Raw genomic sequence first — 57,671 nt, 5'->3', positions numbered from 1 at the left:
CCCAGGTGGCTGCCAGCCGCTGGCGCATCAGGTGATGACGCAAAATGCTTTCACCCTGGCCCAGTACCGCCTCGTCAGTGCGCAGGTTGTTCACCTGTGGCCACTCCGGGAGCAACTGGCGCAGTTCGGTCTGAGCACGGGTTTGCCAACGTTCGGCGCGCACAATATCGTCGAACTGTTCAATCGCCCGGGCAGCCGCCGGCAGTTGCTCGGCATCGGCCTCAAACACCGGAAGCGGCATTTCGGCGGCCAGCGCATTCCAGCGCAGCAGCAAGGTGCGACTGTGCAGCTGAAAGTGCACGAAGCCTTGCACATGTGCCCAGTCCTGCTCGCTTTGCGGCTTGCTGCCGAGCACCACGATGGTGTCCAGCAACTGCTTTTGGCTGCCCTTGCCGATCAGGCCGGACAACCCGAATGGACGGCGCCCCTGGGCCAGGTTATCGATGGCGGCCAGTACCTCGGGCTGGGTGTGCAGCTCGAACGGCAGGCTCACCGGCCGTGCCACAAATGCTTTGCGCCCCGCGAGGGTGTCCTCGATTTCGACCTTCAGGCTGTCGAAAAGCGCCAGCACATCACTGTTGCCGTTGCGCATCAACCAGGCCTGCATGGCTGGCACCCAACCCTGTTGCGCAGCCGTGATAGCGGTGCGCAAGGCCTGCAAGTGGCCGATGTGTTCGAGCAAGGCCTGGGCCTGCTCCAGGGTCGGCCCACTGCTGTCCAGCAGTCGCGGCACTTCGCCGATGCTTTCCTTGTTTTGCAGCTGGCTTTCCTGCGCCAGATCCTGATGGACCTGAATCAATGTCTGCGCATCCGGAAAATCGGCCAGTTGCGGGACTTTTTGCCCCAGATAAGACAGCGCATCCTTGAGCTCAAGCCGCGCCTCGCGCAAGGCGATGATGTCTTGCAGGGTGAACAGCGCACGATGTTCTGCGCCGATGCCGAGCCGGTCAGCAAAGCGGTTTATTTCGTCCTGGGCAGCGGCCACCTGTAACGCGGCATGGGTGGGGCTCAGACGTTCACCGTCGATTTCCAGCTCTGAAAGATTACGTTCGGCCCACTGGGTGATTTCACGATCAACGGCGGATATCTGACCGTGGAGCGTGTTGATTTCGTCATCAATCTGGCCGATTTCACGCTTGTACAGCGCCCGATCAATTCGTTGCACCTCAGCCGAAATCTTCTGGATCGCGAACTCGAACTGCTTCATGCCGTCCGCTTCGCTGCTCAGCAAGCTGATCGCCAGCGGACGAATATCTTCGGGGAGTTTCTCCTGCAAAACGGCCAGCGCCGGATCCTTCATGGAGGTGACCAGCACCCGCTTGCCATTGGCCAGGTAATGACTGATGACGTTGGCGATGGTGTGGGTCTTGCCGGTGCCGGGCGGGCCTTGCACCACAACCCCGTCGTGCACCTCCAGCAACTGGATGATTTGCACTTGCTCGTCGTTGTAGGGTTTGGGGAAGTACAGCTCGTGCACTTTTGACGCGGCTGCATCCGTACCCTGGGTGCCGCTGACATAGGACAAGCCGCGAAACGGCGGTAGAACCACCTCCTCAAGCACGTTTGAAGGCTCGGTCAAAATTGCCTGCAATGCAGGCGGCAAATGATCGAGGTCCTCGATCCCGGCGTCAAAGCGGCCCAGGTCCTCAATAAACATATTGCTGTCGCGGGCGCGGGCAAACAGGGTCCAGGTATCAGTGACGCACAAGTGCTCGGCAGCCTTGGGCACAGAGCGGTCCCCGTCGGCAATTGTCACCGGCAGAAACTGCCCCTGGGCATCGAGCAATGACGATGCCGAACGGATCACCGGGTCGTAGCTGGAGGGGTTGAACGGGCTGATTCCCGCCTGGTCCTTCTTGAAAAAATCCTTGGCCAGCTTGTCCAGGGCACCGACCCCGGCAATATCAGCGGCCACATAGGCGTCCACTTCAAGACGCGGCTCGGCGACCCGCGGGCGCACTTCGAGCGCCATGCTGTCCGGGTTGATGTCGATCTCGACCAGTTGACTGATCAGCGGGTAGTGGATGACGCCGACCTCGGGATGTTCCCACGTCGAAACGCCCATGCCCCACACCAGCTCCAGCTGTGCGTCCCCCAGGTTGCCCTGCATCTGCTGCACCAGCAAAAACAGTTCGGCGTAGAGCTCGATACTTTTGCGCCGCTGCTTTTCTTCTTGCGCCCACATTCGCCAGGCAGTCTGACTGTAGGACTTGAGCTGAGCCTTGATTTCACCGGCTTCCAGGCAGTCTTCCAGATTGACCCACTCATCCTCCACGGGCTCTTCACTGCCCGGGGTGCCGGTGAGCGTTGCGGGTTCAGTCAGGACGCCACTGGCGCGCAACGCCTCGCGCGCCACCCGATGTTTGAGCGCAGGCTCGACTTGCGGCGTGCCCTTGAGCTCAATCCACAGCCCCAGCAACGGGCTGAGCGGCGCAGGTGGCCGGGTCTCGTGCAAACGCTCGAGCCGAAGCCAGATTTCATCTTCATCGCCCACGTGAACATCCAGACTGACACCCGGTAATGAGCGCAGTTTTTCTTCACTGGCACTGAATGTGTTGTGCTGGCTGACGGTTAACGCGGGGCGCTTTTGCATGAGCGCGGTCTGTTTGACGAACTCAATCAGACTGGCGAGACGTGCACGTACTGTATCCATGTCGGGGCTGAACCACTTCGATGAGAGGGCGCGGTAGTGACTGAAAAAAACCTGAAGGCGCCGAAAAAGGTGAAAAACTCACAAGTGTCGACACGATACAGAGGTTCAGGTTGTATTCAGATACATCATTTTGTAAAAAACTGCTCGCTATACAAGACGGTCCGCTTATTCCAAATAAGGTCATCCGTCATGCCCGCCTCACCCCTGCGCCTGGGCGCGGCTGATAGCACCACTCCTGTAGGAGCGAGCTTGCTCGCGATCTTTGTTAAAAAAGCTCGCGAGCAAGCTCGCTCCTACAGGTGGTTCAGGCATAAAAAAAGGCCCTCCCCGAAACCGGGGAGGGCCTTTTGCATAACGCTGGGGTTTAGCCCAGGTTAACGCCAAAGTTCGATGCCAACGGTGCCAGACCGCCTGCAAAACCCTGGCCGATTGCCTTGAACTTCCACTCCTCGCCATTGCGATACAGTTCGCCGAAGACCATGGCGGTCTCGGTGGATGCGTCTTCGCTCAGGTCAAAACGTGCCAGCTCTTTGTTATCCGCCTTGTTCAGTACGCGGATGTAAGCGTTCGATACCTGACCGAAGTTCTGCTTGCGGCCATCAGCCTCATGGATGGTCACGGCGAAAGCCAGTTTCTTGGCTTCTTGTGCCAGGCCCGCCAGGTTGACGTTGATTTGCTCATCGTCACCCTCGCCAGCGCCAGAGCGGTTGTCGCCCTGGTGCACGACGTTGCCGTCCGGTGAGGTCTTGTTGTTGTAGAACACAAAGCTGCCGTCGTTCAGCACTTTGCCGCTCTCGCCAACAATGAACACCGAGGCGTCGAGGTCGAACTCGGTACCGTCAGTGACGCGAGGATCCCAGCCAAGGCCAACAATAACTTCTGTCAGGCCAGGTGCTTCTTTGGTCAGGGAGACGTTGCCGCCCTTGCTCAGACTTACTGCCATGTTCGTGAACCCTTATATAAAAAGATGAATGGGTCGATTAAAACTTCAGGCCGAAGCTTTCAGCCAATGGCTTGAGGCCACCGTTAAAGCCCTGGCCTACTGCGCGGAATTTCCACTCGGCGCCATTGCGATACAGCTCGGCAAAGATCATTGCGGTTTCGGTGCTGGCATCTTCTGCGAGGTCATAGCGAACAACTTCGTTGTTGTTGTCCTGATTGACCAGACGGATGAAGGCATTACGCACCTGACCAAAGTTCTGCTTGCGAGCGTCGGCTTCGTGGATGGTCACAGTGATCGCGATCTTGTCGATCTCGGCAGGCACTTTGGACAGGTCGATCTTGATCGCCTCGTCGTCGCCGTCGCCTTCACCGGTGCGGTTATCGCCGGTGTGCTCAACCGAGCCGTCGGTGCTTTTGAGCTGGTTGTAAAAAATGAAATCGGAGTCAGCGCGTACTTTGCCGTCAGCCTTGAGCAAGAAAGCGCTCGCATCCAGGTCGAAGTCTTGACCATCGGTGGAGCGAGCATCCCAGCCCAGACCCACGAGGACTTTAGTCATCCCCGGAGCTTCTTTGGACAGGGACAGGTTGCCGCCTTTGGAAAGGGAAAGTGCCATGTGTAATTCTCCTTAGTAATGTGCGATCAAGCGTTCGTATCGTTTTTAACGTCGGATGGCTCTTCTTTACCGGGAAACATGATGCTGGCCACAACACCGATGGCCAGTACCACCAACACCACGATCAGGCTGGTGTTTGGATCAATTTCATAGCCATGGCCAAACAGGTGGTCGGTTGCGTTCAAGGCCAGCTTGCCGGCGATAAAGAACAACAGCGCGATAACCGATTTTTCCAGGTGAACCAGGTAGCGCTTCAGCGCTTCGAGAACGAAGTACATGGTCCGCAGGCCAAGAATGGCGAACATCATGGCCGAATACACGATCAACGGTTCACGGCTCACTGCGATCACTGCAGGTACGGAGTCGAAGGCGAACAGGATGTCCGATACCTCGACCACTACCACACACAGAAACAACGGTGTCGCGAACAAGGTGCCTTTGGCAGCCAGGCTCATTCCCTTGTTCTGCGGCTTCGTGATCTCTTTTTCAAGCTCTTTGCGCGAAACAAAGAAATTATGTCCGTGCAGCTTCGGCCAGACCGGGAACAGTTTTTGCGCAAAGCGGTAGGCCATGTGCTTGGAGTAATCCTCCTCTTCGTCCTCTTCCTTGCTGCGCAACATCATGATTGCGGTCCAGGCCACAACCACCGCAAACAGCACTTCGACCCAGGGACCGAACGCCAGCAGGCCAGTACCGATTGCCACAAAGATCAGGCGGAAGACGATGGCACCGATGATGCCCCAGTACAGAACGCGGTGACGCAGCGCATCAGGCACCTTGAACCAGGCAAAGATCGCCATGAACACGAACAGGTTGTCGACGCTGAGAACTTTTTCCAGCGCATAACCGGTTACGAACAGGCTGGCCACACTTGGGCCGTGGGCGTAGTACAGGTAACCCGCAAATGCGAGCGAGATCAGCACCCAGAACACCGACCAGACGGCGGCGTTGGTCAGCGTGACCGGTTTATCGCTTTTGTGGGTGAACAGGTCGATTGCCAGAGCAATGACCGCTAGCGCCACAAATACAGCGATGGTAGTTGGCGGAAAGCCAATTGCCGTGTTTTCCATGATGTCCTCAGAGATCAAAATCGCCAGGGTTCAACCCCAGCTCATTGCAGATAGTGCGGCAAGCAGCCCGCTCACTTTCATCGAAGTTGCCGTCGGCACTGCCGATTGCGCAGCAAACACGCACCAGCAGACGGGCAGCATCTTCTTTTTTACGCAACTGACCGATCGACTTCAGGGCTTCTGCGCGACCGATCTGCTGATCAAACTCAAACTTGGCGCAGACCTCATTGAAAGACTTGATCACGTCCTTGACGTCAAAGGCCTTCAACTCATTGGAGTTCTGGATGAACCCGACCATCTTCTGCTTCTCGTCGCTGCTGATGTTGCCGTCGGCAGCAGCCACCAGCGCGCATCCGGAAACCACGGCTTCCATGAACTCGCGGTTCTTGAATTTGCTGACTTCCGCCGAAAGCTTGTCACGGGCAGCGGTTGCATTGGTTTTCAGCCATTCGAGCATTGGATTCACCTTGTCAGAAATTGAGTGAGTGCCGCCGGCCTCGGCCGGCGGCCAATTACATAACGCTCATTTGGACCCGGCAGCCCAGCGCATGCCCCAGCCAAATGCTTTGTCCATGTCCGAGTGCCCTTTGAAAAACTCGACCTTGCGGTTGACCTTGACGCTGCCACCGACGTTTTCGAGCAAGGCAATGGCGCACATGCCCTTGGTGCCGCCCTCTTCGCTCAGACGCACTTCAATTGGCGGCTCGCCCGGGATGTACAGGGTAATTACGCCATCGGTGGCCTGCCAGTTCGGGGCGCCCTCATAGATGAATGCGTACACCAGCACGCGCCGCATCTTGCGCCACTCCTTGCCGTTGATGCGCAACCACTCGCCGTCGCTCACGGAGCCGGTCCGGTCGTCGCCCATCAATTGAATGAACGGCTCGTCGCGAAAATCGCCAAATGCATTGCCCAGGGCCTGAACGGCACCCTTGCGCCCGTTTTCCATTTCGTACAGGCAGCCTACATCGAGGTCGATACCGCCCGACTTGCCGCGCAGCGAGGCAAAGAAACCACCGCCGCCGCTCGGCGTGGTGCGGTTCCAGTTGAGGTTGATCTTGATCTCGCCAAAATCACCGTCCTTTTTGTCCAGGCTGATCGAAGGACGCTGCTTGTCGAGGGTGATCTTCGACAGGTTGACCCTGGATGCCGGGGCAGGTGCAGCTGGTGGTGCAACCACTGGTGCGGGCGCTGCTGCAGGAGCTGGCGCTGGCGCCGCAATATCAACGCCGAAGTGCTGGGCCAAAGGCGCCAGACCACCGGCAAAACCCTGGGCTACGCAGCGGAACTTCCACGCCCCCTGGCGGCGATAAAACTCGCCGAGGATCAACGCGCTTTCCTGCATGCCCACCGTCGGGATCGGGGCTTCAATGCCGCCGGTCACAGACACATTAAGCTGCGGGAACGCGTCGAATCTGGCCTTGTTCTCGTAGATGGTCGCGGTCAGTGCAACTTTATCGATGGCCGCGTCAATGGCGTCCAGATTGAGGCTGAACACGCTGCGCCCCGGTGCGGACTCCACCAGTTTTACGGCGCCGTTGTTGACACTCTGCTGGCCGAAGAAGCACATGTCATTGTCACCACGTACCTTGCCCGACTCATTAAGCAGGAAGGCGGATACGTCCAGATCAGCACCCGGCACCGGGGTATAGGTGATGGTGACGCTCGGGGTGCCTGTGGTCACGGCGATGTTTGCGCCTGGAGTCAGAGTACTCATGGGCGCACCGCACTGGCGGCTTCGTTGCTCAGGTCCTGTGCTGTGCGACCGTTGGCAACCGTACCGATGGCCGTCAGGTCCCAGCCCGCAGACGTGCGGCTGAGGTAAGCCATGACCACGCCGGTATGACGGCCCTTGTCTGAAAGGTTGAAGCGCGCCAGTTCTTTGCCGGTCAGCTCATCAACAATGCGGCAGTAGGCATTTTCTACAGCCTCGAAGTTTTGCCCGGTGAACGAGTTAACGGTGAACACCAGATGACTGACGCCCGCCGGCAGCTGTTCAAGGTTGACCAGAATCGACTCATCGTCGCCATCGCCCTCACCCGTGCGGTTGTCGCCGGAGTGAACGATGGAGCCGTCAGTGGATTTGAGCTGGCGGAACCACACCAGATCCAGCGGTTGTCTGGCACTGTCGAGCAGGATGCATGAAGCGTCCAGATCGATGGCGGTATCGCTGTTCAGTAATTTGGCAAAAAAGCCGATCGGCTTGACCGGGTCCCATCCCAGGCCCATGCGGATTTTCTTAAGACCGGTTCCGGCTTCTTTCTCGAGAGAAATGGTTTGGTTCTTGGATAGCGAAATGGCCATGAAGCGTCTCCTTGTCTGCACTGAAGCACGATAGGTTGGTGCTGATTATTGACGTGCTTTGCTTACGCCTTGCTTACAGCTCTTCGCGCAAGCACACATCAAGTGGCCGCTTGCGACGCCACAACGCGTGAAATTCGCGCCAATGTGGTTCCTGAGCGGCTCCGAGCATTTGTTCATCGCCCCGGGTGTCACCCCAGGCGCGCAATGTGTATTGATCCAGAGGTCCGTACCTGGCTTCCAGGCGAATGACCTTTTGTTCGCAGCGACAGTTGATACCGTCGATCTCACCTGTCAGAACGCCGTCGACTGAGGCCAGCCGGGTTCCGATCAGGCCGATACCAAGTTTTTTGGCGAAAGGCGCGAGCACCAGCTCAGGGGACGCCGAACAAATAGTCACCGTGGCCCCTTGCTCCAGCTGGGCGGCGACAGATGTTAAGCCCAAAGGGCGCATTAGACGCTGCCACGAAACGTCACAAAATGCTTCGGCGCGCTCCTTCACCCAAGCCTCTTTGGCACCGGTCAGATAGACCGTAATCAACTTTTCCTTCAAGTCATTACGCGATATCTGCCCCAGCAAGTAACTAAAGGTCGATGGAATCATGCGCAGCAAGCGCATGGCGAACAGCCGGTTGCCAAAGGCAAAGCGCAAAAACGGCACAAACGTATCGTGATAGGTCAGCGTGCCATCGAAATCGAACGCGGACAGAATCTGTTTGCCTTGGCCTGATGTATTCAAAACGTCGTTCAACCCACTAATTCAGCCAATCGCAGGCTGCCTCCAAAAGTGTCCGGCGAGCAGCCGGTTTCGGGGCGAACCCCTTGCCAATGTGCTCGCTCAATAATTGTTTGCGCCCATTTGTAATGGGTCGCAGGTTCGCACATGGCGTCGTTGAACTTGAACACCGCAGGCGCCGCCTCACTCAGTATGTGGCGTGCGCTGTTGAGATCTTCAAGGCTGACTTGCAACGCCCTGTGGATAACTGCAATTTGCGACGGATGAATTGCGGTTTTACCCACCAGCCCGTGGGCCATGTCCAGCGCCAGTTCCTGCTCCAGCAACTGCGGGCTATTGAGTTGTTCAAATACCGGGGCCGTAAGGGCGAAACCGGCGGAGCCCATCACCCCGCACAGCATCGGGATTACATAGCTCATGGGCGTGCTGTAAAGGGTCAGCGCCGGGCTACGACGCAAGCCCAGACACCCCATCAAATCGTTGCCGCCTATGCGCAAGGCGATGATGCGCCCCGGCAATTGCTCAAGCATTGCACTGCGCAGCTCGACCATGGCTCCCGGGTCATACACCTCGGGGGTCTCCAGGGTTGGCATCAGCATCAATTCGCTGCGAGTGACCGCCTGTTCCCACTCGCGGATGTTGCTCAGGCGCAGTTTTGGCACGACAAAACCGTCGACGTGGCGCATCAACGACCATTCATTCAGCACCGCCGCCATCGCCGCATCCCGGGGGCGAACAAACAGGATCGGGCCGCCGGACGGACGGGCCCCGCGGGCTTCGATCCCCAGCAACAGATTTCTCAGATTGTTGAGCCCCTGCTGCACGTCAGTCTCGGCCACTGCGTCTTCAAGGCACACCACCAGCGAGCGCAAGCCCTGGAGCTTTTGCCCCATGACCACATCCAGAATATCGGGACGGGTAGCCGGCATATAAAGAGTGGCGCCCAAGGCATAGGCGGAATGTTTGATCATCAGCGAACACTCCTTATTACAGTGACGGCGCGATACGGCCCCAACGCTTCACCGACTTCTTCGACTTCGATATTCGCCTGCCTTGTAAGGTGCAGCAGCAATTGAACATCCTGATCGTCACGACTGCGCACCAGCACGTGATCCGGCACCCGGCGCATGACGGCACGCGTGGCCTCGGCGATGCCCGGTTTGACGCGGTTGGGGTTACTCACAGCAAACCGTGTCGAGATACGTTCGACCGCAGCCACGGCTGAGTGTTGCAACACTTGCGCCTGCTCCGGTGTCCAGGGCTGGGCGGCTGCCCGGGGCGCCAGTTGCGCGCGCTCGGCTTCGATGCTGTGGATAAAGTCTTGAGTCACGTCGTGGCCGGCCAGATGGTCATACACCACGCAACCATGCAGGCCGGGGTCTTGCGGCCAGATAGAACGGGAAACAAGGCCCGACACTGTCGCCCCCAGAATGCCCGAAGGGATCAGCCAGTCTTCCGCCGAAGCCGCCAGCCAGGCACGCCCGCAAGGGTCGGCCAGCACCACCAGCCGCGGATCGGCCGGGAACCGCGAATCACCCGCCAGGCTGTCGCGGATTTGCCCGCTGATCGCACCTTTGCCGGTCCAGCCATCTACAAACACGATGTTCTCGGCGCCGTGGGTCTTGATGATAGCTTCGAGTGCGACGTTGTCGATTCCGCGATCACGAATAATGCTGATCCCGTAATGCCGGGCATCGCGCCCCGCCTCGACCAGCGCGCGACGCAACAACACGCCCAGCGGCAACCCGGCACGCACAAACGACACCAGCGCAATCGTCGGGCCGTTGTAGCGCTGGCTCAGTGCCTGGGCCAGTGCCTGCACATCTGCCGCCATGCGCGCGCCATTTTGCGCCAGCGCCAGCCGGTACAAGCTTTTATGGGTCTCGGAAGGCGGATGTTCCTGGCTGATCATTTCCGAGTAGTGCCGCTGGCGGGTCTGGATCAGGCGCTCTTTTTCCTGCACATCGGTGACTTCAATCTGCATCGTGCGCAGCAGAAAATGCACGTCATCCGCGGCATAACTGCCACTGCCGACCGTTTGCAGCCCTTCGAAAGCATTACTCATGGCTGACACTCGCCAATACATGGCTGGCCAACTGGCCCCGCTTGGGCGTACCCCACCAATCGCACTCGGTCATAAAGCCCATGTCCGAGACACTGTCGCCAAAGCCCAGCAACGGCCGTTTACCGTTGATCGCCTGATCGCGCCGCACCCATTCGCGTACCGCGGCGCGCTTTTGCAGCGCCACCGGCAGGAACGCCAGGTTGTTACCGTTGCCGTGCACGTACAGCCCGTCAAGCAAACCGCGCGCCTTGACCACGGCCAGCACGCTGAGCAGTGCATCATCGGTTTCGTTGTTGTGCTTGGTAACCACGTAATTGGCCAGGCCTTGCTCTTCAACCACCCAGCCACGCAGGGAAAACCCCAGCTCGGTGCCAATGGCCAGGGTTTGCTCGCTCAACTGGTGCAGACGGGTTTGCTCCAGCGCCAGTTCATCGCACATATGCGCATGCCAGAGCGGATCCAGCGAACCGTCTGGATTGAGAATTACCCCGCCGTGGGCACACACCGCACCGTGGACGAATGGCAATTGCACCCGTTGATAGGCTTCGATGCTGCGAGCGGTTACCGGAACCACATCGGCAGTGGCCAGCAGCCATTCGACAAAGCTTTTCTGCGTCGCGCTCATAAAGCCGTTGGGCTCACCGTCCACATCCAGCGTCGCCGGGTAGCGTGGCTCGTCGCCCATTTTGCGGGCGGTCTGAAACAAGGTGTCGTCCAGATCAACGAACACCAGCGGACGATTAACGCTCATCAACGATCACCTGTGCATTCAATGCGCTGATCAACGCCGGATCGACCGCCGCCGCCGGGGTTTCAGTACAAATCAGCACCCGGTCGAACTGGCCGAGGGCGACGTTGTACAGGAAGTTGGGAATGCCCAGACCATAGTTGTCGCAGAACGACAGCGCATGATCGATGGCATGCCCCAACGCAATCGGCGAACGGCTAGTGGAACTGAAGTGCACATCGGCACCGGCTCGCTCCAGGCGCTCGGCCAACAGGAACGGGCGCCAGACATACTCGCTGGTGCCAATGACCAATACCCGCTCCCCGGGCGAAACCTGCAAGCCGGGCGCCAGCGTATCGAGGTGTTCACGCACCCCCATGCGGGCCCAGTCGCGATTCGGGTCCAGAGGCCAGTCGCCTTGGGCAACACTGCCTACTTCAGGCATGTCCGGCAGCTCTGCGGCGGGGTCTTCGGTGAAGGTGTAGCTACCGTCGAGCAACGACACGCTGCTGACGTGATCGCCCATCGCCTTGCGCACCGCATCCCCGGACCAGTCGGTCAGGGTGGCCGTGACGATCCGCTCAATGGAATCGAGCCCGGCGTCGGCAAGCGCCTTGCTCAGGTTGATAAAGGTATTGCCGGTCGACGCTTCGTCGTCCACCAGTACCAGCGAACGGGCTGTCAGCATCATCTCGCGGGTCTTGGCATCCTGTGGCAGGTGCAGCAAATGCGAGCTGGCGTGGCTGTGCTCTTCTTCAAAACGGGTAAACAGTTCGCCGCCGGTCGGGTGGCGGCTGCTGCACAGGTACAGGCTGTCATCACGGGTACGGCTCAGGGCACGGTGCACACCTGCGCCAAGCCCCACGGCAGTTTCAGCCATGCCGATCACCAGCACGGGGCCCGGCAGGTCGGCAGGGATCTTCGCCGCCAGCGCGTTAAAGCTTGCGGCCATCAACGACGGACGGGCCGGGATATGCCGCCCGAGCACACGGGAAACAAACAAAAAAGCGCGCTTGGGATTGCGGCGCTCGGCAAAACTGAAAAGTGCCTGTGGATCAAAGGTCGATGCATTGACCTCAACGTCCAGTCGACCGCGTTTAAGGTTTGCGTGCAAAGCCTTGGCTCCGGTCATGGGGTTACCGCTGTTCATCAATGTTTTACTACCTGCAAATACGTAAAAAGTGAGGGACGATCTGGGAGTCCGGGGCTTGGGACAAGTAAAAAATGGTTACTGGAGATGCCCGAAGTCAGCTCAGCCGGTTTACCAGAGTCTCCCCGCTAACCGGAACGACGACCGTGATGGCCTTGACCTGAATATTCTCGCGCCAGACACCGACCGGCTCGGGCAGCCCCAAGCGACGGGCGGCAAAGATACCGGGCAGGTTAATCCCCGCTTCACGGGTATATCCGATGCCGCCGGAATAACGCAGATTGATCTCCAGCAGATGCGGATTGCCTTCGGCGTCATCGCGGGTTTGCACGTTAACGATACCGTCGCACCTGAAATGCCGGGCGGCCCGCAGTGCCAGCTCGACGGCAGCACCGTCGCATTCGAATGACTGCATCAGGCCCTGTTTGCGCCGCCCCACATACGCCACCGCGTTGCCCGCCTCGCACACCATATCCACCGACACCTCGCTGCCGGGCATGTATGGCATGACCAGCAACGGTTTGGGCTCAACGGATTGGCCATAGGCCCGGGCAAACACCGCCGCGTTCACTTCATGGGCATCGGCATTGGCAAAGCTGCGAAACGGATCGACATCATCGCCCAGGCGCCAGAAGCCCTGACCATAAATGCCGCGTGTCGGTTTCACACACACTTGGCCATCAAGGGACAACCGGGCATAGGCCTCTTGCAGCTCGGCCTGATTGTGCACGGTAACCGCCGGAATGCACGCCAGCCCTGCGGCCAGCGCCTGACGGGTGAATACCGACTTGTCGTCGACCCGCTCAAAGGTGTCCAGGTCCAGAGCGCCCGTGACCAGCTGCAGCCCTGCGGCCTCGAATTCACCGCGATGGGCTTCATACACCTGACCCGCGCGCCCGGCCAGCACCACCTTGATCTGATGGCTGCGGGCCTGCTCAATGATCCAGGCAATGCGTTCTTGATTGTCCTGCGGCTCACGCCAGGCGACATCGGCCAGTCCGGTTATTTCAGGGCGATTTTGTCGGTGCGAGGCGAAAACCCGTACCGCATCGGGCAGTGCCTCGCGCGCGCCGGCAATCACATCGCGCTGGCTGGATTGCCCTTCAAGAAACCAGATCATGAACATCCTTTGCTGCAGAGGGAGGAAACACACGTTAAGCGCGGGAGTCTAGCGGATGGGGCCAGCAGATGCCCCCAGTGATTAAGCGCGCCAGCCCCCACATAAGTACTTCCCTCACCCCGTACCACTTTTGCAGAGCAGACAGCACAGGTTTCACATTTTGTTAAGAATTCCCCTCCTATACTCCAGCGCACAATTTCTCCCGACTCTTGCCTGGTAGCCCAATGCGTCTGACTCGCCCTGCTGTGCTGTTACTGCTGCTCGGTTGCATGCTGTTCTTTTTTGTACTGGGCAATCACCAACTGCAAGGCTCGACCGAGTCCCGGGTAGCGGGCATCGCCATGCAGATGCACCTGAGCAACGATTGGGTGACGCCCTCATTGCTCAACCAGCCCTTCCTCGAAAAGCCGCCTTTAAGCCTGTGGCTGGATGCAGGCGCCATTCGCCTGTTCGGCGGTGAGTTATTCGCCGTGCGCCTGGCGTCAGCCTTCGCCGGATTATTTTGCGTCATGTTGCTGTACACCATGCTGCGCAAGCTTGGGCGCCCCACGGCATGGGCCTGGACGGCTGCGGCGATGCTGGCAACCATGGCCAGCTTTTGGAGCAATAGCCGTCAAGTGGGAGAAGACGCCCTGCTGACACTGGGCGTGAGCATGGCGCTGCTGGCGTTTTTTCATGCCAGCCGCCAACCGGGCTTTGCCCGCGGCAGCTGGCTGCTGTTTGCGGCCGGGATTGCCATTGCAACCCTGAGCAAAGGCATATTCGGTCTGGCACTGCCCGGCGTGGTGATCTTTTTCTTCCTGCTGAGCGAGAGCCTGATAGCGAAACGTTTTGTCCTGCGCGACTGGCTGCGACCGGCCCTGTTGACCCTGCTCGGACTGATCCCGCTGATGATCTGGCTATGCCTGCTCTATCAGCGCGGCGGCCTTCAGGCTGTGGGCGAGGTGCTGTGGACCAACAGCGTGGGGCGCTTCAGCGGATCGTTTGTCGAAGCCGGGCATTACGAAGCCTTTGACTACTACCTGAGGAAACTGCCCGAAGCCTTCATGCCGTGGAACCTGTTGACCTATCTGGGGCTCTGGCATTTTCGCAAGCAACTGCGAAGCAACCCGTACTTGCTGTTTTTCTGTGTCTGGCTACTGGCGCAATTTCTACTGCTGAACCTGGCTTCAAGCAAACGCGCGGTATACCTCATGTCACTGGCGCCGGCAGCAGCGGTCATTGCAGCTGAATATGCCCGCGTGGTGCTGGGCTGGCTGCGCAAGAAAAGCGCGACCAGCGCTGTGGCCAGGTTCCTGAGCGAACATCATCGTGCTCTCGCCGCGGGGCTGTTTGCCTGCATCGTGATCGCCTATCTGCTGGCCGCTCTATGGGCTCCACGCGCCGACAAGGAAGATTCATTTCAACCGGTAGCGGCGCAAGCGCTAAGCCTGCAAGCCAGTGGCAAACACATCGGGTTAATGCAGCCCGACGAGCGCCTCGGAGCACTGGTGTTCTACAGCCAGCAATTGCAGAAGACGCTGGACTCCACAGCTGAGCTGCGAGCTTTTCTCAGCGCCTCGCCCGATAACATCGCAATCGTCGAACAACCGGATGTCCCCGGCCTGCCCTTGAACATCGTGAGCAAGGTCAGTGTCGGACGTCACAACTATTATTTCGTGAGCCTGGCCACACCCGCGTCCCGGACTTGATCCTGAGCAACATAAGCGCGGTTACCGTGGCCGATTGCGGTGTATTGACTACGCTCCCTGTGCTGAACGTTTCCCAGCCAAGGAGCCTGTCATGACCATCAGTATTACCAGCAAGACCCTGAGCGACTATGACGCCAATCTGGCGTTCAATACGGCTACCGCGTTCCTGCGCAAGTCCGATCTCGCCAATTATTTGATCGATCAACTCGAGCAGCAACACGTGAAGATCAACCTTGAAGTCAGCGCTGACCCGGCGCTGGCGGACAAGGACTCTTCGAACGACGGCTCGATTTTATGGAACCTGCACACCGCCACTTCACCCAGCCCGCAACTGTCCGACGTTTCGGCCCTGCTCAGCCGCATCCCGGCCGGGCAAAAGCAATACATCACCAGCCAGTGGGTGCTAATGCATTTACTGGCACTTGCCTGCCATCAGTTGAACGATCAGCTGAATTTTCGCGATGCGGATGCGACGTGGCCATGGCTGGACGAAAAAGTCCTGAGCGCCGGCGATATCGAAAATGTTGTGGCCCGTGAACTCAGCGACCTGCCGTTGCCCGAAGAGCAAAACTGGAGTCGCCTGCTGGGACGTGTTTGATCTGCAAACAGATCTGGAGAGGTAGCTTGCCAGGGCAAACTGTGGAGGAGAGCGGCTTGCCCGCGATAGCATTCCCGCGGTTTATCAGCACCATCACGTTGCCTGCATCGCAGACAAGCCGACGTCAGGTCAGAACTGCGAGGCTTCAACCCCGTGCAGCACCGGCGTGACCACCGGTACGATGTTCGACCAGTCTTTAGTCTCGATATAGCCCAGCATCTGCGGGCCATGCGCGCCATCGTCCTGGATGAACAATGAAGCCCCGTAACCGAACGTTGTATCCGTTGGCACATGCATGTCCGCTTCCAGCGCGTCCATACATTCGCTGTGGGTCACCAGCACCAGGTTACGGCCTGGAAGCTTGTGCTTGAGAGCGTCACGCAACATTGTGCCGCGGCAATTGAATAGCCAGTCCTGCGCCTCGACCGGGCGAATGAACATGGCATCGGCGGTTTGCCGGGCACGGGTCAGTTCGCTGCTGTAAATATCGGCGTTCTTGAGCCCCAGCTGTCTGAAATTGGCGCCCAGTTCCTGAACCACTACTTCGCCATGTACCGTGATTCCGTCGGCCAGCCCCAGGCATGGCGTCGGCGTGCGATCGCAACGTTCGCCATGGCGCACCAGAGCAATCACGTCACCTTTGGCCCAGCTTTGGGTCAGGGCCAGCACCTGGCCGGCATTCTTTGACTGAGCCAGGTTGGGTGCCGGCACTGGTGACAGGAGGTGCAACGTGACCGCACCGGTCAGCAGGCTGGCCGCCACGATCACAAGAGCATTTCTATAACGCGCCAGCACGCTGCGCAGCATTGCGCGTGTGGCTCCAGCCAGACGAAGACTTGAAATCACGGAAGAAATACCCCCTACGACAGTCAATGGACGACATTGGCCGCCACGCTATAACGCGAATATGACAATGGATCGATGCGCGCCTCTTTTGTGAAAGCAAGACTTGCACACAGCAGGCAACTACAAGCTGAACCAGAGTCTAAAAAACCCCGCGTCAGAGGCAGGTGAAACGAATGTGAAAAAAAGCGTAAAAGCGCCCTTACCCCCATGGTTAAAAGGGCCTTTGACCAAATATTCATTGTTATCAAGAAAACATTTCAGCTCTGGGAAGTGCCGCCGATACAGCCGAACACAAGCATTCTGCTGGGCCAATAACTAAAACCCTCCAGCGAAATTCGATCCTGCGTGCACCGTTCCTGGAGAACTATTATGAATAGCTGGCTGAGTAACATCAGCGTCAACCTGAAACTGACCCTGGGCTTTGGCCTGGTACTGCTCCTCACTTGCGTCATGGCGATTTTTGACTGGCTGAGCCTGGACAAAATGGTTGATCGCAGTAACTGGATGAGCGATATCACACGGCTCAATACTGCGTTTACCAACCTGCGGGTCACGCGCTTGCAATACATGCTGACTGACGGCGACGAGACCGCCGCGCAAGCCGTGCAAACCAGTATCGACGCGTTTCAGGAACAGCAAAAAAAACTGATCAGCACCTTCCAGAGCGCAGAAAACCTCACGCTTCTCAAGGAACAGCAAGCCATCATCAGCGACTACGAGCGCGCACTGGTGACCATGCGCAAGGCGTATGTTGAATCTGCCGAATCGCGGGCCATCATGGACCGCAATGCCAAACTGGCCCAGGAGGCCATCGCCACGCTGTTGAACAGCGCCCTGCAATTGCCTGCCGGCGATGAGTCTCGCTTCGCGATGTTCCAGACCGTGTCTGAAGTCCGTGAACAGTTCCTGCTCTCGCGCTATCAGGTGCGTGCTTATATTGCTTTACCGACTCCAGCCACCGAACTGGCCGCACGCCAGCAACTGGACCGGACCGTCGCCAGTCTTGAAAAGCTCAACCCTTATTTCGCCACGAGTGCCACACAAACCCTGAGCACCCTGACCCGGACCATGGAGCAGTACCAACAGGCACTGCAGCTGTACGCCAGCACCGACAACACCATCATCGACATGCGCAAGAAGATGACCGAGTACGGCAGTAGCGTTTTGAGCCGCAGCGATGAGCTGTACAAAATCCAGCTGCAACGCCGCGACATCGAAAGTGCCACTGCCAATAGCATGCAATTGATCACCACCTTGCTGGTACTGCTGTTCGGCATCGCCGCTGCCGTGATCATCACGCGCCAGATTACCCGCCCGCTGCGTGAAACCCTGGACGTGGTCGAGCGCATTGCCAGCGGCGACCTGAGCCACAACCTGCGGGTTACCCGCCGTGATGAACTGGGCGTGTTGCAACAAGGCATTGCCCGCATGGGCACCACCCTGCGGGACTTGATCGGCGGCATTCGCGATGGCGTTACTCAAATTGCCAGCGCTGCCGAAGAGCTGTCAGCCGTCACCGAGCAAACCAGCGCCGGGGTCAACAGCCAGAAGATCGAGACCGATCAGGTGGCCACTGCCATGCATGAAATGACTGCCACCGTGCAGGAAGTTGCACGCAATGCCGAGCAAGCCTCGCAAGCCGCCGCAGCCGCTGACGGCGAAGCCCGTGACGGCGACAAGGTGGTCAATCAGGCCATTGACCAGATCGAGCGCCTGGCAGTGGAAGTCGGCCGTTCGACCGAAGCCATGGCCGTGCTGCAACAGGAAAGCGACAAGATCGGCAGCGTCATGGACGTGATCAAGGCGGTTGCCGAGCAAACCAATTTGCTGGCCCTCAACGCCGCAATCGAAGCCGCCCGTGCCGGCGACGCCGGGCGCGGTTTTGCCGTAGTGGCTGATGAAGTGCGCGGCCTGGCCCAGCGCACGCAAAAATCCACCGAAGAGATTCAGACCCTGGTAGCGGCCTTGCAAAGCGGCACCCAACATGTGGCCAGCGTCATGAATAACAGCCGCTCCCTGACTGACAGCAGCGTGACCCTGACCCGTCAGGCGGGGACTTCGTTGCAGGGTATTACCCGCACCGTGTCGAACATTCAGTCAATGAACCAGCAGATTGCCGCCGCCGCCGAGCAGCAAAGCGCAGTGGCCGAAGAGATCAGCCGCAGCATCGTCAACGTGCGCGACGTCTCCGAGCAAACCGCCGCCGCCAGCGACGAGACCGCCAAGTCCAGCGTTGAACTGGCGCGCCTGGGCAATCAGCTGCAGGAGATGGTGAGCCACTTTAAAATCTGACCCTGAACGTGTAGCCAGCTCCCACAACGTGTAATTCACAACATCTTCACTATGGGAGCCGGCTTGCCGGCGATAGCCACACCGCTATGTTTCCCGCCTGCCTGGTCGCCCGAATCGCTGGCAGCCAGTGCCCGCAAGGGCCATTGCCCCCCTCTCTATCGAGGCAGGAACACACCGGCGCGGTTACCGTTGGCCACGCCGTCCTCATAACTCAGCACCCCGTTGACCCACACCCCGTCGATCCCTTGTGCGGCCTGTTGCGGAGCATTGAAGTCCGCTACGTCGCGCACAGTCTGGGGATCGAACAACACCAGATCCGCCCAGTTGCCTTCGCGTATCTCTCCCCTGCCCTCAAGACCAAAACGAGCCGCCGACAACCCGCTCATTTTGTGTACCGCCGTGTGCAGCGGGAACAATCCCAGATCACGACTGAAATGCCCGAGAACCCGTGGAAACGCCCCCCACAAACGCGGATGAGGAAACGGATCGTCAGGCAGGCCATCGGAGCCGATCATTGACAGCGGGTGCGCCAGAATCCTGCGCACGTCGCTTTCATCCATCCCGTAATACACCGCGCCCGCCGGTTGCAGGCGCTGCGCAGCGGCCAGCAACGACACGCCCCACAGCCCTGCAATGTCCTGCAAGTCACGCCCGCCCATCTCGGGATGCGGTGTCGACCAGGTGATGGTGATCCGGAACGCGTCGGTCACCTGTTTGAGATCAAGGGTCGAAGAACTGGCGGCGTAGGGATAGCAGTCGCAACCCACCGCATGGGTTTTCGCGGCCTGTTCCAGGGCTGCCAGCAAGTGCGGGCTGCGCCCCCAATTACCCGCACCTGCACATTTAAGGTGGGAAATAATCACCGGCACCCGGGCCTGGCGACCGATCAGAAACGCTTCGTCCATGGCCTCCAGTACCGGCTCGAATTCGCTGCGCAGATGGGTGGTGTACAGCGCACCGCAAGCCGTCAATTCTGCAGCCAGTTGCAACACCTCGTCGGTCTCGGCGTTAAACGCACTGGCGTACGCCAGCCCTGTGGATAACCCCAGCGCACCCGCCTCCAGGCTTTCACGCAGTTGCTGACGCATGCCGCGTATTTCGCTGACCGTGGCGGTGCGCTGCAAATCGTCCATGTGATTGCTGCGCAAGGCCGTATGGCCGATCAGCGCGCCAACATTCAGTGCAGGCCGCGCAGCCGTCACGGCGGCGCGGTAGTCACTGAAACGCGGGTAGACAAACGCGGCTTTGCTGCCCAGCAGGTTCATCGGGTCAGGCGGCTCATCACGCAATGTCACCGGCGAAGCACTGATGCCGCAGTTGCCGACAATCACTGTGGTCACGCCCTGACTGAGCTTTGGCAGCATCTGCGGCTGACGGATCACCACCGTATCGTCATGGGTGTGTACATCAATAAACCCCGGCGCCAGTACCCGGCCCGCCGCGTCTATTTCCCGTGTGCCACGTGCATCGCCCAGCTCGCCAATACGCTCGATACGCCCGGCGCGTACCGCCACATCTGCGCTATAGGCTGGCACGTTGCTGCCATCGATTACCCGGGCATTGCGAATCACTGTGTCGTAGCGCATTTCAATCCCCTAATGGCAGGCAGTCGTCGCCGCCACGATAGTCATCCAGTGCCAGTTTGATCCGGCGCAAGCGCTCCTGATTGGCTTCAGGCATCGACAGCGCCAGCTCGGTGGAAAGTACGTCAATGGCCAGCATCATCCCGTAACGGGCCGCCGTGGGTTTGTAGATGAAGCTGGTTTCCACCCCTTGAAGCGCCAGCACCACATCGGCCAATTGCGCCAGAGGCGTATCGGGCCGGGTGATGGCGATCACTTTGGCGCCATAGTTGTGGGCCAGCTTGACCACATCGATCAACTCCGGGGTCAGGCCGGTCAGCGAGCACACAATCACCGCATGCTCCGGGCCCAGCGTGGCCGCCGTGATACGCATCATCACCACGTCGCGACAGGACGCCACGGGATAGCCCAGGCGCACCAGACGCACCTGCAATTCATCGCTGTACACGCTGGAAGTGCCGCCCATGCCGAACGCATGAATCATTTTCGCCTCGCCCAGCAACCTGACCGCATCGGCGAAATGCACGCCATTGAAGCCGGCCAGATGCTCGTGCAAGGTCGATTCGATATCACTCAGGATCTGGCGAAAAAAAGCCGACTGCTCAGGCATGCTGCCGGTATCGAGAAAACGCTTGCCCACCCCGCTGGCCTGCGCCAGCTGCAGACGCAAGTCTCGCAAATCGCGGCAGCCGACACTGCGGGCAAAGCGCGATAACGTGGCGCTGCTGACCTCGGCCCGCAGCGCCAACTCGTCAAGGCTGGCGTTCGCGGCAAAAGCAATATCGCTGAGCATGAGCCGGGCAATTCGGGCCTCGGCGGCGCTGAAGGTGTCCTGACGAACCCGGATTTGATACAGGATGTCCATTTAAATCAGCTCTGAAAGGATCAGGGTAAAACCGAATGCGATGACTGAAATCAAGGTTTCCAGCACCGTCCAGGTTTTGAAGGTCTGCGCGACGGTCATATTGAAGTATTCCTTCACCAGCCAGAAGCCGCCGTCATTCACGTGGGAGAAAATCACCGAGCCTGCGCCCGTGGCCAGCACCAATAACTCCGGGTGTGGATAACCCAGCCCCAGCGCCACGGGCGCCACAATCCCCGACGCCGTGGTCATGGCGACGGTGGCCGAGCCTGTGGCGATGCGCATCAGGGCTGCAAACACCCACCCCATGAACAGCGGCGACAACTGAAAGTCCTGGGCCAGGCCGACAATTTCAGTGGTCACCCCCGAGTCGATCAGAATCCGGTTCAGGCCGCCCCCGGCCCCCACCAGCAAGGTGATGCTGGCCGTAGGCGCCAGACACTCATTGGTGAATTTGAGGATCGATTCACGACTGAAGCCCTGGGCCAGCCCCAGGGTCCAGAAGCTGACAACGGTCGCGATCAGCAGGGCCATTACCGAGTTGCCGATAAATTGCAGAAACTGATTAAAAACGCTGCCCGGGGTCGAGATCAGGTTGGCCCAGCCGCCGACCAGCATCAGCAATACCGGCAGCAAAATCGTACCCAGGGTGATGCTGCAACTGGGTAGCCGTGCGCGCGGTTCGCGATTGATGAACTGCTGTTCCAGCGGGTTAACGTCCGGCAACTGAATACGCGGCACGATGAATTTGGCAAATACCGGACCGGCGATGATCGCCGTGGGAACGCCGATCAGAATCGCGTACATCAGGGTTTGCCCGACCGACGCCTGATACGCCTGCACCGCCAGCATCGCAGCCGGGTGCGGCGGCACCAGTGCATGCACCACCGACAACCCGGCCACCATCGGCAAGCCGACCATCAGCACCGACACCCCGACCCGCCGGGCAACGGTAAAAGCGATTGGCACCAGCAGCACAAAACCGACTTCGAAAAACAGCGGCAGGCCCACCAGAAAGGCGATGCAGACCATGGCCCAATGCGCGTTGCGCTCACCGAAGCGATCAATCAGGGTACGTGCTACCTGCTCGGCGCCACCCGACTCGGCCATCATCTTGCCGAGCATCGTGCCCAGGGCCACCACCAGCGCAATATGCCCCAGGGTTTTGCCGACACCGCCCTCATAAGCGCCGATCACACTGCCCGCAGGCATGCCCGCCATCAGGCCCAGGCCGATGGCCACCAGGGTAATGACGATAAATGGATTGATCTTGTAGCGCGCAATCAGAACGATCAGCGCAATGATGGCAATGGCCGCATACAACAGCAGCCCGTAGCCCGAAGATGGCGTCATGCGATGTTCCCCCGGCAATAGTTCTTGAGTTGTCTTGAAACTCAAAAAGCATTACCTGGGCGATTTGACAATCTTTATGAAAATAACTTTCGCGCAGTGACATGTGCTGTCGCATACAGGCATGAGCTAACAGCACAAATGAAAATCACAGGGGCGAATTTTCATTGATCGGTTCTGTAGGAGCGAGCTTGCTCGCGAGCTTTTCAGCGCAGAGCTCGCGAGCAAACTCGCTCCTACAGGGGGTGTGGTGGCTACCGCGGATGGTGTGGGAGCGGGCTTGCCAGCGATGCCAGATTGACATCGTCGCTGTCGTTCCTGGATTACTCGTGGTGTACCCGCGCGCGCTTGAGCAGTTTTTTGCTGCGCTCGGATAAATGCAGGACCCGCAGGTGCTTGTCCGCTTTTCTGTAACGCTCGCGCAGGGTGTCCAGCGCGGCAATCGCCGAGTAGTCGACAAAGCTCAGATGGCTGCAATCAAGGGTCACTTTGGCAGGGTCGCCGGCAGGGTCGAACTGTTTGAGAAAGGTCGCCGTCGAAGCAAAAAACAGCGTGCCGTGGACCCGGTAAAGCTTGCTGCCGTCACTCTCAAGATACGTGTCGGCGTACAGCTGTCGCGCTTGCTGCCAGGCAAAATTGAGTGCCGCAATGATCACTCCGCACAGCACGGCGACGGCCAGATCGGTGAACACGGTAATCACCGTTACCGCGATGATCACCAGTACATCGTTGAGCGGCACCTTGTTAAAGACCCGTAATGAAGCCCAGGCAAAGGTCTGCTGCGAGACCACGAACATCACGCCAACCAGCGCGGCCAGCGGAATGCGCTCGATAAACGGCGACAGAAACAGTATGAACAGCAGGATCATGAGCCCCGCCGTTACCCCGGACAATCGACCACGCCCGCCGGAGCTGAGGTTAACCACGGTCTGGCCGATCATTGCGCAGCCGCCCATGCCGCCAAACACCCCTGACACCATGTTCGCGGCCCCCAAGGCCACGCACTCGCGGTCCGGGAAGCCACGGCTCTCGGTAATTTCATCGGTCAGGTTCAGGGTCAGCAGGGTTTCCAGCAGGCCGACCAGCGCCATCACGATGGCGTAGGGCGCGATGATGCGCAGGGTTTCAAGGCTCCACGGGATATCGGGCAGACTGAACGTCGGCAAGCCACCGGCAATGTGCGCCATGTCACCCAGGGTGCGGGTCGGCAACCCCAACAGCCAGACCGCCAGCCCCACCCCCAGGATTGCCACCAGGGCCGGCGGCGCGGCGCGGGTCACCCGGGGCAGCAAATAGACGATGGCCATGGTCAGCACCACCAGTCCGATCATCAGGTACAACGGCGCGCCGGTCAGCCAGGTTGCACCCTCTTTGAAATGATCCAGTTGGGCCATGGCAATGATGATCGCCAGGCCGTTGACGAAGCCCAGCATCACCGAGTGCGGCACCATGCGCACCAGCTTGCCGAGCCTGAGCAGCCCGAACGCCAGCATGATCAGCCCGCCCAGCAGCACCGTGGCCAGCAGGTATTGCACGCCGTGTTGCACCACCAGCGCGACAATCACCACGGCCATGGAGCCGGCAGCGCCGGATACCATGCCCGGCCGTCCGCCGAAGAGCGCGGTAAGGGTGCAAATGATGAACGCCCCGTACAGCCCCATCAACGGATTGAGGTGGGCAACCAGGGCGAAAGCGATGCACTCGGGCAGCAGGGCGAACGACGTCGTGAGTCCGGCCAGGACATCAGCGCGCAGACGTGTGAGTTTCATGGCGTACCTAAAATTCGGGGCGGGGAAAGCGGAGGGAATATTGAGAAACGAATGGTAACAAATTGCGAAGATACGAGATAACTGTAGGAGCGAGCTTGCTCGCGAGCTTTTCAGCGCAGAGCTCGCGAGCAAGCTCGCTCCTACAGGTTTTTCAGGGTGTTCTTACTTCACAACCTTGCCAACCCCGCGACCACGGGGGTCAGAGGCGGTTTCCAGCTGAGTGCCGTTAACCCGGATCGCCTGAATATCGCCCATGTTCCAGCCCTGATCTTCCAGGGTGTAGCCCATGGTTTTCAGCTCGTCGGCCACGTTGCCGGTGAGTGGCGCGTAGGCGTCGTAGTAGATCGTGTCTTTAGGCAGCAACTGGTGATGCACGCGCTGCGCGGACACGGCTTTTTCCAGCGGCAGGTTGTAGTCGTAGATATTGTTCAGCACCTGGAAGATCGAGGTGAAAATCCGCGAACCACCCGGCGTACCGAGTACCAGAGTGACCTGACCGTCGCGGGTCACCAGGCTTGGGCTCATCGACGACAGCATGCGCTTGCCCGGCTCGATGGCGTTGGCATTGCCGCCGACCACACCAAAGGCATTGGCAACCCCCGGCTTGGAGCTGAAGTCGTCCATTTCGTCGTTGAGCAGGAAGCCCGCACCTTTAACCACAACCCCGTTGCCGTAATCCCAGTTCAGGGTGTAGGTGTTGCTGACAGCGTTGCCTTGTTTATCGACGATGGAGAAGTGCGTGGTCTGATGCGGTTCCAGGCCTGGCTTGACGTTGGCCGTTGGCGAAATCGCTTGCGGGTTCACTTCTTTCGCCCGCTTGGCGATGTAGGCCGGGTCGGTCAATTCAGCCACCGGCATCTTGCCGAAGTCCGGATCGCCGAGGTAATCGGCACGGTCGGCAAACACGCGCTTTTCGATTTCAGCCAACAGGTGGATGTAAGGTGCCGAGTTCAGCTCCACGCCTTTGAAGTCCGCCGCACGGTCTTCCTTGATGCCGATCAGTTGCGCCAGCGCGATACCGCCAGAGCTCGGCAGGGGTGCGGTGTACAAGGTGTTGCCGCGGAAATCGACCCGCATCGGCTCACGCCAGTTGACCTTGTAGTCATTGAGATCTTCTTTGGTGATCAGGCCTTTGTCCTGCTGCATTTGAGCGACCAGCAGGTCGGCAGTCTTGCCCTGGTAGAAGTCTTTGGCGCCCTGGTCGGCAATGCGCTCCAGGGTGGCGGCCAGCTCTGGCTGCTTGAAGGTCTCGCCAGGCTTCATGGAGCCGAAATAGTCGCTGAAATTGGTGGTGCCGTTAAACAGGGCCAAGGCATCTTCGCAGTATTGATATTGCTGACCGGCCACCTTGAAACCGTTTTTTGCATAACCCACGGCCGGGGTCAGCAGCTCGCTCCATGGCAATTTGCCAAAACGCTGATGCACCTCCCACAAGCCCATCACCGTACCCGGCACGCCAGCAGCGCGCGAGCCAACCAGGCTCAGGTTCTCGATGATTTCGCCCTTGTCATTGAGGTACATGTCGCGGCTGGCAGCCTTGGGCGCCGTTTCGCGATAGTCGAGAAAATAGGGTTTGCCATCGATAAACAGGGTCATGAAACCACCGCCACCAATGTTCCCGGCTTCGGGGTAAGTCACGGCCAGCGTGAACGCGGTAGCGACCGCTGCGTCGACGGCGTTGCCGCCTTTTTTGAGAATTTGCGCCGCGACTTCAGCACCGTATTGATCCGGTGCCGCCACTGCCCCGCCTTCCAGCGTGACGGCAAACGCTGAAGAGCTGGCGGCGATGGCAGCCGTCAAGGCCAGGGTTTTGAACCATACAACACGCATTGGTACTTCCTTTTGTTTTTATAGAACGATGCCGAACCTTGTCTGATTTCAGTAACGTTTTCAAACAACAAAAGTAAATGTGCGGGCCTGTGCACAAACCGAAAACCAATCTGAAAAACTGTAGGCGCGAGCGTGCTCGCGCCTACGGGGTCAGCGATGCGCAATCAGGGTCTGGGGTTACAGCATTTCGTTTTTGATCCACTCCACCACGCACGTGCGTTTCGGTACCCAGCCCAGCAGTTCACGGGCATTTTTACCGCGTACGCGGCTGTTGGAGCCCAGGCCGTAGTTGGCCATTTCATAGCCCCATTCGGCTTCAGCTTCGGCCAGTGGCCAGTCGTGGGCTTCGCCCAGACCCAGCACCCGAGCGATGGCGTTGCTCATATCGCGAAACGACGCTTCGCCGCTTTCAACAAAGTAGAACGTCCCGGCCGGGGTCTTTTCCAGCGCCAGCAGGTACAACGCCACAACGTCTTCGATATGCACGTTGGACCAGATGTTTTGTCCCGGCCCCACATGGCGCACGACTGCGCTTTTACGCGCCTGTTTGAGCAGGCGCGGCAGTTGCACGCTGTCGCGCTTCACACCCAGGCTGTGGCCGTAAATCAGGGTGTTGCAGATGACTGCCGAGCGCACATTGTCGTGAGCCGCCGCCAGCACCAGGTTGTCGATGGCAACCCGCGCCGCCTTGTCCACAGTCGGCTCGGGCAACTGGCCTTCGTAGTAAATGACGTCGCTGGCCTTGCCACCCGACGCGTCGCCGACAATGCTCGAACCGCTGGTGTGCAAAAACACTTTGCCTGTGCCACGCAGGGCTTTGATCAAGGCTTCGACGGCGCCCCGATGGTCGCTGCTGGCCGCGTTGATCACGGCATCCGCCTGGCCGGCCTGTTGCGCGAGCAAGTCGCTGTCATCCAGAGAACCCAGCACCGGAGTGATGCCCAGGGCGAGCATTTCCTGCTCCTGATCCGTGCTGCGTACCAGGCCCGTGACCTGATGCCCGGCCTTGACCAAAGCAGTGGCAATTGAACCGCCGATAAAACCTGCTGCGCCGGTAACAAAAACTTTCATGGAATGACTCCCGCGTGAATAAGTGATGGACCCAGTATCGGAGAGTGAAGGCAGCGGAAAAACCCGCTGCGGGCCAATTCAGTCTTGCGCGCAGATCACGAGTCAGCGGGGATTTACCCCTTGAAGTACGGCACTGCATAGCTGGCGAGCTTGTCCTGGATGAAGTCCAGAAAGCACTGAATCCGCAGCGCCAGCTGCGAGTTACGGTAGTACACGGCGTTAATCGGCTGGCGGTAGCCGCTGTTGAACTCCTCGAGCACCACTTGCAGGCGCCCGGCCTTGACGTCTTCATGGGTCATGAAGTGCGACAGGCAGGCGATGCCCTGCCCTTGCAGCGCCAGGTGGCGCACCGTCTCGCCGCTGGAAGCGCTGATTTCAGGCTCGATGGCCCAGCGATCGCCCTGTGCATAACGCAACGGCCATTGGTTCAAACCGTCATTTTGGGTAAAGCCGATCAGGGTGTGACGGGCCAGATCTGCAACGCTGGCGGGTGCGCCGTGCCGGGCGATGTAGTCAGGGCTGGCGAGGATGCTCAAGGGGCTGCAGCCCAATGAACGGGCGTGCAAGGTGGAGTCGGCCAGGGTGCCGATGCGGATCGCGATGTCGGTGCTTTGCTCCAGCAAGTCGATGATCAGATCGTTGCTGTTGAGCTCCAGCTGGATCTCGGGGTAAAGCGTTCGGAATTCGCTGACGTACGGCACGATGGCATGCAGCATGAACGGTGAGGCGGCATTGATCCGCAGGCGCCCGGACGGCGTGCGCTGGTGCGAACTCAAACGCTCTTCAAGTTCCTCCATTTGCGCCAGGATCAGCTTGGCCCGTTCAAAGAAAAACTTGCCTTCTTCGGTCAGGTCCATGCGCCGCGTGGTGCGGTTGATCAAGGTGGTTTCGAGCTTGGCCTCAAGCCGTGACAACGTACGACTCACGGCCGAAGGGGTTTGCCCGGCTTGTTCGGCAGCAGCGGAAATGGAGCCGCACTCAATCACCGAAACAAAGATTTGCAGCTCATCGGATCTGGCTTTCACAGATGTCCCTCATTGGTAACTGCCTGCAGCGTAGTCGCTGACTCGCGAAGCGAGGCTACGAGCCTTTGTTTCGCAAAGCGAGTCAGCGATTACGGTACTGCAGGCGTTACATGCCGAACACTTGTTTCAGGTGTTGCTCATAACGGGCGGCATCTTCTTGCGGTTGCGGACGTTTCATTACGTCGACACACAGGAAGGTCGGCAAGGCGGTCATGCCGAGGAACTCGTTGGCCTTGTGGAACGGGAAGTACACCGCGTCCACGCCTTTGCCTTCAAAGAAGTCGGCCGGATCATCGAACGCTTGCTGCGGTGCGTTCCAGGTCAGCGACAACATGTATTTTTTGCCGTGAATCAAACCACCGCTGCCATAACGTTGCGAGGCGTCGGAACGGGTACGGCCGTCGCTGGCGTAGAGCTTGCCGTGACCTTCGGTGAAAACTTCGTCGATGTATTTTTTAACGATCCAGGGTGCGCCCATCCACCAGCCCGGCATTTGATAAATGATCACGTCGGCCCACAGGAATTTTTCGACTTCCTCGGCTATGTCGTAACCCTCATCGATGTGGGTGACTTTGACTTCGAAGCCCTGGCGATCGAAAAAGGCCAGTGCAGTGTCGTGCATGGTCAGGTTGTAGCGACCATCGGAATGTGCAAATTTTTTGGCACCATTAAGCAAGAGTATTTTTTTCATCATCAGCCTCATTCGGGATTAACCCTCAGCGCTGTTGAGCTGCCTTCGGGTGTTAAAGATTCAATACCTGGCAGGGTATCGATCACTGCCCCGGGGAAAAACCCGCAATCAAGCAAATCACCTTTGCCTATGCAGCACGAATAACCGCCAGATTGTTGCTGAAAAACTTTAGCCACCGATCAGCAGGTGCACACCCAGCAGCGCCATACCGATAAAAAACACACGTTTGAACAATGTGGCGCTGATACGCCGGCGCAACCATTGCCCCAGCCACATGCCCAGCATCGCGGGCAGCAGCGCCAGCAATGAAGCATTAAGCTCGCCGCCCCCCAGATTGCCTCGCCAGTAAAGACCGGCAGCCAGGGCCAATGTGGAGACGCTGAACGACAATCCCAAGGCCTGTACCAGCTGGTTCGTGCTTAAGCCCAGGGCCTGCAGATACGGCACGGCCGGGATCACAAACACACCGGTGGCCGAGGTAATGATTCCGGTGATCAGCCCGCATGCTGGCCCCAGCAAGTGTTCGGCGGCAGGTGCGACCCGCAGCACGGGTAGCAACAGGCCACTCAAGGCATACAGCAACAAAGCCGCGCCCAAAGCCCGGACCACCCAACTGCCGCCATCGATACTCAGCCAAAGCATGCCCAGGCCGGTGCCCAGAAAAATCCCCAGTTGCATGGGCCACAGACGCTTTATGAGCCCGCGCAACTGCCCGCCCGCAACCAGTTGCCAGGTGTTGGTAACTATCGAGGGAATGATCAGCAACGCCGCAGCCTGCGCCGGAGCAATAGCCAGGCCCAGCAAGCCCATTGCCACCGTGGGCAAGCCGAGGCCAATCACGCCCTTGACCGTGCCAGCCAGTAAAAATGTGACCAGCACCAGCAGCGACACAAGCAAGCCAAGATGTTGGTAGAACTCGATCAGGGTTTTCATGGGCCTATGCTGGGCCAAGGTACCGGGCTTGAAAATGCGCCATATACTGAGCCAGCCTCTTGCACAGCAAGAGGCATATCTATCAATGCAGCGCGCCAGCAAGCCCGGGGGGCTGAATCGCGGGCAAGCCCGCCCCACAAGGTGTGTGACATGGAGGCTTATGCATTTCGATTTGGTGGATTTACGGCTGTACCTCAATTGCCTGCAGACCGGCAGCATCACCGCCGGCGCCGCTCTCAGCCATTTGTCGCTGGCCGCCGCCAGTGCGCGGATCAGGGCTATGGAGGCGGCGCTGGGAGTCGAATTCCTGCAGCGCAGTCGACGCGGGGTCAGCCCGACGCCCGCAGGCCAGGCGCTGGCCCAACATGCCCGGCTGTTGCTGCAACAGGTGGAGCGCATGAACCACGATCTGACCGAGTACGCTCAAGGCTTTAAAGGTCAGGTACGCCTGCTGTGCAATACCGCGGCGCTTACCGAATACCTGCCCGAGTTGCTGGCCGATTTTGTACGCCTGCATCCCAACATCAGCGTCGACCAGCAGGAATTGACCAGCCTGCGTATCACCCACGCCCTGCGCCAGGACGCCGCCGATATCGGCGTCATTTCCAATGCGGTGGATACCCGGGGGCTGCAAACCCGGGCGTTTCGCGATGATCCGCTGGTGCTGGCGATACCGCTGGAACACCCGCTGACCCGCATTCCGGCGCTCAGATTCGGCGACACCCTGAGCCACCACTATGTCGGGCTTTCAGCCAGCAGCGCACTGGCGGTTTATCTGGAAGAACAGGCGTTGCACTGCGGTCTTCGCATGCAGGTCCGAATCCGTGCCGAAGGTTTTGATGGCGTGTTGCGCATGGTCGCCCGGGGCGCCGGGCTGGGCATCGTGCCCAAAGCCACCATCGAACGCTGGCAAGCACCGCGCACGTTTAAGGTGGTGAGCCTGAATGAGCCGTGGGCAGACCGCAAACTGCTGCTGTGCGCCCGTTCCTTTGAACAGTTGCCAAGCTATGCCAGAACCCTGCTTGAGGCGCTTTCGGCCAATTGCTGTTAAGAATTGTCTTAGAGTCGTTTACGCCTGTATGCCTGAATTTTTACCAAGAGTAATATCCGCGTCTTGCTGAACCGACGTGGCGCCCGGCGCCCCGTTGATTTGATCAACATTGAGAATAACCACCCACAAGGCACCCGATGGCTGACGCTAATTCCCCTCCGGTCACACTCAAACGCGGTTTGAAAAATCGCCATATCCAGCTGATTGCCTTGGGCGGCGCTATCGGTACGGGGCTGTTTCTGGGCTCGGCCGGCGTACTCAAGTCGGCAGGCCCGTCGATGATTCTCGGTTATGCGATTGCCGGTTTTATCGCGTTTCTGATCATGCGCCAGCTCGGCGAGATGATTGTCGAAGAGCCCGTCGCCGGCTCGTTCAGCCACTTTGCCCATAAATACTGGGGCGGCTATGCCGGGTTCCTGTCGGGCTGGAACTATTGGGTGCTGTACGTGCTGGTGGGCATGGCCGAGCTGACTGCGGTCGGCAAATACATCCAGTTCTGGTGGCCCGAGGTACCGACCTGGGTCAGTGCCGTCGTGTTCTTTGTGCTGGTCAACCTGATCAATACCCTGAACGTGAAGGTCTTCGGCGAGATGGAATTCTGGTTCGCGATCATCAAGGTGGTGGCGATTGTCGGCATGATCGTGCTCGGTTGCTACCTGCTGATCAGCGGCACCGGCGGCTCCCAGGCGTCGTTCAGCAACCTGTGGAGCCACGGTGGATTCTTCCCCAATGGCGGCACCGGCCTGCTGATGGCAATGGCCTTTATCATGTTCTCCTTCGGTGGCCTGGAGCTGGTGGGCATCACCGCCGCCGAGGCCAGCGAACCGAAAAAAGTGATCCCCAAGGCCATCAACCAGGTGGTGTACCGGATTCTGATTTTCTACGTCGGCGCACTGACGGTTCTGTTGGCACTGTACCCGTGGGACCAGTTGCTGGTGACGCTGGGCGCTGGAGGCGATGCGTACGGCAGCAGCCCGTTTGTGCAGATTTTTGCCTTGATCGGCAGTAATACCGCAGCCCAGATCCTCAACTTTGTGGTGCTGACAGCCGCGCTGTCGGTCTACAACAGCGGCGTTTACTGCAACAGCCGCATGCTCTTCGGCCTGGCTGAACAGGGCGATGCACCCAAGGCGCTGATGAAGCTGACCAAAAACGGTGTGCCATTGCGGGCACTGGGGGTGTCGGCGCTGGTGACCTTGCTGTGCGTGGTGGTCAACTACGTGGCGCCGCACAAGGCACTGGAGTTGCTGTTCGCACTGGTGGTTGCCTCGTTGATGATCAACTGGGCGCTGATCAGCCTCACCCATATCAAGTTCCGCAAGGCCATGGCGGTACAGGGTGTGAAGCCTTCGTTCAAAGCGTTCTGGTTCCCGTTCAGCAACATCCTGTGCCTGGTGTTCATGGCCACCATCGTCTCGGTGATCTGGATGATCCCCGATGTACGCGCTTCGGTGTACGCGATCCCGGTGTGGCTGCTGATCCTTTACGGGTTCTATCGGGTTCGCCTGCGTACTGGCAAAGCATTGGCAAATCCGCGCTGATCTGACCCACAAAAGCCCCGGTCCTTGTATCAAGTACCGGGGCTTTTGCGTATCCGGGGGCTGCGTAATCGAGTCACTGGGGGTCGGAACCAGGCATCTGCCACAACCCGGTGCCGGTTAGGGTGAGGTTTGTACCTTGTCCATCACCGGAGTTCTTATGTCTGCGCCAATTACCGTGCTTCGCGATACCCATCCCCTGCCCGTGCTTGATGCCTGCAAATGGGAAAAGCTTGAAGGCGACCCGCACACCGTGAACCTCAACGCGTACACCAGCGAAGACGGCAGCAAGATCATGGGCACGTGGATTTGCACGCCCGGCAAGTGGTACGTGGAATACGTGAAGTGGGAATACTGCGACTTCCGTGAGGGCTACTGCATCATTACCCCTGAGGGCAAAGAACCGATCCATCTGCGGGCCGGAGACATCTTTGTGGTGGAGCCGGGTATGAAAGGCACATGGGAAGTGGTTGAAACGGTGCGCAAGTATTTTGTCTTTGCCTGACTGACACCCCGCAAAAAAGCGGGAGTCCGCCCGACGCGGACTCCCGCAAATGCCCTATTCGGGCTTGCGATAGCTGTTAATGATGGCCGAGAAGTCCTTGCCGCCTTCTCCGCGCAAACTCATGGCCTGATACAACTGTTGCGCCACTGCCCCCATGACCACGGGCTGATGCGCCTGACGTGCAGCTTCGGTGGCCAGCCCCAGATCCTTGAGCATCAGTTCGGCACCAAAGCCGCCGGTGTAGCCGCGCGAAGCAGGTGCGGTTGCCACAATGCCCGGCCACGGGTTGTAGACTTCGGAACTCCAGCAGCGGCCGGTGGAACTGTTGATCACGCCTGCCAGCACTTCACTGTCAATGCCCAGTGCCGCGCCCAAAGCCATAGCTTCACTGACACCGACCATGGAGATGCCAAGCAGCAGGTTGTTGCAGATTTTAGCCACTTGGCCGGTGCCCACATCCCCACAATGGACTATGTTGCGGCCCATTTGCGAAAGGACCGGGTGCAGCGTATCGAACAGCGCTTGAGTGGCGCCGACCATAAAGGTCAGGGTGCCCGCTTGCGCCCCGCCGGTGCCGCCGGACACCGGGGCATCGGCCATTTGCACCCCTTGTCTGGCCGCTGCGCCAGCCACATCGCGGGCGGTTTGCGGGTCAATGGTGCTGCAATCCACCGCCGGCACACCTTCGCCGATACCGGCCAGCACCCCGTCCTCACCCAGCCACACACTGCGCACATGGGCGGCGGCCGGCAACATGGTAATCACCAGTTCTGTACCTTTTGCCGCCTCGCGGGGCGAAGCGCTGATGTGGCCGCCCAGAGCTGAAAGCTCAGCCAGGATGTCCTTGTTCAGATCAAACAGGTTCAACGAATGCCCGGCCTTGATCAGGTTGCGCGCCATCGGTGCGCCCATATTGCCCAGGCCGATAAATGCAATGTTCATGGTCTGTGCCCTCAACGAAGATTGATGGTGGTGTTGACGCCATCATTCACGCTGTCGTCGTCGAACCAGCGACTGGTGACGGTCTTGGTCTGAGTATAGAACTGCACGACTTGCTTGCCGTACGGACCCAGATCGCCAAGTTTGGAGCCGCGCGAACCGGTGAAGCTGAAGAACGGGACCGGTACCGGGATCGGAATGTTGATGCCGACCTGGCCCACATCGATTTCGTTCTGGAATTTTCGCGCCGCCGCACCGCTTTGGGTAAACAGACCGGTGCCATTGCCGAACGGGTTGGCGTTGACCAGCGCAATGGCCTGGTCGAGGGTGTCGACTTCAATCACCACCAGTACCGGGCCGAAGATTTCCTGGGTGTATATCTGCATGTCGGTGGTGACACCCGAGAACAGGGTCGGGCCCACGAAGTTGCCTTGCTCGAAACCCGGCACCTTGATGTTGCGACCATCGAGTTCCAACACCGCGCCTTCTTTGATCCCGCTTTCAATCAGCCCCAGCACGCGCTCTTTCGCACGTTTGGAAATGACCGGGCCGACATCAGTGCCCGCCTCGCTGCCCGCATTGACCTTGAGCTTTTGCGCCAGTGCCTTGAGGTCCGGCAGCCATTGTTTGGCCGCGCCCACCAGCACCACCACCGAGGTGGCCATGCAGCGTTGGCCGGCAGCACCGAAACCGGCGCCGACCAGCGCGTTCAGGGTTTGCTGGCGATTGGCGTCGGGCAGCACCACCGCGTGGTTTTTGGCGCCCATCATAGATTGCACGCGTTTGCCGTGGCGGCCTGCCAGGTCATATACGTGGGTGCCCACGGCGGTTGAACCGACGAACGACACCGCCTTGATATCGGTGTGGGTGCAGAGCGCGTCCACCACATCCTTACCGCCATGGACCACGTTGAGCACACCCGGCGGAACCCCGGCCTCAAGGGCCAGTTCGACCAGCATCAGGGTCGACAGCGGGTCTTGCTCGGAAGGTTTGAGTACGAAGGTGTTACCGCAGGCAATCGCCATCGGGAACATCCACAGCGGGATCATTGCCGGGAAGTTGAAAGGCGTAATGCCTGCACAGACGCCGATAGGTTGACGCAAGGTGTAGGTATCCACCCCGCTCGCAACGTTTTCCGCGAACTCGCCCATCTGCAGGGTGCCGATAGAGCACGCGTGCTCGACAACTTCCAGGCCACGGAAAATATCGCCTTCTGCGTCGGCAATGGTTTTGCCCTGCTCGGCACTGAGAACGGTGGCGATACGCTTTGAGTGCTCACGAATCAGCGCCTGCAACTTGAGCATGATGCGCATCCGCGCGCCGATCGGCGTCAGCTTCCAGGTCTGGAAGGCGCGTTGCGCAGCAGCAATGGCGGCGTTGACTTCATCGGGGGTGGCGAAAGGGACTTTGGCCAGTACCTGCTGAGTTGCCGGGTTGACGATGTCGTGCCACTCGGTGGTCTGTGACTCGATCCATTCGCCATCAATCAGCAGTCGGGCATTTTGGTACGGGGTGGTAGAAACGTTCATGGAAGTCTCCGAAATTATTTTTATGTCCGATCACGCCAATCTGTAGAAGCCAGCTTGCTCGCGAGCAAGCTCGCTCCTACAGATTAAGTCGTATACCGGTGCGCCCGGATTGGTCGCAGGGCTGTTTTTGGAGTATAGGTGTGCGTTCTTCTAATAAGAACGCACATAAAAGCCGGTCTAACATGCAAAAAAACATCACATCGTTAAGTGCACTGAACTGGGACGACCTGAAGTTTTTCCTCGAGGTAGCCCGCACCCGCAAGGCCAGTAGCGCCGCCAAGCGCCTGGCGGTGGACTACACCACCGTGTCACGGCGCATCAGCTCGCTGGAGGCCGCACTCGGTACCTTGCTGTTCGAAAAATCACGTACCAATGGCTTCACCCTGACCCCTGAAGGCCAGCGTTTGCTGGGCTATGCCGAGTCCATCGAGAGTACGTTGCATATGGCCTGCGAGCAGGTTTCGGGCTCGGGCGTGGCGCTGTCGGGGCATGTGCGGATGGGGTGTACGGAGGGTTTCGGGAGCTTTTTTATTACCCCGCAGCTGAGCCACTTCGTGGATGCGTACCCGGCCATATCGGTGGACATCCTGCCGCTACCGCACTTCATCAGCCTGTCCAAGCGTGAAGCGGACATCGTGATAGCCCTGGAGCGCCCGGAACACGGGCCGTACGTGTGCTGCAAGCTCTGTGACTACCGGCTGCAGCTATTCGCCACCCAGGAATACCTGGACCAGCACCCGCCGATTCAACGGGCGGCCGACCTGGTGGATCACCCGTTTATCAGTTACGTCGACGATCTGGCGTTCAGCTCAGAGCTGCTGTACCTGGCCAATGTGCTGCCCGGCGCCAGCGCCAATCTGCGCAGCACCAGCGTGATCGCGCAGTTCGTAGCGGCGCAACAAGGTCGCTCGCTGGCAATCCTGCCGTGCTTTTTAGCGGCTCAAGACCCACGTTTGCTGCCGGTATTGCCGGACGAGATCAACCTGACTCGCCAGTTCTGGATGTACTGCCGCGAGGATCTCAGGAAGCTCAAGCGGATTACTCTTTTATGGGATTACATAAGAGAGGTCACTGAGCTAAACCGCCCGTTATTGCTGGGCGAAACCCAAGTCCAACTGTTCGCAGACTGAGAGTCTACAGGTTGCAAAGGAAGCTCATCCTAACGACCTCAGAAGGGTCTTGGCAACGACTTGTGACAGAGTTGGTACAAGACTTGTGACAGCTTCAGGCCTGCTTACAGTGGCGCGTACAGGCACGATAAAGACCCATGGCGTGTGCGCGTTAAGGCTCAGGCGCTGGAGGCCCCATGGGGGACTTTGGGTTTGCTCTTACGTTGAGATGGGCACACAAATTATTCCCATTTTTCCCCAAAAGAGTTCTTAAAGAACCCACACGGCAATCATCAGGCGCACCACTAACGACACACCACAGAAGACCCAATAGGCGTCCTGTAAGGTGATCGTCATATGGCCTCCTTTTATTGCATCGTTATATCATTACATAAAAATTAGGGAGACCCGAAGGCATCCCTAAAGTGATTCGTTACTGTGGAGCTATTTGTTATTGAATGATCTGACCAACCTCCCCTTCTTTATTAAGGAGCTGCTGTGAATACCAGTCGCTTGATCATCTTGAAGGGCACCATCTCGGTCTGAAGGCCATCAGAGTCCAGCTTGACCTTGACCATAGCGTTAGCCAGCAAGTCAAAGACACAACGGATCTCAAGGTCCCAGCCCTGCTTAGCAGCATTACGGGTGGCCTCAACATTCCAGATGTTGCCATTACGACCACCACGGTAACTCACAGAGGTGAACGACTTAGGCAGCAGGTAGACACCATAGTCAGTGCCTGAGTAGGCCTGAACGTGGGTGCCCAAGAGGTCTGAAGCACTCTCAAGGCCAGCACGTTGAGCAGCCCGATTGAGCATTGGGGACATAGCTGATGGGATCAGGATAATGAAGTCAGCAACATCGACACCCACAGCAGGATTAACGTGTTCTGAAAGCAGGTCTAAAAGGTCTTCTGCCTTCTCCACTGCTTTGCCTGTCAGGGCACCTACATACGAGGTGTCCACTGAAGGCGCACCCACAAGGGTCTTAGCAATCTGACCAGCAGCATGAAGCTCAATGTCCAACAGGAGCTTTTCACCTGTCTGCATCATGGAGCCTTCGGTGAAGCCTGCCTGAAGGGTATGGTCCAGCATGGTGACTCGGTGGCTGATCAGAATGGCCTTCTCAGCGGCCCCAGTGAAGATGAACTCACCGGCCAACACAGGAGCCTTATCGACCACCTGATTGTCCCAGTTCTCACGAGGATCAAAAGTCACGGATTGGTCAGCCAACAAGGCAATCTGTTGACCAGTCGCATTGGAGCCATAAGGGCGGAACTCACAAGGGCTGGCCTCAATAGCCATCTTACGCCAGTCTTCAGAGTTCAAATGGTCATCAAGGGCCTCACTCAGTGCCTCGATGTAAACAGAAGTATCAGCAGCAGCCAGGGAGTCTTTACGGATAGGTCCAGCGTTATATTGGATCTGACCACCATTAACCTGATCGTACTCATCCGAAGTAATGGCAGTGGTGTACGAGTCTGGTTTCTTGTTCTCAAAAGGTTTCATGTAGTTCTCCTAAAGTTGTATTGAGTTGCCCCTCTGTTATGAAGGGCTGCTTGATGTACGGTCTTGTTACCAGTCCACACCATTGCCGGAATTAGCACGAATAGCTTCACCGTGGGCTCTGGCCTGAGCAAACTTACGCTCACGCTCAAGGCGCTTCTCAGCTTGTTCACGTTGAGTCGGCATATGGACACGATCAGCGGCAGACTGAGCCAACACTTGGCGCTCCTGTTCGATACGGGACTGTTCTTGGCGTTGCTCAAAGAGGAACCGTGAGGCCTCAGGAACTGCACTGAGAGACAAGCCCGCATCATCGAAAGCCTCAGCTACCTTAGTGACTTTAACGCGATCCTTACTGGCCTGAGAGACCAACAAGGGCAGCATGATGGACTCAGCAAAGGCACGGGTAAGAACTTGACCGTACAGCTCAACAGACTTAGGGGTTACATTAGTGATAATGACATGCATGATTTAAATGTCTCCTGACATTGGTAAGGGAATCAGGCGCATAAGGAAGTAGACGACCAGAAAGGCGGAGACCAAACGTCTCTCCCTACTGATTCACTTCCAATGGCATCTCTGGGTTTATACTGCGATAGCCCCATGCGCGGGGCTTTAATAACTTGAGGTGAAACTTATTGTTATTAGGGATGCTACTGGCCAGCCCGACAGTGATTACTCACCGTACTTACAGCCAACCTTTGTTAACTGATGTTCGACCCAAAGTCTCTTAGCGGACTCTGAGGGCCTGGGTATGCAATAGGCTCCTGCATTACGATCAACAGCCCTAATGGCATGATGAGCTTCACTACGCATGTTCTTGTAGGAGTCCATCAAGATGGTCTCAGTGTGAGTAATGGGTTTAAGCATTAGTGACCACCGGCCTTGGTGTTGGCTCGGACAAGCCTGCTTTGCTTTTCCCTATTCGCTTTCTCAAGCTGATGGGCCTTAGCTGCTGGGCTTTTGGAACTCGGAGTGCGCCTCAAGGCTTGCATAGCTTCTCTGAAGTTATCCTTCTCGCGCTCGAAAAGGTGGACCACAGCGGCCTGTACAGACACACGTTCAAAACCCGAGCCCTCAAGCTCAAGCCAGCGCTTGACGATCATGTTGGACAGCTTGAAGGAGTACCGGGAGAGCAACGTAAAGGTCAGCTCTTTGTCGAGGATGGTCAGCGGACGAGATTCACCCTTGGCATCCTTGTACTTGGCTTGGACGAATTTAACCTCCCCAAATATGGGGGCGTCGATCAGATCCAACTCCTTGAGCATCTTGGCAATGTCCCGTAGAACATGGTCGTGGCGCTTACTGGTGATCTCTGCAATTTCCAAGGACGACATACCTGGCAAACCGTTGAGGGTCGTTGAGCTAATCGCTCCGGCCTTTGAGATGTTCTCGAAGATGGTTGTGGTGGTGGTCATGTTTGTTTGCTCCTTTGGTTATGCCCACTCGTTCAGTCTCTACCGACTGGAAGCCCACACTCAGACAAACGAACTGAATACTTCCAGTCGCCTGAAGAATGGGCATAACGAAATGAGGTGTGGTATGTGAAGTGGCTTAGAGTGCCGGGCATTCTATCTGTGAGTGTTAATTAAATGTGGACTTCATTGAGGCACTTGGGTGTCGCAATAAAATAGTGGATGGGTGTGTTCTATATGTGAGGGTTAAACAAAGCGATTGACAGCAACCTTAAAGCCATGAATGAAACAGGACCAAGGAAGACTATTAAGCGGCAAGAAAGGGAGGGACTCAACGTCGTGGTCATCATTGCGAAGCAAGACCCACAACTGAGGCTCACTTAAAGTCGATCCTTGGTTTCCTTTGTTCGGGATGTGTTTCACAATCACCCTGATCACCTCTTGACAATGGTCTAAACACCAACCAAAGCCCTCCTTAAAGTGCTTCCCTTATACTCCCTACGTTTAATCGGCGTCGACACTTATTGCTTGCATTTTAGTTCAGCCTCAAGATCAGCTTCCCGTTTCAACCTACTGTGCAACTCGGGGTGCCGCTGGAGATACTCAATAATTCCATGAGCAGCATGACGGGCAACTTTGGCAATCAGCATAGTGGTTCTTTCTGGCTGGCCTTCTCGACCCAATGCCTCAACAGAAAAGAAGTTACTATAAAGAGCCGAAAGTACAGCTCCAGGTCGGACATTTAGCTTGCCCTTACTGGTGCCCGCTGAAGTTGTAACCGATCCATAAACAATGTCATCCAGCCATTGAGGTCGTTTGATGCCAATGACAAACATAAGTGTTGCTACTGGGTTGGGCGTATTGAGTGCGGGTCGGCCTCGACGTGGGCCAGTTGGTTGCTCCTTCTGGAGCTTTATTATTGGTGTGGGTGATGGTGACTGTCTCCAATGATTAGCTTTTTGGGCATCCTCAATAAGCAGGGGATCAGCGCGCCGTAGGGTGGACCAGCGTTGGTAGCTGGATGGCGCAACTCCATAGTCTTGGTGCATGTTGTGCTCCTCATCAGTGAGTAGTCGGACGGGGTGTCCTTCTCCAACTGTGAGGGTTATTAAATTGCCACTACCGAACCGCGCTGCTACGTGGATTCATCAAGGCCATGACCCTGCGAGTCGTCAGGATTTCATTCAGGCCCTTGAGGGTTAAATAGCCATGTTCTCAATGAGCGCCCTCAAGTCCCCATAGTCCATGCTGAGCTGCTGGGCTTCAGGTGTCTTGCTGGTCCCTATGTCATATGAGCCGGTCTTACGGATGGATGGTAGGACCTCCTCAGTGACCCACTTACGGAATGGCTCAGATGCCGGAGCGTGGCCCCTTAGGAGCATCTGATAGGTAGTCCCTTCTGATAGAAGCCATGTGGTCGGCTGGAGACCTTTAGGCATCTCAAGAGCCTCTACAAATTGTATAGACCCCACCATCACTGCACTGGTAGGAGCCTTGGCGGCTGTGCGTGAAGCGGACTGACTTGGGACCTTAAGCCCAGCCACACGAGCCACCTGAGTAGCAATGAACAGGAGGTCATGCTCAGGGTGCCCGATTAGGACGTCCAATTGGTTGCCCATGATGGCAATTTGATTTCACGCATGCCTACTATGGTGATCCAAAACAACAAAGATGGATTCATTTATGGCTTGGTTTATAGACGACACGAAAGTATTCAAGATTCCCGCTTCAGGGGACTACTGGGCTCCAGTTCATTCGCCTGGAGACACTGTGGCTATTTCAGGGATTTACATCTGTACGGGATGCAAAGCAGAAGTTACCTGCAACAACAAAGATCCGTTCCCTCCACAAAATCATCACCAACACCCGACCTCACTCGGCAAGATAGGCTGGAAATTGCTGGTTCAAACGAACACAGCAGGGAATTAACCTGTTGATAGCCCAGTACAGCCGAATGCATTGGGCTATCTAAATAGAGTTACTTAGGCCACCTGAGGCAATAGCAAACCATTGAGCATCTCAGCGATGACCACTACCGGGACACCTGAGCCGTAGGTATCAAAGGTAATCGTCCCTGAAGCGTGACCCATGACAGCCTGAGCATGAGTCATAGGAACCCCTTTGGCCTGCATCAGGGAAGCCAATGAGTGGCGCAATGAGTGGAACACCAAGCCCCTTACATAGGACTCCCCAAGAGCCTGAGGGATTGCCTGCTGGTTGACCCATTCGCCTGCTGGTCTGTAGCCAATCTGTGCCAACGAATCATTCCCGCTCTGTTTGCAGGTCTCGACGTATCCCAAGAAGGCTTGAAGGTCGAAACCATAGGCACCATCAGTCAACGGCACTTGTCGCTCACTGCGCTTGTTCTTGATGGACTTACCCTCACCAACCTCATTGATGTGGATAACGACAATGCCTGACTCAAGGGTCTGAATGTCGCGCGCGCTCAACTGAGAGATTTCATTGAGTCGACCACCAGTGATGATGCCAAGGCTCAGCAACCAGCGCTTCCATGAAGACCCTGGGAGATTGTTAGCGTAGGCCATGAGGTTGCGAATCTGGTCTTGAGTGAATGCCTTACGGGTGGACTCAATGCCTTTGGTGAACTTCAGTTTCTTGTCGTATGACTTTTCGAGATGACCATTCTCAACTGACCAATTCAGGACAGCAGATAGCTTCATCAGCATCTGGTTAACCGTTGATGGTTTCCGTGTGGTCGCCAGCCTATCCCTCAAGGCCACGAGGTCTGCCCTTGTGTGCGTCCTCAGGTCCAAGGCTCCTAACTCGGTACATAGGACGCCATGAGTAAACTTGGTGGAACTGAGTGTGCTGGCTTTCTGTTCCCCTGCCCGATCCGACATGTAGAGGCCTGACAGAAACCCAAAGGTCATTGGAGGGGCACTTACAGATAGGGACAGAGGCACGCCTTTGACGTGCTTCAAGTCGCTCTGAGAGCCTCCCTCAAGGTCCCTGATGATGTTCACCAATGGCACTGAGTCTCCCTGTAGTCGCTCCTGAGCAGCACTCATAACCTGTCTCGCCTTGGCTACGTGTTCATGCTGGTCAACACTCAGCGGCATCGTAGCTGCTATCTCAGTCAGGTTAGTTCTAACGTCCTCGTACAGGTCTCCCCAGTCACGCAAGGATTGGACATCATGGGCTGACGACAAGAGCCCCTCAGCGACCCACAACAGATGCTCCCTCAGTTCGCTCCAGGTTGCCTTAGGGTGATCCAGGTGAAAGGTCCTGATGGTTTCTGCAAGTCGTCTTGAAGCGTCCATAGCGGCCTTTCTATCTGAGGTCTTGAGTGACACTGAGGTGGCTTGAGTGGTGCTGCCGGTCTCTCTGAGGCGCAGATAGTAGATGCCATTGCGTCTGTAGTGATAGGGCTTAGCGAGCCTTGTAGTCGGCCTGAGAGGCTGAACAGGACTTGTGACAGCACTTGTAACAGGATAGAGCTTTGGAGTGGTCTTCATGGCAGCAGGCCCCGTAATCATTGGGTGGGACCTTTGCTACCTGTAGTTCTGGATGTACTGCCGCGAGGATCTCAGGAAGTTGAAACGCATCACTTTGCTGTGGGATTACATCCGTGAAGTGACGGAGCTGAATGCGTCACTGTTGCTGGGGGAAACTCAAAAGATGCGTTTTGCCGACTGACTGCTACTCAGCATTCAAACAGTCGCAGCATGTCGACCGCAGGAGTGGCTTGGCAATTTAAAGCAGTGACGGGCATCCGTTGCTGCACCGGTACTAATGGCAGTAATGACTTGCTGAATGTTTACCAAGGTTACAGTCACAAAAAGACGCACAAGCGCTGATTAACCAGCCCTGCTTTTCGGATAAATCCCATATCTCCAATCCACCACCCCCTCCTACTCTTCGCGTCCGGCCAAATTCCACCTGCCAGCCTCCGACCATCGATTAGCCGAGGAGCCATGGCGTCAATGACCAAGAGTGTTCCAGCCTATGTGCAAAACAAGCGAGCCATCCCCAGCGCCCACCATCAATCATCGCCGCAATTTCCTCCGGCTGGCCGGGGGCGGCGCCGGCGCGCTGATGCTGGCCGGCGTGCTGCCCGCGCAACTGGCGCAAGCGGCCAGCGACGGCCCTCTACCTAAACCGCAGAACAAACTGGACCCGCAACAGGCATTGACCCGCCTGATGGCAGGTAACGCCCGTTACGCCAATGGCGTGACCCGACGCCATGACTTCCTGACAGAGCGTGAAGCGCTGGTCAGCGGACAAAATCCTTATGCCGCCGTACTGGGCTGCGCCGATTCGAGAATCGCTCCGGAGTATGCATTCGACACCGCTCGAGGCGACCTTTTCGCGGTGCGAGTGGCTGGCAACTTCGTGACTTCCGATGGCCTGGCAAGCCTGGAGTACGCCGTGGCAGTACTGGAAACACCCTTGATCCTGGTGCTGGGCCACGACAGTTGCGGGGCGGTCTCTGCCGGCGTCAAGGCACAGAAAGACGGCGCGAAGTTTCCTGGACATATTCAAGGCCTGGCAGATGCCATCAAGCCATCGGTCGCAAAGGTCTTAACCATGCCCGGTGTGCTGCTGGACAACGCTATCGCCCAAAACGTCAAAGACACGGTGGCCCGCCTCAAGAGCGAATCAAGCCTGCTGGCCGACGCGCTGGCCAAGGGCAAGCTGGCCATCGTGGGTGGCATCTACAAACTCGACAGTGGCAAAGTCGAGTTGATCGCCTAGACCCTAGACATGTCCCCGGGCTGCAGCCTTTGCGTGCTTTACACAGGCGACCAGCGCGCGGGACATGCATCCCGGTGTTAGAAAACGCTACTGGCTTCTAATGAATAATCCGGTTCCCTTCCCGCAGCAGCCTCCGAGCAGAGACCACCATGAAATTCAGGACGATCCCCTCCCTTCTGTTGCTGGGTGTTTTGTCTGGCGGCGCCGGTGCCGCGGACATGATGTCCTTCTGGGAAAAGCCTGAACGTGGAGGAAACAGTTTCAATCGACTCCCTCCCGATCAAGCCTACTTCGACGCTCTGCAGGGCTATGGTGCGAGCTGGGTGCGCCTGTCCTATGACAAATGGCAGCCGGCAGAACGGGACTACCTCCTGGGCAATGCCGACCACTACAAGGGGCTGGTTGAGAAGGATCTGGCGCAGCTGAAAGCTGCGCTGGACCGGGCACATACAGCGGGTCTCAAAGTGGTGATCACTCCCCTTTCGCTGCCGGGCATGCGCTGGGCGCAAAACAATGGCAACCGCTTCGATGACCGCTTGTGGCAAGACAAAGCATTCTGGACCCAGAGTGCTGCGTTTTGGCGCGACCTCGCTGCGGCGCTAAAGGATCATCCGGCCGTTGCGGCCTACAACTTGATCAACGAGCCGGCGCCGGAAAAGCGGGGAGGCGTGGTCGAGCACGCCGATGCTGCAAAGATGCGGGACTGGTATGAAAAAAATGCAGGCACCGCCCGTGATTTGCCCGGGTTTTACACATCCATCATTAACGCCATTCGCGAAGTCGATCAGCTCACGCCGGTCATGGTCGACGCCGGCTGGTACGCCGCTGCCGATGCGTTCTCATATTGGCCAGCGCCATTGGCCGACACCCGCGTGCTGTATAGCTTTCACATGTATGAACCCTATGCGGCAACCAGCGCTCCCAACTTGCAACGTGCCAAACCCTATACCTACCCGGGCGTCGTGCCATTTGCTGCGGGCATGCAACAGTGGGACACGAGTCGGGTCCAGAGCTATCTCCAGCAGCCGCTTGACTGGGCCGGGCAGCACGCAATACCTGCCAGCCGGATGGTGGCCGGGGAGTTCGGATGCATGCGTAAATTACCGGGCTGCCAACAGTATCTTGAGGATGTGCTCACCACACTTGAGGCCGCCAATGTGCACTGGGCGTTTTACAGCTTTCGCGAGGACAGCTGGGACGGCATGGATTACGAACTCGGAACTGCCAATGTTCCCTGGGCTTACTGGAAGGCCATTGACGACGGGCAACCGGACCCGGTCAAACGCAATGCCACACCTGAATTCGAACCCATCAGCAAGCGGTTGAAGACTGATAAATAAGTGGCGGCCCCCTTGATGAGGCGATGAGCTGCGCTGACAAAACCCCGGTTTTTTTCAGACACGCAGCCAACTCATTTCATAGTGATGACAGAAAAAACCGGGGCGATAACCTGAGCCGCTATTCGGCAATCACCACAATCGAAACCCGCCGGTTTTCAGTACGCCCGGTACGAGTGTTGTTGGACGCTACCGGCACGCGACTACCCAGCCCGCGGACCTGAATATTCTCAGGCCGCATGCCGACTTTGGTCAGCGCTTTGACCACGCTGTTGGCACGGCGCACGGAAAGTTGTTCGTTGTAGGACTCCTTACCGGATGAGTCGGTATGACCGTCAACCCGTAAGCGCTGGATGTCCGCAGCGAGCAAGGCAGTACCGATGCGCTCCACGATTTCCTGACTTTGCGGGTTGAGCACTTCCAGGTCGCTGCCAAACAGTACTTTGCCTGACAAACCAAACGCCCACCCTTCATCGGTCAGTTCAAAGCCCTGTTGTTTGAGTACCGCAATCTGCGCCGGGGTCAGACCTTTGGGCGGGGCGGTCTGGCAGCCGGTCAATGTCAATGTTGCCAACAACAAGGCAACGCTAAAGAACTGCAGGTAACGCTGGGTCAATGCACGCATGAAGGGTCAAGCTCCTGATTATTTCTGGGCTGCGGGGTACTCCAACTCCGCAACGTGTTGCCCGCCTCGGGCGAGGCGTTTGGCCTGGTACATCGCCGAATCCGCTGCACAGAGCAGCGTGTCCGGCGTTGCGCCATGTTCGGGGTAAACGGCGATGCCAATACTGAGCGAAGTCACGACATGGATTTCATCCGGTAACCGGATCGGCTCATGCATGCTGGCGATGATTTTGTCCGCGATGCGTTGTGCATCTTCGATTCTGTGCAGCGGGGTCAGCAATATGGCGAATTCGTCGCCGCCCAGACGCGCCACCACATCGTCTTCACGCAACTGGGCACGAATCCGTGTCGCCACTGCGACCAGCACCGCATCCCCAGCGGCATGGCCATAGGTGTCATTGATGTCCTTGAACCGGTCACTGTCGAGAAACAGCACGGCGACCTTGTCCACAGGCTTGTTCAGCGAGCGCAAGGTCCGCGCCAGCCGCGCTGCAAAATAGGCACGGTTGGGCAGGTCGGTCAGCGAGTCGTGACTGGCCTGGTGCGCCAGTGTCTGGTTTTCATTTTGCAAATGGCTCTGCCATGACTCCAACTCATCAAGCAAGGCATTGAAGTCGTTGCCCAGGTTGTCCAGTTCGGCGATATGCGCAGGCGGCACGCGACGGTCAAACGCCCGCTCGCTGCGCGCGGCGTGGGCCACTTCGGCCAACTGCTGCAAGGGCCCGGTAATGCCGCCGAGCAGACGCCGTGAAAGGTACAGGGCACTCCAGGCACTGAGCGCGGTACACAGCAAAACCCCGAGCAACCCGCTGAGCAAAAAGCGCAACATATTGGCACCGTGCCCACTGAGTATCACCACCCCCACTTCTCGGCCCTGATGCTCAACCGGCACACTTATCGGCTGTTGCAGCAAACTGTCGGCCAGCAGCATTTCAACTGTCGCCAGCACGCCGGTTTCCGGGCGCTGCCAGTGTGCGAGCAATTCCCCGTCGGCGGTGTAGACCTGCGCCTCGGCGACCGCTTCAGTGGAGGCGATCAGGTCCAGCGCTTCGGTTGCCGCCACACGGTCATCAAACACCACAGCGGCTTCCACCGTGTAGTTGATAGCGCGTGCGATCAAGTGCAGGTTGTGATCGGCGTAGACCTTGAGCGCCAGCACCCCCAGCAGGGTCATGGAGGCACTGGCCAGCGTGACGGCCACCAAGGCCACGCCCAAATGGCCGCGCCGCAGTACCGAGCGCAAGCTGCGCCGGTTTTCAGGCGCTTTGGAGGGAGTCATGGCTGAGCCGCCCGGCGGCGGGACAGTTGCAATACATTGGGGTGGATGCGCACACCGCTGCGGGCGACAGAGTCGAGATTAACTTCAAACGACACCTGGTCATCGGTAACTCGCAGGCAAAACAGACTGCCGACGGTGCATTGATTACCGTATTCGCTGATGCTCAGGATGGCGTGTCCGTTCAGGGAGTCGAACACATCACTACGTTCTGTCGTACTTAGCTTGCCCAGATACACCGCGTTGCACTCGCGGGCAATTGCAGGATCACTCGCCAGTACACGACGGACTTGCACCGGCCTGCCACTGGACTGAGTAGCGCCTTTAAGCAGGTCATCGGTGTATTCAGTAGGGCCAACCACGCATAACTGCAATTGAGCCGGTTCGGTGGGCCAGCGTGCATAGCTGAGGATGCCCAGGACCACTTGGGTCACGGCCCTGGCACGCTGATCAGCCAGGTTGACGGGCACTTGCGGTTGGGCCAGGCAGGGAGCGCTCAACAGTAACAGGCAAAGTGATAGCTGCCGTAGCCGCCATCCAGTGCGCTGCTCAGGCGATGAGACAGCCACGTCCATGCAAGAAGTCTCTGTATTTTTCGGATGAATAATGCCGCAACGATACCACAGCACGTACTTAAACGTGATACGCGTCACACTGCGACCTATCCAAACCAACTTTTCAAAGATTGCACACTCTAAGGCGGCCGCTCCCTAGGCCAGCCCCAGCATCAGCCCGCTCAAGCGCTTAACCTTGCGTTGTACGGCTTCTTCAAATACGCCGGCACGCGGCTCGACCAGGCTGAACCAGTGTTTGGCCCGAGTAATGCCGGTGTAAATCAGCTCTTTGGTCAATACCGGATTCAAGGCTTGCGGCAGTACCAGCGCGGTGTGGGAAAACTCAGAGCCCTGTGACTTGTGCACCGTCATGGCGTACACCGTTTCGACATCATTGAGCCGGCTTGGCAACACAAAACGAATGCCGCCCTGCCCGTCGTTGCGAGCGAACGCTACACGCAACACAGGTCTTGATGACTCACCGTCGCGCTCGGGAAGCTTGAGGGCGATACCTATATCGCCATTCATCAGCCCCAGCCCGTAATCATTACGGGTCATCAACACCGGGCGCCCTTCGTACCAATGCTGATCGCTGTCAATCAACTTGCGGGCGAACAAGGCCCGGGTGATGCGCTGATTCAAACCTTCAACGCCCCACGGACCTTTGCGCACTGCACACAGCACTTGAAACGCTTCAAACGCCTCCAGCACCTTGCCTGCCCACGCAGCCCAACAAGGGTCTTCAAGCCCCATGCCGGCCGCCGGGCGTTGCTCGCGCAACACTTCAAGATAATGTCGGTAACCTTTGGCCTGCGCCCCGTGCCCTTCCAGCGCCAGACGCTCAAAAGCGCGGTCTTGCTCATCTTTGAGCGGCAGTGCAAAAAGGTCGTCATGGGTGCAGGCTGCCAATAACGCCCGCGCCTCATCGGACTGCTGACGGTTGACCAGCCGCGAGAGCCGGCCGATGCCGCTGCCTTCACCAAAGCGCCGTGAATGGCGGAGCATGACCACTTGCTGTGCGAGCGGGTGAGAGCCGTCCAGGTCTTGTTGCAAGCCGCTGGCAGCCAGGCTTTCACCGCTGACGTGCTCCAGCCACTCACGTGTTTGCGGGGTGTACCAGCCCGCTTCGGCATCGCGGCACAAATCCCCCAGCACGGCACCGGCTTCAACTGACGCCAACTGGTCCTTGTCCCCCAGCAGCACCAGTCGCGCATGGGCGGGCAGCGCGTCGAGCAGGTTGGCCATCATTTCCAGGTCGATCATCGAGGCTTCGTCGACCACCAATACGTCCAGCGGCAGGCGATTACCCGCGTGATGACGAAAGTGCCGGGTGCCCGGCCGACTACCCAGCAAGCGGTGAACAGTGGTCACATCGCTGGGGATTTTTTGCCGGACCTTGTCGTCCACTTCCAGTGATTTGACTTGCAGGCTGATGGACTCGGTCAGGCGCGCCGCTGCTTTACCGGTCGGCGCGGCAAGACGGATCCGCAAAGGCGTTCCCGCTTCAACGGCCGGGGCTTGAAGCAACGCCAGCAAGCGCACCACGGTGGTGGTTTTGCCCGTGCCGGGACCGCCGGTGACGATGCTGAACGCACCTCGAGTGGCCAGAGCGCAGGCCAGCTTCTGCCAGTCAATGGGCGCATTCGCAGTCGGGCTGCCGAACAGGCTGTCGAGGCGCGCCGGCAAATCATCTGCGGTTGCTTGCGGGGCTGCGAGGCGCTGACGCAACGCATTGTCGATCCGACGCTCATACGCCCAATAGCGGCGCAAATACAGACGCCGGTCACTCAGCACCAATGGCCGACTTGCGGCATCGGCCAGCGACTGCCCGGCATGCTCGACCAGCGGGCTGGCCTGCAAGGCCTTGCACCATGCATCGCCATCCAGCGCCTCGAGCAATTGCGAGGGCAGCAACATGGCACCGGTTTGTACATCGCCTTCAGGTGGCAAGGACAACGCGAAATCGGGCTCTTTGAGGGTTTCAAACAGATCCAGGCACACGTGCCCGTGACCCAGCTGGTGGCTGGTCAGTGCCGCCGCCAGCAGTACCAATGGATCGCTTTGGGGGTCGCGTTCATACAAGAATGCGACGAACGCTTTATCCAGCGCGCGCAACCAGCCACGCTCCACCCAGCGCTCCAGCAGTACCAGCAAGTCCTCTGCCCGGCGCAAAGGCTGCAACCGGGCAAGGCTTTCGGCCGTCAACGGTGTGGGTAACAGCTCGGCAAATGAACGACTCATAACAACACTCCCTGTTCCCATGCCGGCTCTGCTTGCTGTGCCGCAGGTTTGCCCTGGAACATCAGGTCCAGGCTTTCAATCAATACTCTGGGCGGACGAGTGAAGAACACCCCCTGCCCCTGGGAGCGGGTACCGCGCAAGAACAGATACAGCGCGCCGCCCATATGCCGGTCATAGTCGTAATCCGGCAACCGGGCCTTTAGCTGGCGGTGCAAGGCCAGCAGGTACAACACGTATTGCAGGTCGTAGCGGTTATCCAGAATGGAGGCGTTCATCGCTTGTTCGGTATAGGCCGAATCGTCGGCGCCCAGCCAGTTGGATTTGTAGTCCGCCACGTAATAGCGCCCTTCGTGCTCGAACGTCAGGTCGATAAAGCCTTTGAACATGCCGTTGAGCAAGCTCGGCTCCGCACCCGCACGCGCGGCACCGTCGTGGGTGTGCTGACGCACCAGCTTGTCCAGTTGCAGGACATCAACTTTGTGGCTGGCAAACCAGAATTCCATTTCGATCTGATACTGGCTCAACTGGCTAAGGACCACCGCCGGCTGGCCGTTATTGAGGCGCAGTGGCTCATCCTGCAAATGCTGCAACCAGTCGCTCAACGTCTCGATCCAGCCTTGCCAGCCGCGGCGGTTACAACGCCGCGCCACGGTATCCTGGATTGCCTGCGGGTCGGCCTTGAAACCTTCGCTGCCCGCCCACTCGAGCAGACCATGGAGGAATGTTCCGGGATTGGGTCCACGGGGAAAGCGGTGGATGTCGCCGCCGCTGAGCGGTACTTCACGGGGAGCATCCGGGTCTAGCCGCTCATCGTCCGACAGCTTTTGCGCCAGGGCGCTTTCAGGCGCCTCGGCCGGGCTGAGGCTGTCACTGATGCGCAATGCGCTGTAGGACGCGATCCACCAGTTCTCCGCTGCCCGACGTGACGGCAGCAGCGGTTTACGCAAGGAGGCCTGATTGAGCGGTGGATAAAATGTCGCCTCGCTGGCTGCTGGCACCGGCAAGTACTGGATCGCCCCGCAGTCTTGTTGCAGGTCTGTCAGCCAGCGCTCCAGGCCGGCGGATTCGACCAGCATCGCCCCACCGCCAAGCAGGTAGCCTAACGCTGAAAGATGCAGGACCGAGCGATTGTTGTTGCCGCGCTTGAGGTCGGCAACCCCGAGCCAGCAGGCATGCTGCGCCCGGGTCAGGGCCACGTAGAGCAGCCGCAGGTCCTCGGCCAGACGCTCGTCATCCGCCTGGGCTATCAGCTCTGGCGTGGCTTTTAAACTCACCTGCGCGTTACCCGCACCATCGTGATAGTGCAGCGGCAAGCGGCTGCCATCCACCGGTTTGGTGGAGCAAATAAATGGCAGGAATACCAAGGGGTACTCCAGGCCTTTGGACTTGTGAATGGTCACCACCTTGACCAGTTGCTCGTCACTCTCAAGGCGCAGGATTTGCTCTTCCCCGGCCTGCCCGGATAACGCCAGGTGCTCGGCCAGGTGCCGGATCAGTGCCTGTTCGCCATCCAGTTCGGCGGCGGCCTGTTGCAGTAATTCGGACAGGTGCAAGACGTTGGTCAGGATCCGCTCGCCATCGGTACGGGCAATCAGCGCCTGGGGCAGTTCGAAGTCATGCAGCAGGCGGCGCAACATGGCGAGCACGCCCTGCTTGCGCCAGGTTTCGCGGTAGCCACGAAACTGCATGACCCGCGATTCCCAGGCCAGCTCATCCTGGTTGAGACGTTCAAGTTCGATCAGTGGCAGGTCTAACGTGATGCAGGCCAGTGCCGCCCGCAGTGGGCGCTCTACGTCCGGCTCGGCACAGGCCTTGAGCCAGGCCAATACATCGTGAGCTTCCTGCGCGGCGTAGACCGAATCCTTATCAGACAGGTAAACGCTACGTACGCCACGTGCCGATAATTCACGCCTGACCGCCTGAGCTTCCTTACCGTCACGGACCAAAATGGCAATGTCCGCCGGCAACACAGCACGCAAGGGTTTGCCAGCCTGGGCAAAACCGCAGCGACCTTGCTGCCCGCCATTGAGCAGTTCAACAATTTGGCTGGCACAGGCGGCTGCCAGTTGCTGGCGATAAATGACACCTGATACCGGCTGCTCGGAGGGCAACTGCCAAAGGGTCAACGCGCTGACAGGCTGGCCATCGAGTTGCAGGACTTCTTTACGGCCCTGGGATTTGACCGACACGAAGGGCACCGGATTCTCCAGGCCATCACGGAACAAAAATGCACCCCGCCCGGTCGCCCGTTGCTCGGCCCGCTCAAATACATGGTTCACCGCTTCAACCATCACATGGCTGGAGCGGAAGTTGGTGTCCAGCGTATGCAGTCGGCCGCTGGTGGCGTGCCGTGCACGCAGGTAGGTGTAGATGTCGGCACCGCGAAAGGCATAGATCGCCTGTTTCGGATCGCCGATCAGGAACAGGCCGGTGTCGGGGCTGTTGTCTTCGATCCGGTAGATGGTCTCAAAGATGCGGTACTGCACCGGGTCGGTGTCCTGAAACTCGTCAATCAGAGCCACCGGGAACTGTTCACGAATCAGGGTCGCGAGGCGTTCGCCGCCTTCGGCCTGCAGCGCCGCGTCGAGCCTGAGCAGCATGTCGTCGAAGCCCATCTCGGCCCGAAGGCGCTTTTCTTCTTCAAAGCGTTTGCTCACCCAATAGGCGGCGTGTTCCAGGACTGCAGCGTCCGGGGTCGGCAACGCATCAAGTGCAGCTTTCAGGCCGGACATCGCATCCAGCGCCGGATGCTGCGGGGGCTCGCCTTTCCAGGCTTCTGCGAAGCCATCCGGGGTCAGGCGAGTGAAACCTGTGCCCAGATCCAGCTGCTCCAGAGAGTCGTCAGCGGCCCAGGCGCTGAGCTTTTCAAACCAGGGCTCGAAATAACGGGCCTGCATTTTCCTGCCGTCCACTGCCTTGGCGGCCACACCTTGCAGGCAGATTTCACGCAGCTGCTGGGCCCATTGCAACCAGGGCGTTTTTAGCTGTGACAGGGCCTCGCGACGCTCCAGCAAACAGGCTTCAATTATCGAGGCCGGGGTTTGCTCCGGGTTTTTCGGCGCCCGCGAGCTGGCGAACAACGCTCGAACCCGCGGTAACAATGCAGCCGGACCACTCCAGTTGGCGCGCACCCAGTTCAAGGCGTCACCGTGCATGGGGTAGCAAAACAGTCGCCAGTAATCGCGCAGCACTTCACCGAGCAAATCGCTGTGGTCGGTTTCCAGGGTTTGGGTAAACAGGCTGCCGCTGTCGAAGGCATGTTCACGCAGCATCCGCTGGCACCAACTGTGGATGGTCGAAACGGCTGCTTCGTCCATCCACTGTGCAGCGATATCGAGACGCCCGGCACAGGCAGCCCATTGCCCGGGCGTGAACTGGTCACGCAGTTGTGCCACCAGGGCATCCGGTGCTTCGATCTCGTCACGGAAGAACCGCGCCGCTTCAGCGAGCCGGGTGCGGATACGATCACGCAGCTCTTTGGTAGCCGCATCGGTGAAGGTCACAACCAGGATTTGCGGTGGCAACAACTCGCGGCCAAAGCCTGAGTCCTCTGCGCCATGACCCAATATCAAACGCAGATAGAGTGCCGATATGGTGAAGGTTTTACCGGTACCCGCGCTGGCCTCGATCAGTTGACTGCCGCGTAGGGGAAAGGCCAGAGCCAGGGGTGTTTTTTGCTCGTTCATTAGCGGGACGCCTCGCTGTTTAATGAACGCCAGGGCGCATCAAAAAGTGGTCGATAGAGGGCATCGCACCACTCTGCAAATTCTTCACTGGCCATCAAGGCGGCGTAATCCGGGAACTGGCGGGCAAGCGCGGCGCTTTCGCGACGCTCGCCATCGCTGGTCTGGCCGTCACCTTCGTAGGCTTTTTGTGCCGCCGCATCGGCTTTCGCCGGATCAGACTGGGCAAGCCAGGCGAAGGCTGTTTTGACTGCAACGGGCAATGGCCGGCCCATTCCGACTTTCCAGGCCATCAACAAATTGCCAAGAATTTCACTCGCCTGTTTTGCCTCCAGAGGCGCGAGCAGCAAGGTGTCATCGCTGGCGACCAAGGCTGTGGACATGTCCAGGCCACTGGCGCAGGCAATCAAGTGGTTGACCCAGGGCCGGGTCAGCCGATGCCATTTACGGGTTTTAATCGCGCCAATGCTGTTAGGAATAGTGGTAACGGACAGTAAGCCTTTGTCACTGCGCTGGTGCAGGTTGCCGAGCCAGCCTTCAAGGGTCAGGCCGTTAGCCTCAAAGCTGACGGGCAGTGCACTGTTAAGCGGCGTCGGCCATAGGAGCAATAATTGCTGATAGCGCTGTAGGACATCGGGAAGTGGCTCTATCAGTTCTTGTTGCAGGCACTCGCCAAAACCGGCCATGGGTAACAGGCCACTGCCCTGTAAGCGCAGGGCCCGGGTATGCAAAGCCTGCTCAAGCTGATCAGGCTGCGCCAGTGCGGCTTCGAGCAAGCTGTCGCTAAGGGTGTAACGCTGTAGCGCATCCAGTACGAAGGGTTCTTCATCTGCCAAAGGCACTTCAGCCGCCTCAAAGAACACTTTCAAACGCTGACTAAAGAAGTGACGTACAGGGTTACGCAAGAAGTCCTGCAACTGGGTCAGGTTCAAGGGCTCTTCTTGTTCGTGCGCCGCCAGGATGCCCGGCGCAACGGGTGCCGGTTGGGGCTCGTGCAGACGTTGCCATTCCCGGGCATAGCTGAACAGGCTGGAATTACCTTCGTGGAAGTAGCGGGTACTGAAGGGTTGAAGCGGATGCTCTTGGGTCATGGCTTCAAGCAAGTCGCCACCCTCTGCCAGTTGCCAGCCGCTGGCCAGGTGATCACGCAGCTGACCGATCAATACGCAGGCGGGACGCTCGCTGTTGTCGCGGATACTGCGTCCGACCCAACTGATATAGAGCTGGTCGCGTGCAGAAAGCAGCGCTTCGAGCAGCAGGTAGCGGTCATCCTCCCGGCGGGAGCGGTCGCCCGGGCGATAGTCGCTGCCCATCAAGTCGAAATCCAGCGGTGGCTGCGCACGCGGGTAATCGCCATCGTTCATGCCCAGCAGGCATACCAGCTTGAACGGGATAGCCCGCATCGGCATCAGGGTGCAAAAGTTCACTGCCCCGGCCAGGAAACGCTGCGACAGCTTGCCCTGGTCAAGTCCGGCCAGCCAGGCTTCACGTACTACCGTTAGCGGTAACGCGTCTTGCAGGCCAACCAGCTCACAGGTTTCGAGCCAGGTTTCGCGAAGCTCTTCGAGCTGGGCCAGCAGGTAATCGTCGTGTTCGGTTTCGGCCAGGAAAAACAGTTGCACCAATGCCTGCAGCCGCTCACCCCATTGCTGCGGCAACGCCGGCTGCGAGAGTTCCTGGTGGGCAATTTCCAGTGCATCCAGCAAAGCCACGAGCGGGCCGATCAGTACCGCATCCAGACCGCCAATTTCATCATACGGTTCAATGCCGTCGCAGGCTTCGGCGCTACCGACGGCATAACCGAGCAGCATGCGGCGCAGGCCAAAACGCCAACTGTTTTGTTCCAGGTGTGACGGCAAGCCGAGGCCGGCACGCTGCTCAGCATTCAATCCCCAACGAATCCCTGCGCCTTCAATCCAGCGATGCAAGGTCGGCAAGTCGCGCTCCTGTACCTTGAAACGGGCGCGCAGGGCTGGAACATCCAGCAAGTCGAGAATTTCACTGACCGGAAAACGGCTGTCCGGCAGTTTGAGCAGATGCTCGATAGCGATCAGCAGCGGATCACGCCCACGCTGACCCTGGTCAGCCAGGGTGTAGGGGATGAAACGACGGTCGTCTCGCTCAATCTGGCCAAATACCGCCCGTATATGGGGGGCGTAGCTATCGATATCCGGCACCATCACGATCACATCGCGTGGCTGCAACTGGGGATACTTGGCGAATCGCGCGAGTAGCTGGTCGTGAAGAATTTCGACTTCGCGCTGTGCACTGTGGGCGATGTGAAAGCGGATTGACTCGTCCTGTTCCAGATCTACAGCGGGCCATAGTTCACGGGTTTCGTTGAGCGGGCGCAGTTCAAGAATGTCATCCTGCAACTGGTTCAACTGGTTGAGCGGTTGTACTTCACTGAACAGGTCGATACGGCCGTCACGAAAAGCCGCACGATAACTGTTGGGGTCATCGTAGCTGTCGAGCAGGTTGATGTAATCACGCCCTTGTTTGCCCCAGGCGGCAAGCAGCGGATGGGCATGTTGATGCAGGATATCCAGGTCCAGGGCTGCCGGCATTCCTGCCTTGCGCGCCTGACGCTTGTATTGGTGACGCAGCAGGTCTTTATCCGCAACGATGTCAGACCAGTGATGGCGACAAGGATTATGTACGCACAACAGCACCTGGCTGAAACGGGCAAGGCCGGCGAGGGCTTCAAGCGCCTGGGCGGGCAATGACGAAATGCCGAAGACAATCACCCTGGCCGGTAAACCGGGCGGAGCTTGCTCAATGCTGTTGATCTTGTCCATGAAGCGCTGGTGAACACCTGCCCGACTCTGCGACATGCCCTCCTCACCCACATCGAGCAATAACGCACGCCACAATTCGGCCTGCCAGCAGTTAGCCGGGCTCAGTGCCGGGCTTTCACCCCGGGCATTGCGTAACTGGAGGCGGCCTGCGGCCCAATCTTCCAGCCAGTCGGCGCGGTAAACCTGATATTGGTCAAACAGATCGGCCAGACGCTCTGACAGCTGATAGCGTTTGCGCAAATCAGTGTCATGGGTAAGGAAGCGCTGCAAGGGTTCGAAGTGCGGCTGGTCGATAAGCACCGGGAGCAAGCGCATCAGGCGCCAGGTAAGCGGAGCCTTGTCGAGCAGGGATGTGGCGGGGATTTGCTCACTGCCTAAAACGATTCGATAGAGCTGCCACATAAAACTGCCGGGCAACTGCACATCAACTGCGGCAGCAATGCCACAACCACCAAGGTCATCGTCCTGAGCATCTTCCGCCAGAGCCAGCTTCAGCCATTGGGCGATGCCGTTACTCTGCACCAAGGCAATTTCGTTCTCCAAAAGCGCCAGGGGATAACGGCGCATCCAGCTCACGACCAAGCTGCGTAACTCATCAAGGCGGTTACCGTGAACCACCATAAAACCCGCATTGAGGGACGTAGCAACCGGCATGACGGCATCCTTAGGAGAGGGCAAATCCAAAGGCGAACCTTATCATTGCCCGGGAGCATTGGTGGAGTATTGCAAGGCCGGTCCGACTTTGCAGGCGCGGGCGCAGACTGCGAGCGACAGCATGTCTTTCGCAAGTTAAGCCCTGTGCCACCTGTTGCATTGCGCATTCAGGATTTACGGCGACTGCAGCACCGCAAGAGTTGTTGCAGCGTATCGCTGTCTGCAACTTTTCTCGCCACAAAAACAAACCCCCTGTCTGCGTGAGCAGACAGGGGGTT

At 58.3% G+C, this 57,671-nt stretch carries 46 protein-coding genes and 2 pseudogenes (1 of these 48 running past the window's edge); 11 read left to right on the top strand and 37 right to left on the bottom strand.

The features are described 5' to 3' along the window. The 13 genes from ACP7BO_RS23405 to ACP7BO_RS23345 form a co-directional block, all read right to left on the bottom strand. Nucleotides 1–2,653: the 5' portion of an AAA domain-containing protein gene (locus tag ACP7BO_RS23405; RefSeq protein ID WP_426212914.1), read on the bottom strand. 2,036 nt of this gene lie to the left of the window's left edge; the window shows 2,653 of its 4,689 coding nt (coding positions 1–2,653); its start codon is at nt 2,651–2,653; its stop codon lies beyond the left edge, outside the window. A gap of 364 nt (nt 2,654–3,017) precedes the next feature. Then, entirely contained in the window at nt 3,018–3,596 is a 579-nt protein-coding gene (locus ACP7BO_RS23400) for a TerD family protein (protein ID WP_060695443.1), read from the bottom strand. Between the two features lie 37 nt (nt 3,597–3,633). Next, nucleotides 3,634–4,209: a TerD family protein gene (locus ACP7BO_RS23395; RefSeq protein WP_003439428.1), complete on the bottom strand. Its 576-nt coding sequence runs from the start codon at nt 4,207–4,209 to the stop codon at nt 3,634–3,636. Nucleotides 4,210–4,235: 26 nt separating this feature from the next. Further along, a complete protein-coding gene (locus tag ACP7BO_RS23390) occupies nt 4,236–5,279 on the bottom strand; it encodes a TerC/Alx family metal homeostasis membrane protein (protein WP_060695447.1) in 1,044 nt (347 codons plus the stop codon). Nucleotides 5,280–5,286: 7 nt separating this feature from the next. Then, nucleotides 5,287–5,736 (bottom strand): tellurite resistance TerB family protein, encoded by a 450-nt coding sequence (locus ACP7BO_RS23385; protein ID WP_060695449.1) that lies wholly within the window; start codon nt 5,734–5,736, stop codon nt 5,287–5,289. Between the two features lie 66 nt (nt 5,737–5,802). Next, entirely contained in the window at nt 5,803–6,996 is a 1,194-nt protein-coding gene (locus tag ACP7BO_RS23380) for a TerD family protein (RefSeq protein WP_426212913.1), read from the bottom strand. Continuing rightward, entirely contained in the window at nt 6,993–7,583 is a 591-nt protein-coding gene (locus ACP7BO_RS23375) for a TerD family protein (protein WP_426212912.1), read from the bottom strand. The genes ACP7BO_RS23380 and ACP7BO_RS23375 overlap by 4 nt, the downstream gene beginning before the upstream one ends. A gap of 73 nt (nt 7,584–7,656) precedes the next feature. After that, nucleotides 7,657–8,331 carry an HAD family hydrolase gene (locus ACP7BO_RS23370; protein ID WP_397454900.1) on the bottom strand — a complete coding sequence of 225 codons (675 nt, stop codon included), beginning with the start codon at nt 8,329–8,331 and terminating at the stop codon, nt 7,657–7,659. Continuing rightward, the gene (locus ACP7BO_RS23365) at nt 8,328–9,287 is read right to left on the bottom strand and encodes an HpcH/HpaI aldolase/citrate lyase family protein (protein WP_060695456.1); all 960 of its coding nucleotides are present in this window, start codon (nt 9,285–9,287) and stop codon (nt 8,328–8,330) included. The genes ACP7BO_RS23370 and ACP7BO_RS23365 overlap by 4 nt, the downstream gene beginning before the upstream one ends. Then, complete coding sequence (locus ACP7BO_RS23360; protein ID WP_426212911.1) at nt 9,287–10,381, bottom strand: cysteine protease StiP family protein; 1,095 nt, start codon at nt 10,379–10,381, stop codon at nt 9,287–9,289. The genes ACP7BO_RS23365 and ACP7BO_RS23360 overlap by 1 nt, the downstream gene beginning before the upstream one ends. Beyond that, the gene (locus tag ACP7BO_RS23355; protein ID WP_426212910.1) at nt 10,374–11,132 is read right to left on the bottom strand and encodes a trehalose phosphatase; all 759 of its coding nucleotides are present in this window, start codon (nt 11,130–11,132) and stop codon (nt 10,374–10,376) included. Before ACP7BO_RS23355 ends, ACP7BO_RS23360 begins: the two co-directional genes overlap by 8 nt. Next, the gene (locus ACP7BO_RS23350) at nt 11,122–12,258 is read right to left on the bottom strand and encodes a phosphoribosyltransferase domain-containing protein (protein ID WP_426212909.1); all 1,137 of its coding nucleotides are present in this window, start codon (nt 12,256–12,258) and stop codon (nt 11,122–11,124) included. The genes ACP7BO_RS23355 and ACP7BO_RS23350 overlap by 11 nt, the downstream gene beginning before the upstream one ends. A 97-nt stretch (nt 12,259–12,355) precedes the next feature. Beyond that, nucleotides 12,356–13,378 carry an ATP-grasp domain-containing protein gene (locus tag ACP7BO_RS23345; RefSeq protein WP_426212908.1) on the bottom strand — a complete coding sequence of 341 codons (1,023 nt, stop codon included), beginning with the start codon at nt 13,376–13,378 and terminating at the stop codon, nt 12,356–12,358. Between the two features lie 224 nt (nt 13,379–13,602). Here ACP7BO_RS23345 and ACP7BO_RS23340 point away from each other — a divergent pair, with 224 nt between their 5' ends. Together ACP7BO_RS23340 and ACP7BO_RS23335 are read left to right on the top strand one after the other, a co-directional pair. Then, nucleotides 13,603–15,069, top strand: a complete 1,467-nt coding sequence (locus tag ACP7BO_RS23340) for an ArnT family glycosyltransferase (protein WP_426212907.1) — start codon at nt 13,603–13,605, stop codon at nt 15,067–15,069. A gap of 91 nt (nt 15,070–15,160) precedes the next feature. Further along, entirely contained in the window at nt 15,161–15,667 is a 507-nt protein-coding gene (locus ACP7BO_RS23335) for a hypothetical protein (protein WP_426212906.1), read from the top strand. A gap of 129 nt (nt 15,668–15,796) precedes the next feature. Here ACP7BO_RS23335 and ACP7BO_RS23330 read toward each other — a convergent pair whose 3' ends face one another. Next, a complete protein-coding gene (locus ACP7BO_RS23330; RefSeq protein ID WP_397454911.1) occupies nt 15,797–16,474 on the bottom strand; it encodes a histidine phosphatase family protein in 678 nt (225 codons plus the stop codon). A 408-nt stretch (nt 16,475–16,882) separates the two neighbouring features. Here ACP7BO_RS23330 and ACP7BO_RS23325 point away from each other — a divergent pair. Together ACP7BO_RS23325 and ACP7BO_RS23320 are read left to right on the top strand one after the other, a co-directional pair. After that, a pseudogene (locus ACP7BO_RS23325) lies at nt 16,883–17,950 on the top strand (methyl-accepting chemotaxis protein); the annotation flags it as partial. Then, nucleotides 17,942–18,805: a methyl-accepting chemotaxis protein gene (locus tag ACP7BO_RS23320; RefSeq protein WP_426212917.1), complete on the top strand. Its 864-nt coding sequence runs from the start codon at nt 17,942–17,944 to the stop codon at nt 18,803–18,805. The pseudogene ACP7BO_RS23325 and the gene ACP7BO_RS23320, both read left to right, overlap by 9 nt. A gap of 155 nt (nt 18,806–18,960) precedes the next feature. On the opposite strand, the gene ACP7BO_RS23315 is transcribed toward ACP7BO_RS23320, so the two are convergent. The 9 genes from ACP7BO_RS23315 to ACP7BO_RS23275 form a co-directional block, all read right to left on the bottom strand. Continuing rightward, entirely contained in the window at nt 18,961–20,391 is a 1,431-nt protein-coding gene (locus tag ACP7BO_RS23315; protein WP_426212905.1) for an N-acyl-D-amino-acid deacylase family protein, read from the bottom strand. Between the two features lies 1 nt (nt 20,392). Further along, complete coding sequence (locus ACP7BO_RS23310) at nt 20,393–21,253, bottom strand: MurR/RpiR family transcriptional regulator (protein WP_426212904.1); 861 nt, start codon at nt 21,251–21,253, stop codon at nt 20,393–20,395. Next, nucleotides 21,254–22,603 (bottom strand): gluconate:H+ symporter, encoded by a 1,350-nt coding sequence (locus tag ACP7BO_RS23305; RefSeq protein WP_426212903.1) that lies wholly within the window; start codon nt 22,601–22,603, stop codon nt 21,254–21,256. A 320-nt stretch (nt 22,604–22,923) separates the two neighbouring features. Next, nucleotides 22,924–24,369, bottom strand: a complete 1,446-nt coding sequence (locus tag ACP7BO_RS23300) for a SulP family inorganic anion transporter (RefSeq protein WP_426212902.1) — start codon at nt 24,367–24,369, stop codon at nt 22,924–22,926. Between the two features lie 162 nt (nt 24,370–24,531). After that, nucleotides 24,532–26,199: a gamma-glutamyltransferase gene (gene ggt, locus ACP7BO_RS23295; protein WP_426212901.1), complete on the bottom strand. Its 1,668-nt coding sequence runs from the start codon at nt 26,197–26,199 to the stop codon at nt 24,532–24,534. 177 nt (nt 26,200–26,376) lie between these two features. Continuing rightward, nucleotides 26,377–27,270: an NAD-dependent epimerase/dehydratase family protein gene (locus tag ACP7BO_RS23290; protein WP_397454920.1), complete on the bottom strand. Its 894-nt coding sequence runs from the start codon at nt 27,268–27,270 to the stop codon at nt 26,377–26,379. A gap of 113 nt (nt 27,271–27,383) precedes the next feature. Continuing rightward, a complete protein-coding gene (locus tag ACP7BO_RS23285) occupies nt 27,384–28,295 on the bottom strand; it encodes a LysR family transcriptional regulator (RefSeq protein ID WP_060695486.1) in 912 nt (303 codons plus the stop codon). Nucleotides 28,296–28,401: 106 nt separating this feature from the next. Beyond that, entirely contained in the window at nt 28,402–28,986 is a 585-nt protein-coding gene (locus ACP7BO_RS23280; protein ID WP_060695488.1) for an NAD(P)H-dependent oxidoreductase, read from the bottom strand. A 168-nt stretch (nt 28,987–29,154) separates the two neighbouring features. Then, the gene (locus ACP7BO_RS23275) at nt 29,155–29,919 is read right to left on the bottom strand and encodes a sulfite exporter TauE/SafE family protein (RefSeq protein WP_426212900.1); all 765 of its coding nucleotides are present in this window, start codon (nt 29,917–29,919) and stop codon (nt 29,155–29,157) included. 160 nt (nt 29,920–30,079) lie between these two features. On the opposite strand from ACP7BO_RS23275, the gene ACP7BO_RS23270 reads away from it, so the two are divergent. From ACP7BO_RS23270 to ACP7BO_RS23260, 3 genes are all read left to right on the top strand, one after another. Continuing rightward, nucleotides 30,080–30,970 carry a LysR substrate-binding domain-containing protein gene (locus ACP7BO_RS23270; protein WP_426212899.1) on the top strand — a complete coding sequence of 297 codons (891 nt, stop codon included), beginning with the start codon at nt 30,080–30,082 and terminating at the stop codon, nt 30,968–30,970. A 137-nt stretch (nt 30,971–31,107) separates the two neighbouring features. Further along, nucleotides 31,108–32,511 carry an amino acid permease gene (locus ACP7BO_RS23265; protein WP_073510107.1) on the top strand — a complete coding sequence of 468 codons (1,404 nt, stop codon included), beginning with the start codon at nt 31,108–31,110 and terminating at the stop codon, nt 32,509–32,511. Between the two features lie 157 nt (nt 32,512–32,668). After that, complete coding sequence (locus ACP7BO_RS23260) at nt 32,669–33,013, top strand: cupin domain-containing protein (protein WP_016783536.1); 345 nt, start codon at nt 32,669–32,671, stop codon at nt 33,011–33,013. 54 nt (nt 33,014–33,067) lie between these two features. Here the strand turns inward: ACP7BO_RS23260 and mmsB are convergent, their stop codons facing one another. Both mmsB and ACP7BO_RS23250 read right to left on the bottom strand, forming a co-directional pair. Continuing rightward, nucleotides 33,068–33,955, bottom strand: a complete 888-nt coding sequence (gene mmsB, locus ACP7BO_RS23255) for a 3-hydroxyisobutyrate dehydrogenase (RefSeq protein ID WP_426212898.1) — start codon at nt 33,953–33,955, stop codon at nt 33,068–33,070. Between the two features lie 11 nt (nt 33,956–33,966). Beyond that, nucleotides 33,967–35,481 carry a CoA-acylating methylmalonate-semialdehyde dehydrogenase gene (locus tag ACP7BO_RS23250; RefSeq protein ID WP_060695501.1) on the bottom strand — a complete coding sequence of 505 codons (1,515 nt, stop codon included), beginning with the start codon at nt 35,479–35,481 and terminating at the stop codon, nt 33,967–33,969. A gap of 182 nt (nt 35,482–35,663) precedes the next feature. Here ACP7BO_RS23250 and ACP7BO_RS23245 point away from each other — a divergent pair, with 182 nt between their 5' ends. Continuing rightward, entirely contained in the window at nt 35,664–36,611 is a 948-nt protein-coding gene (locus ACP7BO_RS23245; RefSeq protein ID WP_426212897.1) for a LysR family transcriptional regulator, read from the top strand. Between the two features lie 464 nt (nt 36,612–37,075). On the opposite strand, the gene ACP7BO_RS23240 is transcribed toward ACP7BO_RS23245, so the two are convergent. The 6 genes from ACP7BO_RS23240 to ACP7BO_RS23215 all read right to left on the bottom strand — a co-directional run bounded on the left by ACP7BO_RS23240 (nt 37,076) and on the right by ACP7BO_RS23215 (nt 42,197). After that, nucleotides 37,076–38,098, bottom strand: coding sequence for a hypothetical protein (locus tag ACP7BO_RS23240; protein WP_426212896.1), 1,023 nt, complete (start codon nt 38,096–38,098; stop codon nt 37,076–37,078). Nucleotides 38,099–38,164: 66 nt separating this feature from the next. Next, nucleotides 38,165–38,563: a hypothetical protein gene (locus ACP7BO_RS23235; protein ID WP_426212895.1), complete on the bottom strand. Its 399-nt coding sequence runs from the start codon at nt 38,561–38,563 to the stop codon at nt 38,165–38,167. Nucleotides 38,564–38,964: 401 nt separating this feature from the next. Continuing rightward, entirely contained in the window at nt 38,965–39,513 is a 549-nt protein-coding gene (locus ACP7BO_RS23230) for a Rha family transcriptional regulator (protein ID WP_426212894.1), read from the bottom strand. 518 nt (nt 39,514–40,031) lie between these two features. Beyond that, nucleotides 40,032–40,559 (bottom strand): hypothetical protein, encoded by a 528-nt coding sequence (locus ACP7BO_RS23225; RefSeq protein WP_426212893.1) that lies wholly within the window; start codon nt 40,557–40,559, stop codon nt 40,032–40,034. Between the two features lie 150 nt (nt 40,560–40,709). Then, nucleotides 40,710–41,129: a BRO-N domain-containing protein gene (locus ACP7BO_RS23220; RefSeq protein WP_426212892.1), complete on the bottom strand. Its 420-nt coding sequence runs from the start codon at nt 41,127–41,129 to the stop codon at nt 40,710–40,712. Between the two features lie 363 nt (nt 41,130–41,492). Beyond that, nucleotides 41,493–42,197 carry a tyrosine-type recombinase/integrase gene (locus tag ACP7BO_RS23215; RefSeq protein WP_426212891.1) on the bottom strand — a complete coding sequence of 235 codons (705 nt, stop codon included), beginning with the start codon at nt 42,195–42,197 and terminating at the stop codon, nt 41,493–41,495. 835 nt (nt 42,198–43,032) lie between these two features. Here ACP7BO_RS23215 and ACP7BO_RS23210 point away from each other — a divergent pair. The 3 genes and pseudogenes from ACP7BO_RS23210 to ACP7BO_RS23200 all read left to right on the top strand — a co-directional run. Then, a pseudogene (locus ACP7BO_RS23210) lies at nt 43,033–43,167 on the top strand (LysR family transcriptional regulator); the annotation flags it as partial. Nucleotides 43,168–43,476: 309 nt separating this feature from the next. Next, nucleotides 43,477–44,226 carry a carbonic anhydrase gene (locus ACP7BO_RS23205; protein WP_397454935.1) on the top strand — a complete coding sequence of 250 codons (750 nt, stop codon included), beginning with the start codon at nt 43,477–43,479 and terminating at the stop codon, nt 44,224–44,226. Between the two features lie 149 nt (nt 44,227–44,375). Beyond that, a complete protein-coding gene (locus tag ACP7BO_RS23200) occupies nt 44,376–45,566 on the top strand; it encodes a glycoside hydrolase family 5 protein (RefSeq protein WP_426212890.1) in 1,191 nt (396 codons plus the stop codon). A gap of 118 nt (nt 45,567–45,684) precedes the next feature. Here the strand turns inward: ACP7BO_RS23200 and ACP7BO_RS23195 are convergent, their stop codons facing one another. The 6 genes from ACP7BO_RS23195 to recC form a co-directional block, all read right to left on the bottom strand. After that, a complete protein-coding gene (locus tag ACP7BO_RS23195; RefSeq protein WP_397454938.1) occupies nt 45,685–46,188 on the bottom strand; it encodes an OmpA family protein in 504 nt (167 codons plus the stop codon). An 18-nt stretch (nt 46,189–46,206) separates the two neighbouring features. Then, nucleotides 46,207–47,466 carry a diguanylate cyclase domain-containing protein gene (locus ACP7BO_RS23190; protein ID WP_426212889.1) on the bottom strand — a complete coding sequence of 420 codons (1,260 nt, stop codon included), beginning with the start codon at nt 47,464–47,466 and terminating at the stop codon, nt 46,207–46,209. After that, nucleotides 47,463–48,038, bottom strand: a complete 576-nt coding sequence (locus ACP7BO_RS23185; RefSeq protein ID WP_060695513.1) for a YfiR family protein — start codon at nt 48,036–48,038, stop codon at nt 47,463–47,465. The genes ACP7BO_RS23190 and ACP7BO_RS23185 overlap by 4 nt, the downstream gene beginning before the upstream one ends. A gap of 135 nt (nt 48,039–48,173) precedes the next feature. Continuing rightward, a complete protein-coding gene (gene recD, locus ACP7BO_RS23180) occupies nt 48,174–50,258 on the bottom strand; it encodes an exodeoxyribonuclease V subunit alpha (protein WP_426212888.1) in 2,085 nt (694 codons plus the stop codon). Beyond that, on the bottom strand, nt 50,255–53,944 hold the full coding sequence (gene recB / locus ACP7BO_RS23175; RefSeq protein ID WP_426212887.1) for an exodeoxyribonuclease V subunit beta: 3,690 nt from the start codon (nt 53,942–53,944) through the stop codon (nt 50,255–50,257). The genes recD and recB overlap by 4 nt, the downstream gene beginning before the upstream one ends. Then, a complete protein-coding gene (gene recC, locus ACP7BO_RS23170; protein WP_426212886.1) occupies nt 53,944–57,393 on the bottom strand; it encodes an exodeoxyribonuclease V subunit gamma in 3,450 nt (1,149 codons plus the stop codon). The genes recB and recC overlap by 1 nt, the downstream gene beginning before the upstream one ends. Nucleotides 57,394–57,671 lie beyond the last annotated feature (278 nt).

Source organism: Pseudomonas sp. TWR2-1-1 (assembly GCF_049897045.1).
GTDB classification, from domain to species: Bacteria; Pseudomonadota; Gammaproteobacteria; order Pseudomonadales; family Pseudomonadaceae; genus Aquipseudomonas; species Aquipseudomonas versuta.
Note: the sequence above shows the minus strand (reverse complement) of the source record. Positions and strands in the feature narration are given on the sequence as shown.

Excerpts from the sequence above, each read along its gene's own strand:
- ACP7BO_RS23400 (WP_060695443.1), bottom strand. The coding sequence starts at position 3,596 with ATGGCAGTAAGTCTGAGCAAGGGCGGCAACGTCTCCCTGACCAAAGAA.
- ACP7BO_RS23395 (WP_003439428.1), bottom strand. The coding sequence starts at position 4,209 with ATGGCACTTTCCCTTTCCAAAGGCGGCAACCTGTCCCTGTCCAAAGAA.
- ACP7BO_RS23390 (WP_060695447.1), bottom strand. The coding sequence starts at position 5,279 with ATGGAAAACACGGCAATTGGCTTTCCGCCAACTACCATCGCTGTATTT.
- ACP7BO_RS23385 (WP_060695449.1), bottom strand. The coding sequence starts at position 5,736 with ATGCTCGAATGGCTGAAAACCAATGCAACCGCTGCCCGTGACAAGCTT.
- ACP7BO_RS23380 (WP_426212913.1), bottom strand. The coding sequence starts at position 6,996 with ATGAGTACTCTGACTCCAGGCGCAAACATCGCCGTGACCACAGGCACC.
- ACP7BO_RS23375 (WP_426212912.1), bottom strand. The coding sequence starts at position 7,583 with ATGGCCATTTCGCTATCCAAGAACCAAACCATTTCTCTCGAGAAAGAA.
- ACP7BO_RS23365 (WP_060695456.1), bottom strand. The coding sequence starts at position 9,287 with ATGATCAAACATTCCGCCTATGCCTTGGGCGCCACTCTTTATATGCCG.
- ACP7BO_RS23360 (WP_426212911.1), bottom strand. The coding sequence starts at position 10,381 with ATGAGTAATGCTTTCGAAGGGCTGCAAACGGTCGGCAGTGGCAGTTAT.
- ACP7BO_RS23355 (WP_426212910.1), bottom strand. The coding sequence starts at position 11,132 with ATGAGCGTTAATCGTCCGCTGGTGTTCGTTGATCTGGACGACACCTTG.
- ACP7BO_RS23350 (WP_426212909.1), bottom strand. The coding sequence starts at position 12,258 with ATGAACAGCGGTAACCCCATGACCGGAGCCAAGGCTTTGCACGCAAAC.
- ACP7BO_RS23345 (WP_426212908.1), bottom strand. The coding sequence starts at position 13,378 with ATGATCTGGTTTCTTGAAGGGCAATCCAGCCAGCGCGATGTGATTGCC.
- ACP7BO_RS23340 (WP_426212907.1), top strand. The coding sequence starts at position 13,603 with ATGCGTCTGACTCGCCCTGCTGTGCTGTTACTGCTGCTCGGTTGCATG.
- ACP7BO_RS23335 (WP_426212906.1), top strand. The coding sequence starts at position 15,161 with ATGACCATCAGTATTACCAGCAAGACCCTGAGCGACTATGACGCCAAT.
- ACP7BO_RS23330 (WP_397454911.1), bottom strand. The coding sequence starts at position 16,474 with ATGCTGCGCAGCGTGCTGGCGCGTTATAGAAATGCTCTTGTGATCGTG.
- ACP7BO_RS23320 (WP_426212917.1), top strand. The coding sequence starts at position 17,942 with ATGGGCACCACCCTGCGGGACTTGATCGGCGGCATTCGCGATGGCGTT.
- ACP7BO_RS23315 (WP_426212905.1), bottom strand. The coding sequence starts at position 20,391 with ATGCGCTACGACACAGTGATTCGCAATGCCCGGGTAATCGATGGCAGC.
- ACP7BO_RS23310 (WP_426212904.1), bottom strand. The coding sequence starts at position 21,253 with ATGGACATCCTGTATCAAATCCGGGTTCGTCAGGACACCTTCAGCGCC.
- ACP7BO_RS23305 (WP_426212903.1), bottom strand. The coding sequence starts at position 22,603 with ATGACGCCATCTTCGGGCTACGGGCTGCTGTTGTATGCGGCCATTGCC.
- ACP7BO_RS23300 (WP_426212902.1), bottom strand. The coding sequence starts at position 24,369 with ATGAAACTCACACGTCTGCGCGCTGATGTCCTGGCCGGACTCACGACG.
- ggt (WP_426212901.1), bottom strand. The coding sequence starts at position 26,199 with ATGCGTGTTGTATGGTTCAAAACCCTGGCCTTGACGGCTGCCATCGCC.
- ACP7BO_RS23290 (WP_397454920.1), bottom strand. The coding sequence starts at position 27,270 with ATGAAAGTTTTTGTTACCGGCGCAGCAGGTTTTATCGGCGGTTCAATT.
- ACP7BO_RS23280 (WP_060695488.1), bottom strand. The coding sequence starts at position 28,986 with ATGAAAAAAATACTCTTGCTTAATGGTGCCAAAAAATTTGCACATTCC.
- ACP7BO_RS23275 (WP_426212900.1), bottom strand. The coding sequence starts at position 29,919 with ATGAAAACCCTGATCGAGTTCTACCAACATCTTGGCTTGCTTGTGTCG.
- ACP7BO_RS23270 (WP_426212899.1), top strand. The coding sequence starts at position 30,080 with ATGCATTTCGATTTGGTGGATTTACGGCTGTACCTCAATTGCCTGCAG.
- ACP7BO_RS23265 (WP_073510107.1), top strand. The coding sequence starts at position 31,108 with ATGGCTGACGCTAATTCCCCTCCGGTCACACTCAAACGCGGTTTGAAA.
- ACP7BO_RS23260 (WP_016783536.1), top strand. The coding sequence starts at position 32,669 with ATGTCTGCGCCAATTACCGTGCTTCGCGATACCCATCCCCTGCCCGTG.
- mmsB (WP_426212898.1), bottom strand. The coding sequence starts at position 33,955 with ATGAACATTGCATTTATCGGCCTGGGCAATATGGGCGCACCGATGGCG.
- ACP7BO_RS23250 (WP_060695501.1), bottom strand. The coding sequence starts at position 35,481 with ATGAACGTTTCTACCACCCCGTACCAAAATGCCCGACTGCTGATTGAT.
- ACP7BO_RS23245 (WP_426212897.1), top strand. The coding sequence starts at position 35,664 with ATGCAAAAAAACATCACATCGTTAAGTGCACTGAACTGGGACGACCTG.
- ACP7BO_RS23240 (WP_426212896.1), bottom strand. The coding sequence starts at position 38,098 with ATGAAACCTTTTGAGAACAAGAAACCAGACTCGTACACCACTGCCATT.
- ACP7BO_RS23235 (WP_426212895.1), bottom strand. The coding sequence starts at position 38,563 with ATGCATGTCATTATCACTAATGTAACCCCTAAGTCTGTTGAGCTGTAC.
- ACP7BO_RS23230 (WP_426212894.1), bottom strand. The coding sequence starts at position 39,513 with ATGACCACCACCACAACCATCTTCGAGAACATCTCAAAGGCCGGAGCG.
- ACP7BO_RS23225 (WP_426212893.1), bottom strand. The coding sequence starts at position 40,559 with ATGCACCAAGACTATGGAGTTGCGCCATCCAGCTACCAACGCTGGTCC.
- ACP7BO_RS23220 (WP_426212892.1), bottom strand. The coding sequence starts at position 41,129 with ATGGGCAACCAATTGGACGTCCTAATCGGGCACCCTGAGCATGACCTC.
- ACP7BO_RS23215 (WP_426212891.1), bottom strand. The coding sequence starts at position 42,197 with ATGCTGATGAAGCTATCTGCTGTCCTGAATTGGTCAGTTGAGAATGGT.
- ACP7BO_RS23205 (WP_397454935.1), top strand. The coding sequence starts at position 43,477 with ATGTGCAAAACAAGCGAGCCATCCCCAGCGCCCACCATCAATCATCGC.
- ACP7BO_RS23200 (WP_426212890.1), top strand. The coding sequence starts at position 44,376 with ATGAAATTCAGGACGATCCCCTCCCTTCTGTTGCTGGGTGTTTTGTCT.
- ACP7BO_RS23195 (WP_397454938.1), bottom strand. The coding sequence starts at position 46,188 with ATGCGTGCATTGACCCAGCGTTACCTGCAGTTCTTTAGCGTTGCCTTG.
- ACP7BO_RS23190 (WP_426212889.1), bottom strand. The coding sequence starts at position 47,466 with ATGACTCCCTCCAAAGCGCCTGAAAACCGGCGCAGCTTGCGCTCGGTA.
- ACP7BO_RS23185 (WP_060695513.1), bottom strand. The coding sequence starts at position 48,038 with ATGGACGTGGCTGTCTCATCGCCTGAGCAGCGCACTGGATGGCGGCTA.
- recD (WP_426212888.1), bottom strand. The coding sequence starts at position 50,258 with ATGAGTCGTTCATTTGCCGAGCTGTTACCCACACCGTTGACGGCCGAA.
- recB (WP_426212887.1), bottom strand. The coding sequence starts at position 53,944 with ATGAACGAGCAAAAAACACCCCTGGCTCTGGCCTTTCCCCTACGCGGC.
- recC (WP_426212886.1), bottom strand. The coding sequence starts at position 57,393 with ATGCCGGTTGCTACGTCCCTCAATGCGGGTTTTATGGTGGTTCACGGT.